Origin of the sequence: Aliidiomarina celeris, from assembly GCF_003316875.1 — a bacterium.
In the GTDB taxonomy this organism is placed as follows: Bacteria; Pseudomonadota; Gammaproteobacteria; order Enterobacterales; family Alteromonadaceae; genus Aliidiomarina; species Aliidiomarina celeris.
Map to the genome: position 1 here is coordinate 1 of NZ_QMIL01000007.1, position 54,905 is coordinate 54,905.

Genomic DNA, 54,905 nt, shown 5'->3' on the forward strand with positions numbered 1-54,905 from the left:
ATGCAAAGTTGCTTTCATACCCGTTAAGGCGAAAGCTGCTCAACTCATGAATTTTGGTTCTTACTTTTACGTAAGCACCTTCACTCAAAAGCTTCGCTAAAGTTGCCAACCAAAGTTGGTCTTTTTTGATGCCTTCTCGTGCAAGTGCCCACACAGATTACTTGGCTTGATATATTGTTAAAGAACGTTGCTTCCTTCCGAAGCAGGGAAGCGAATTCTACGCTTCTCCTTGGTGAAGTCAAGTACTTGAATGATCTTTTTTGATCCCGTTCAAACCTTGTACCTTCTGAATTCTTGTTGCTCGGCGTTGCCTGACAACGGAGGCGCATTATAGAGATCTTCGAAGCGCGATCAAGCCCTTTTTTGAAACTTTTTACTGACTGCACATTTTATAAACGATCTTAATCAAATACGGCTAATCCTTGCTCGCCTTGTCGCTATTTTGGTCGGTTTTCGGTACTGATTTTTCATCGGCTACAGCTAAGCGCCTTTATACTCTGAGCTTCTAATCGCGGAAATTCTCAAATTGTAATGGTAATTCGATATCAGAATTCTTTAATAAGGCAATGGCATCTTGTAAGTCGTCACGTTTCTTACCGTTGATCCGAACCTTCTCTCCTTGAATAGACGCCTGCACTTTAATCTTACTTTCTTTTACCAACTTTACGATCTGTTTTGCCAACGGCTGATCAATACCTTGTTTAAACGTGATATGAAAACTGAATGTTTTTCCACTATGTACCGGCTCGTCTTCGATATCTGCACCTGACAACGATATACCACGTTTGGTCGTGTTATTACGAAGAATATCCAACAATTGACGTACCTGAAAATCAGATTCCGTTTTTAAAGTAACAGTAAGATCGTTGAGCTCAATGCTCGCATCTACGCCTCGAAAATCGAATCGAGTTTGCAGTTCACGCTCAGCGTTCTCTACTGCATGGCGTAATTCCACTTTATCTATCTCTGAAACAACATCAAAACTTGGCATTTTCCTCTCCCTTTTAAACGAATCCACAATCGAGTGATTAAGTTGTAACCGCTAACTCGCATGGCGCTCTGCATAGGCTTGAAATATTCAGCCAATCATTATGCCGCGCACGGGCTCCTGTAACAATACACACGATGCTTCACTTGTTCTATTTAGCGTTACGCTGAATACAAAGAAAAACGGAGCCAAAAGGCTCCGTTTTAATTTATTCGCTTACTAAAAGTAACTTACTCTTCAGTAACTACTTCTTCAGCAACTTCTTCGTTTACTGGACGGTCAACAAGCTCTACAAAAGCCATTGGCGCATTGTCACCAGCACGGAAACCACATTTCAGGATCCGGGTGTACCCACCTGGACGCTCTGAATAACGTGGGCCTAGCTCGTTAAACAATTTACCAACCACTTCTTTATCACGAGTACGAGCAAAAGCTAAGCGGCGATTTGCAACGCTGTCTTGCTTTGCTAGTGTGATTAGAGGCTCAATTACACGACGCAGCTCTTTTGCTTTAGGCACAGTAGTTTTGATCACTTCGTGACGAACTAATGAACTTGCCATATTGCTAAACATCGCTTTGCGATGGCTGCTGTTTCGGTTAAGTTGACGACCACTCTTACGATGGCGCATACCAAATACCCTTCTAAGTAAAACTCTTTACCCAGGTGACTTAAAACAACTTAGTCGTTGTCTAATAAGCTTGCTGGCGGCCAGTTCTCAAGACGCATGCCAAGAGAAAGACCACGTGATGCCAACACATCTTTAATTTCAGTGAGCGATTTCTTACCGAGGTTTGGAGTTTTCAATAGTTCCACCTCAGTACGCTGCACTAAGTCACCAATATACTGAATCGCTTCTGCTTTCAAACAGTTTGCAGAACGTACAGTCAGCTCAAGATCATCTACCGGACGCAACAGAATTGGATCAAATTCTGGCTTCTCTTCTTTCGCTTCTGGTTCGCTCTTATCGCGCAATTCAACGAACGCTTCTAGCTGTTCAGCAAGAATAGTCGCTGCACGACGAATCGCTTCTTCAGGCTCTAGAGTTCCATTAGTCTCCATATCGATAACTAATTTGTCTAGATCGGTACGCTGCTCTACACGAGCAGAGTCCACTGAATAAGCTATACGCTCAACAGGGCTGAAAGAAGCATCGACCAGCAGACGACCGATTGAGCGGTCTTCTTCTTCATTCTGCTGACGTGCGTTTGCAGGGACGTAACCACGACCGCGTTCAACTTTAATCTGCATTTTCAGTTCGGTATCACCGGTCAAAGTACAGATAAGATGCTCTGGATTAGCAATCTCAACGTCTCCGTCGGTCGTGATGTCACCTGCAGTGACAACCCCTGCGCCTGACTTGCTTAAAGTTAACGTAGCTTCGTCTTTGCCGTGTAAAATGACAGCGAGACCTTTCAGGTTGAGCAGGATTTCAATGATGTCTTCCTGGACACCTTCTTTCGTGCTGTACTCATGCTGCACGCCTTCGATCTCAACTTCAGTGACGGCACAACCCGGCATTGAAGAGAGAAGAATACGGCGAAGCGCATTGCCCAGCGTATGACCAAATCCACGCTCTAGCGGCTCCAAAGTAACTTTGGCGCGGTTAGTGCTGATTTGCTCGATATCAACGAGCCGTGGTTTCAGAAATTCGGTTACAGAACCCTGCATTATGTCCTCTCTTTATGCTGAGGCCTTACTTCGAGTAAAGCTCTACAATCAACTGTTCGTTAATATCTGCAGACAGGTCAGACCGCTCTGGATTACGTTTGAAAATGCCTTGCATTTCCTTAGTATCCACTTCGACCCAAGTCGGCTTCTCGCGCTGCTCTGCAAGCTCAAGAGCTGCGATAACACGTGCTTGCTTCTTCGCTTTTTCACGAACGCTTACCGTGTCTTCCGCTTTTACTTGGTACGAAGGAATGTTCACCACGCGACCATTAACCACGATTCCTTTGTGGCTGACCAGCTGACGTGCTTCTGCACGAGTTGATGCAAAGCCCATCCGGTACACTACGTTGTCTAAACGACTCTCAAGCAACTGAAGAAGGTTTTCACCCGTGTTGCCTTTCAAACGAGCGGCTTCTTTGTAGTAGTTGCGGAATTGCTTTTCAAGCACGCCAAACATACGACGAACTTTTTGCTTTTCGCGTAACTGAATACCGTAATCAGACAAGCGACCGCGACGTGCGCCGTGCTGCCCTGGTGCGGTTTCCAATTTACACTTGGAATCTATCGCACGTACGCCGCTTTTGAGGAACAAGTCTGTTCCTTCGCGACGACTTAGTTTGAGTTTTGGACCCAAATATCTAGCCATGTTCTTTCTCCAACTATCGTATCACGCCAATTAAACGCGACGTTTTTTAGGCGGACGACAACCGTTGTGAGGAATAGGTGTCACATCGGTAATGTTCGTGATTTTGTATCCAACCGCGTTCAGTGCACGAATTGATGATTCGCGACCTGGACCAGGACCCTTTACGAACACTTCGAGGTTCTTCAACCCGTATTCCTTCGCCATTTCACCAGCACGTTCTGCAGCTACCTGAGCAGCAAACGGCGTAGACTTACGTGAACCGCGGAAGCCTGAGCCACCCGCTGTCGCCCACGACAGAGCGTTGCCCTGACGGTCGGTAATGGTGATGATTGTGTTGTTGAAAGACGCATGGATGTGCGCCATGCCATCGGTCACTTGCTTTTTAACGCGTTTCCGAGTGCGAGCAGGTGTTTTAGCCATTGCCTATTCTCCTTACTTCTTAATCGGTTTACGCGGACCTTTACGAGTACGCGCATTCGTTTTAGTGCGCTGTCCACGTAGAGGTAAGCTGCGACGATGACGTAAACCACGGAAACAACCGAGGTCCATCAATCGCTTAATGTTCATAGAAACTTCGCGACGAAGGTCACCTTCTACAGTGTATTTGGCAACTTCTTCACGGATCTTGTCTAAATCAGCCTCTGACAAGCTTCCAATCGTTGTGGTTTCAGCAATACCAACGCTCGCCAGAATCTCTGTTGAACGGGTACGACCTACGCCGTAGATTGATGTCAGTGCAATCACTGCATGCTTATTGTCAGGGACGTTAATGCCAGCTATACGGGCCACTAACACATCTCCTATAGATTAAAGGGGCACAAGTTGAAAAGCCCGTTAGGATACTCAACCGATCGCCCAATTGCAAATAAAACACAGCCCGGAATATAAAATCCCGGACTGTACTCTTACTTTGTTAACCCTGCCGCTGTTTATGCTTTGGATCAGTACAAATTACACGAACTACGCCGTGACGTTTGATGATCTTGCAATTCCGGCAGATCTTCTTAACGGAAGCACGAACTTTCATTGCTACTCTCCGTAACATGCAACCTTAACGGCCGTAGCCCTTAAGGTTAGCTTTTTTAAGTACCGACTCATATTGATGTGACATCATGTGAGTTTGTACCTGAGCCATAAAGTCCATAATAACAACCACAATAATCAGAAGTGAGGTTCCACCGAAGTAGAACTGCACATTCCAAGCGATCATCATGAACTCTGGAACCAAACATACAAATGTAATGTAGAGTGCACCAGCCAGTGTCAGGCGTGTCATTACTTTGTCGATATAGCGAGAAGTTTGCTCACCTGGGCGAATACCTGGGATAAAAGCCCCAGACTTCTTCAAGTTGTCTGCTGTATCGCGTGGGTTGAACACCAACGCAGTATAGAAGAAACAGAAGAAAATAATCGCGGTTGCATACAACATTACATAAAGCGGTTGGCCTGGTGACAATGTCAACGCAACCTCTTGCAAAATGTTTGCTATACCGGTGTCGCCTGTACCAAACCAAGTGGCGATGGTGCCAGGAAACAAAATAATGCTCGACGCGAAAATCGGCGGAATTACGCCTGCCATGTTAACTTTCAATGGCAAGTGCGAACTCTGCGCAGCAAACACTTTACGACCTTGCTGCCGCTTCGCGTAGTTTACCACAATCCGACGCTGTCCGCGCTCTACAAATACAACAAAATATGTCACTGCGAATACAACGACACCAATCAAAAGAAGCAATAACAAGTGCAAGTCGCCTTGGCGTGCTTGTTCTGCTGTTTGACCGATAGCCGATGGCAATCCAGCCACAATCCCGGCGAAGATGATAATTGAGATACCGTTGCCTATTCCACGCTCGGTAATTTGTTCACCCAACCACATTAGGAACATGGTACCGGTAACTAAACTTACTATTGCTGTGAAATAAAAGGCAAACCCGGGATTCATTACCAACCCAGGAACCAAGTTTGGCAAACCTGTTGCAATCCCAATAGATTGCGCAATTGCCAGAACTAAGGTACCCCAACGAGTGTATTGGCTAATCTTACGCCGCCCTGCTTCACCTTCTTTCTTCAACTCAGCAAGCTTGGGATTAACCACGCTCATAAGTTGCATTATGATTGAAGCTGTAATGTAGGGCATGATCCCCAACGCGAGGATCGACGCACGCTCGAGAGCACCACCACTGAACATGTTAAACATGGCCACGATGGTACCCTGTTGCTGTTCGAATAACTGCGCCAACACATCGGCATCTATTCCAGGAATCGGCACGAAAGATGCAGCACGAAATACAATGATTGCGCCAAGCACAAATAACAAACGTGATTTGAGCTCTGACAAGCCGCCTTTCGCACTGGACTTTTCCAATCCTGGTCTAGCCATGGGTCAATTATCCTTCGATTTTGCCGCCGGCCGCTTCGATAGCTTCGCGCGCGCCTTTAGTGACTTTAATGCCTTGCACGGTAACCGCACGATTGATTTCGCCAGACTTAATAACTTTAACGAACAAAATGTTCTTCGTTACTAAACCTGCTTCTTTCAATGCGCTAAGGGTTACAGTTTCGCCGTTCAACTTTGCGATTTCGTTCAACGTAACTTCAGCAGTAACTACCGATTTACGTGAGGTGAAACCGAATTTAGGTAGACGACGCTGAATTGGCATCTGACCACCTTCAAATCCTGGCTTCACAGAACCGCCTGAACGCGACTTCTGACCCTTGTGACCGCGACCACCAGTTTTGCCTAAACCTGAGCCGATACCACGTCCAGGACGTTTCTTCTCAGTTTTAGCGCCTGGTGCAGGTGCTAGAGTGTTCAAAAACATAGCTTACTCCTCCACCTTAACCATGTAGTTCACACGATTAACCATACCGCGTACAGAAGGAGTGTCTTCCAACTCTACGGTGTGGTTAATACGGCGTAGACCCAAACCAACTAATGTTGCTTTGTGCTTTGGCAAACGGCCAATCGCACTTTTGGTTTGAGTTACTTTGATTGTCTTCTTAGCCATCGTTCACTACCCCACAATCGAATCAACAGGGAGCCCACGTTTTGCGGCGATCTGCTCTGGAGACTTCATAGCTTCCAAAGCTTTGATTGTCGCGCGGACAACGTTGATTGGGTTTGTTGAACCATACGCTTTCGACAGAACGTTATGAACGCCTGCGACTTCCAATACAGCGCGCATCGCACCACCGGCAATAATACCGGTACCTTCAGATGCTGGCTGCATGAATACATTAGACCCTGAGTGGCGCCCTTTAACAGGGTGCTGCAGAGTGCCATTAGTCAGCTGTACGGTCACCATATTGCGACGAGCTTTTTCCATCGCTTTCTGGATCGCTGCAGGAACTTCACGAGCCTTGCCATAGCCGAAACCGACTTTGCCTTGGCCATCGCCTACCACAGTCAATGCAGTGAAGCTAAAGATGCGACCACCTTTAACCACTTTAGAGACGCGGTTGACCGTGATGAGTTTTTCCACCAGTTCACCGTTTTGAGCTTCGATATTTGCCATTTCCGTCTCCTAGAACTGCAGTCCTGCTTCACGGGCAGCATCTGCCAGTGCAGCAACACGACCGTGGTACTTGAATCCGCTACGGTCAAAAGAAACGGCTTCAACACCTTTCTCTTTTGCGCGTTCAGCGATTAATTTCCCAACGACTTTAGCGGCATCAACGTTACCCGTGTTTTTAACTTGCTCACGAATTACGCTTTCCGCAGTAGAAGCAGTGGCTAATACTACTGAACCATTTGCTTCGATAACCTGCGCATAGATATGCCGCGGGGTACGGTGAATAACCAAACGGTTTCCACCCAACTCTTGAATCTTTTTACGTGCGCGAGTAGCACGACGTAAGCGAGCTGCTTTCTTGTCCATCGTATTACCCTACTTTTTCTTGGCTTCTTTACGGCGAACTTGCTCATCGCTGTAACGTACACCCTTACCTTTATAAGGCTCTGGTTTACGATATGCGCGAATATTTGCCGCAACTTGGCCAACCAATTGTTTATCGGCGCCTTTCACCACTACTTCGGTTTGAGTTGGTGTTTCTACAGTAATACCTGCAGGAACGTTAAACTCTACCGGGTGTGAGAAGCCTAAGCTTAAGTTCAGCTTGGCACCTTGAGCTTGTGCACGGTAACCAACACCAACCAGTGTTAACTTACGTACAAAGCCTTCGGTAACGCCCTGAACCATGTTGTTCAATAGTGAACGAGCGGTACCCGCTTGGGCTACTGCATTCGCCATACCTTCACGAGGTACAGCACGCAGCTCTTGCTCTTCTTGCACCACTTCAACTGCGTCGTTAAAAACGCGAGTTAGCGTGCCTTGTCCACCTTTAATGCTTACTTCCTGGCCGTTCAACGTAACTTCAACGCCGGCAGGGATAGCAACAGGTGCCTTAGCAATGCGTGACATATCCTACCTCCGTTAAGCTACGTAGCCAATGATCTCACCGCCCAACCCTGCATTGCGTGCAGCGCGGTCGGTCATTAGGCCCTTAGAAGTTGAAACTACTGCGATACCGAGGCCACCCATTACAGTTGGTAACTCGTTACGCTTCTTATAAATACGCAGACCAGGGCGGCTTACACGCTGAATAGATTCGATGACAGGCTTGCCTTCGAAATACTTCAGGGTAACTTCCAACTCTGGCTTAACGCCTGACTCGATTTTGTAGCCAGTGATATAACCTTCGTCTTGCAGAACTTTAGCGATTGCTTCTTTCTGCTTCGATGCAGGCATTACCACGGTCACTTTGTTCGCCGCTTGAGCGTTGCGAATTCGAGTGAACATATCCGCAATTGGATCTTGCATGCTCATATTTGCTTTCTCCCGTGATTCGTCGCTTACCAGCTAGCTTTCTTCAAGCCAGGAATTTCACCACGCATAGCTTTTTCACGAACCTTAATACGGCTCATGCCAAACTTGCGAAGGTAACCATGAGGACGCCCAGTGACGCGGCAGCGGTTACGCTGACGAGATACACTAGAATCACGTGGGAGCTTCTGCAAATCCAGAACAGCTTCCCAGCGTTGTTCGTCGCTAGACGCAGGGTCCGCGATAATCGTCTTCAGTGCGCGACGCTTTTCAGCGTACTTTGCCGCAAGCTTTTGACGCTTGAGCTCACGCATTTTCATAGAAACTTTTGCCATAACTCTACACCTTACTTTCTGAACGGGAAGTTAAAGGCAGACAGCAATGCACGAGCTTCATCATCGCTCTTTGCACTCGTCGTGATCGTGATGTCCAAACCACGTACCCGATCGACTTTATCGTAGTCGATTTCAGGGAAAATGATTTGCTCACGAACGCCCATGCTGTAGTTCCCACGACCGTCGAAAGACTTCGCACTCAGACCACGAAAGTCACGAATACGAGGAATTGCGATCGAAATGAAACGCTGTAGGAAATCCCACATACGCTCACCGCGCAGAGTTACTTTACAACCAATCGGAAAGCCTTCACGGATTTTGAAGCCGGCTACTGACTTACGAGCAACAGTGCGAACCACTTTTTGACCAGAAATTGCTTCCAGGTCAGCGACTGCATTGTCAAGAATCTTCTTGTCAGTTAACGCTTCACCAACACCCATATTCAGGGTGATTTTCTCAATCCGAGGGACTTGCATGACACTGGTGTAGCCGAACTGTTTCATCAGTTCAGGAACTACAGTATCTTTGTAAACATCATGCAGTTTCGCCATCGTATACTCCAATATTTACTTAGATGATTTCATTTGTAGATTTGAAAACGCGAACTTTCTTCTCGCCTTCAATCTTGAAACCAACACGATCTGCTTTGCTGGTTGCCGCGTTAAAAATCGCAACATTAGAAACGTGAATTGGGGCTTCTTTTTCAATAATGCCACCAGCTTCGTTCAGAGACGGATTAGGTTTCTGATGTTTCTTGATAATGTTAACGCCTTCTACCACGACGCGATTTTCGCCAGTCAGAACTGAAAGCACTTTACCGCGCTTTCCTTTGTCCTTACCTGCCAGCACAATTACTTCGTCATCACGTCTGATTTTTGCCGCCATGTTCAGCTCCTTATAATACTTCTGGTGCTAGTGAGATAATTTTCATGAACTGCTCACCGCGCAATTCACGAGTCACCGGCCCAAAAATACGAGTGCCAATAGGCTGTGAGTTGTTGTTCAAAATCACAGCTGCATTGCGGTCAAAACGGATAACAGAGCCGTCTTGACGACGGACGCCTTTCCGGGTGCGAACCACCACCGCGTTGTAAACATCACCTTTCTTCACCTTGCCACGAGGAATTGCTTCCTTAACCGTAACTTTGATGATATCGCCAATGTTTGCGTAACGGCGGTGCGAACCACCTAGAACCTTAATACATTGTACGCTGCGTGCGCCGGAGTTATCGGCTACGTCCAGCATAGTTTGCATTTGGATCATCTCAGTGCTCCGCTTGAGTTTAAAATAAACCAGACTCTTTCGAGTCCAAGCTAGCTTCCTTCTGAACATCAGAAAGAAGACCCCATATTAAAAGGGCGCGAAATTATAACAGATAAGATTTTAAGAAGATAGATTATTTTGGAAGAAAATATTCGAAGAAAGCCGCCGAGAAAGCGGCTTTTTTGAAGAGGGTTGATGTTACCACTATCGCGTTAAAAATAGTAGCCAAAATTAATGTTAAACCGCGTGTTGGTGCTGCCGCCGTCGGCACCAATCGCGCCATTTACGAAAGGCTGGTTTTTGGCAGTAACGAGATCAACATAAGTGAACATACCACCGGCCGTAACCGACATACCGATAACGTTCATCACCGTGTCGTCATTAAAGCCACGCTTGTTGGTAACCAAGCTGTAATTATTGTACAGCTGCAAGTGGGTTATAGGGCCAATATCAACCGGCAAGTTATAAGCTATATTGGCTGTGTAAATGTCCGCAGACTCTGGAACCGTATCAAAGTATGCATAGGCCCCTAACACCACGCCTTCGGTAGCAACATCAAAGGTGTAATCATAAGTTGCGTATTGAGCGTGGAACTCCCAAGGACCAGTATGGTAAACCGCGTGCAAGCCTAGGTTTTCCCGGTCGCCCATATTCTCTTGGCCGTCGTTAAAGCGACCATACTGCAGCGAAACACCAAGCTCTAGCATACGTTCATCGTCCCAGTGCCATTTACGCGCAGCTCGGGTCATAAAGGTATTATTCTCGCCTGCAACTTGTGTGGGTTCGTCGTAAATACCCTCCCCTGGCAACCGTATGCCCACAACATCGTAGTTGTAGCGGTCTGCTGGGCTACGCACCAACCCGGTAGCACCGCCGAGTTCATCGTTAAGAATAAACGCAAAGTCTAAATCCCAGTCGCTTGAACGTTTACGAAAACGAATGCCGGCACCGTTGTTGTCTTCCATACCCAAATAAAAATTCGAGCTAAAGAAATAGCTGTGCGAGTTGTACGGCATAACCCCGAACGGTTGGATAACCATACCCACCTGCCCTTGCCAGTCTTCCGCAAAGTCATAACCGAAATAGGCATGGCGAAACGCGTCCATGTATTCGAACCAACGATACTGCGCCGAAAGAATTACGTCACCCATGCGGCCATTAAAATCTAAGCGGAAAATGTCGAAGTCTAAATCCCCACCTCGGCTCCGCTGAGCATCATCATAGTCGGTCACCACATATTGGAAGCGAACCGCGCCACCAATGGTTATTCCGTCTTCTTCGCGGTCCATTTCTAAGCTGTCTACCTTACGCTTTAAAAGCTCAAACTCGCTCTCAATACGGTCAATCTCTGCCGCTAAGCCGTCATTTTCTTGCGCCTGTACTTGCCCCGCACCTAACCACGATACTGCAACAAGGGAGCCAACCAAAACTAGTAGCTTACGATTATCCATTTCCGATCTCCGTTAAAAATGAGTTACTTAAGTATAGAGCAAGGCGCCAAAAAAGAAAAAGGCGACCCAAAGGTCGCCTTTTCAAATCGTACAGTTGAGATTAAACCTCAGTTGCACGCTCTAGCACGTCTACCAGTGCCCATGATTTGGTTTTCGATACCGGACGAGTTTCCTTAATCGATACTAAATCACCTTCACGGCACGTGTTGTTTTCGTCATGAGCATGTACCTTGGTAGTACGCTTAATGTACTTACCATAGATAGGGTGTTTCACCTTACGCTCAATCGCAACTACGATAGACTTGTCCATTTTGTTGCTGACCACACGGCCTTGCAACGTACGGATGTTTTTGGCTTCAGTCATTACGCACCTGCCTTCTCGTTAAGTACTGTTTTCACACGTGCAATGTCTTTACGCACTTGATTCAACAGATGAGTCTGATTCAGTTGGCCTGTGGCTGCTTGCATGCGCAGGTTGAATTGCTCACGCAGCAGACCAAGTAGCTCCTGGTTCAGCTCTTCAACGCTTTTTGCTTTCAATTCGCTTGCTTTCATCACATCACCGTCCGAGTAACAAAGGTAGTTTTGAATGGCAACTTACGTGCCGCTAGGCGGAACGCTTCGCGTGCCAGCTCTTCAGAAACACCGTCCATTTCATAGAGAACACGGCCCGGTTGAATCTGACATACCCAGTATTCTACGTTACCCTTACCTTTACCCATCCGCACTTCAAGAGGCTTCTGAGTAATCGGCTTGTCTGGGAATACGCGAATCCAGATTTTACCTTGACGCTTAACGTGACGAGTCATGGCACGACGGGCAGCTTCGATCTGACGCGCAGTCATACGACCACGTTCAGTTGCTTTAAGAGCGTAAGTACCGAAGCTAACCTTGTTACCCGCTTGCGCCAGGCCACGGTTGCGGCCTTTGTGAACCTTGCGGAATTTCATACGCTTAGGTTGTAACATTTCGCTTCTCCTTACTTACGACCTTTGCCGCGCTTGTTGTTGGCAGGCTTCGGTGCTTCTTCCTGAGCTGGCATACCGCCCAGAACTTCACCACGGAAAACCCAAACCTTCACACCAATGATACCGTAAGTGGTGCGGGCTTCCGCTGTTGCGTAGTCGATGTCTGCACGTAAAGTATGCAATGGCACGCGACCTTCGCGGTACCATTCGGTACGTGCGATTTCTGCGCCGCCTAAACGACCACTCACTTCCACTTTGATACCCTTGGCACCAATACGCATAGCATTTTGAACTGCACGCTTCATAGCGCGACGGAACATAACGCGACGCTCGAGTTGGCCGGCGATATTCTCGGCAACCAATTGTGCGTCAAGCTCAGGCTTACGAACTTCAGAGATGTTAATCTGAGCAGGTACGCCAGTAAGCTTAGAAATTGCTTGGCGCAATTTCTCAACGTCTTCGCCTTTTTTACCAATCACAACGCCAGGGCGCGCAGTGTGAATTGTCACACGTACACTCTTAGCAGGACGTTCGATAACGATCCGTGCAACAGAAGCATTTTTCAATTCTTCGTTCAGGAACAAGCGAACTTTGTGATCACTTTCCAGGTTATCCGCAAAATCTTTAGAATCAGCATACCATGTAGCATTATATGGTTTGGTGATACCTAGGCGGATACCATTAGGATGTACTTTCTGACCCATAATCTATCTCCTAGCTATCTGACACAACCACAGTAATGTGGCTGGTACGCTTTAAGATACGATCGGCGCGACCCTTAGCACGAGGCTTGATGCGCTTCATCGTGGGACCTTCGTCGATCATGATGGCTGAAACTTTCAGGTCATCAATGTCGGCGCCTTCGTTGTGCTCCGCATTCGCAATAGCTGATTCAAGAACTTTCTTGATCAACGTTGCTGCTTTCTTTTGGCTGTACGCCAAAATATCTAAAGCTTGCGCTACGTTTTGACCACGGATTTGATCCGCTACCAAACGACCCTTCTGCGGAGAAAGGCGGGCAAACTTATGCTTAGCAATAGCTTCCATTTTATTCACCTCTTACCGTTTCTTCGCTTTCTTATCTGCAGCGTGGCCGCGATAAGTACGAGTCGGAGCAAATTCACCAAGCTTGTGACCAATCATTTCGTCGGTAACGAAAACTGGAACGTGCTGGCGACCGTTATGAACAGCGATGGTCAAACCAATCATATCTGGAATGATCATTGAACGACGGGACCAAGTTTTAATTGGTTTCTTTTCCCCGCTTTCCATCGCCTTCTCCACCTTCTTGAGTAGGTGAAGGTCAATAAATGGACCTTTTTTAAGAGAACGTGGCATTGTTTAACCCCTTGCCTTATTTAGTGCGACGACGCACGATGTACTTATCGGTACGCTTATTCTTACGGGTTTTGTAACCCTTCGTAGGAACGCCCCATGGAGTAACCGGATGACGACCACCTGAAGTGCGGCCTTCACCACCACCATGTGGGTGATCAACTGGGTTCATTGCCACACCGCGAACGGTAGGACGAACACCACGCCAGCGCGTTGCGCCCGCTTTACCCAATTGCTTGAGCATATGCTCAGCGTTACCTACTTCACCAATTGTCGCACGACAATCAGAAAGAAGTTTACGTACTTCACCTGAACGTAAGCGAACCGTTACGTACATGCCTTCACGAGCAATAAGTTGAACATAAGCACCGGCAGAACGTGCAAGCTGTGCACCCTTACCTGGCTTCATTTCAACACCGTGGATTACAGAACCCACAGGAATATTGCGCATCGGCATTGCGTTACCTGGCTTGATTGGCGATTCTGAACCTGACATTACAGGGTCACCCGCTTTCAATCCTTTTGGAGCCAAGATGTAGCGACGTTCACCATCTGCATAAAGCACAAGTGCGATATTTGCAGAACGGTTCGGATCGTATTCAATACGCTCAACTTTTGCCGGAATACCGTCTTTGTCGCGTTTGAAGTCGATCAGGCGATAATGATGCTTGTGACCACCACCGATGTGACGAACAGTGATGCGACCATTGTTATTACGGCCACCATTTTTACTGTTCTTCTCCAACAATGGAGCATACGGCTTGCCCTTATACAGGTCTTGGCCAACGACTTTTACGACGTGGCGACGACCTGGAGATGTAGGCTTCTGCTTTACAACAGCCATTTTCAATATCCTCCCAGTTACTCAGCGCCGCCCACGAAATCGATATCAGCACCTTCATTCAGGGTTACGTAAGCTTTTTTCCAATCGCTACGCTGACCTGTGCGTGCACCGAAACGCTTGGTTTTACCCTTCACGTTAAGTGTGCGAACGCCGGCTACTTCGACTTCGAACAGTTTCTCAACAGCAGCTTTAATTTCTGCTTTCGTTGCATCCTTAGCGACCTTGAAAACAACAGTGTTGTCGTTTTCAGCAGTCATCGTGGCCTTTTCAGACACGTGAGGCGCTAGGATAACTTTTAGTAAACGTTCTTCACGCATCATGCCAATGTCTCCTCAAGCTGCTTCACTGCATCAGCGGTGAACAGTACCTTGTTGAACGCAATCAGGCTGACCGGATCAATACCTTGAACGTCACGTACATCAACCTTGTGCAGGTTGCGTGAAGCCAAGAACAAGTTCTCGTCAACTTCTTTGGTCACGATAAGAACGTCCTGAAGATCCAGTTCTTTCAGCTTCGCAACTAATTGCTTAGTTTTAGGTGACTCAACGCTGAAGTTCTCAACCACTAACAAGCGGTCTTGACGAACCAGTTCAGACAGGATGCTCTTCAGAGCACCACGATACATTTTTTTGTTAACTTTCTGGCTGTGATCTTGCGGCTTCGCAGCAAAAGTTACACCACCAGAGCGCCAGATTGGGCTACGGATTGTACCGGCACGAGCGCGGCCAGTACCTTTTTGCCGCCATGGCTTCTTACCACCACCAGCAACTTCCGAGCGCGTTTTCTGTGCGCGACTACCTTGACGTGCGCCTGCTGCATAGGCCACTACAACCTGATGCACCAAAGCTTCATTGTACTCACGTCCAAAGGTAGCTTCGGAAACTTCAAGAGCGCCTTTCGCGTCTTTTAATGCTAATTCCATCACTAATCTCCTCAGACGTTACGCTTTAACCGCTGGTTTCACGATGACGTCGCCACCAGAAGCACCTGGGACTGCACCTTTAACCAAGATTAAGTTGCGCTCAGCGTCAACGCGGACCACTTCGAGTGATTGCACAGTTACGCGCTCAGCACCCATGTGACCTGCCATTTTCTTACCTTTGAAAACTTTACCCGGTGATTGGTTTTGACCAATCGAACCTGGTGCGCGGTGCGACAGTGAGTTACCGTGCGTTGCGTCCTGAGTCCGGAAGTTCCAGCGCTTAACGGCACCCGCAAAACCTTTACCTTTAGAGGTTCCAGTTACGTCTACCATTTTTGTTTCGTTAAACAGTTCGACTGTCAGCTCAGAGCCTACTTCGATGTCTGTACCTTCTTCGCCATTCAAGCGGAATTCCCACAGGCCGCGACCTGCTTCTACACCCGCTTTTGCGAAATGACCCGCAGAAGGTTTGTTGACACGATTGGCTTTCTTGCTGCCAGTGGTCACCTGAAGTGCGCGATAACCGTCTGTCTCCAGTGTTTTGACCTGGGTGACACGGTTTGCTAGCACTTCGATCACAGTCACAGGAACCGATGCGCCATCTTCTTGAAAGATGCGAGTCATTCCTACTTTACGACCGACTAGACCAATAGCCATTGTTAAAACCTCTTATCCAGAATCCTATTGCTCACTTAGCCCAGGCTGATTTGTACATCAACACCAGCGGCCAGGTCCAAACGCATCAGAGCGTCTACAGTTTTTTCTGTAGGCTCAATGATATCGATAAGGCGCTTGTGGGTACGAATTTCGTACTGGTCACGCGCGTCTTTATTCACGTGTGGAGAGATCAACACGGTGAACCGTTCTTTGCGGGTAGGTAGTGGAATAGGCCCACGAACCTGTGCACCCGTACGTTTCGCTGTGTCTACGATTTCCGCAGTCGACTGGTCGATTAAGCGGTGATCGAAGGCTTTCAGGCGAATCCGAATTCTTTGACTTGACATATCAAAGCCTCATCCAAAAGAGCATTTAAAAAAGAGCATAAAAAAACGCGCCTCTAGAACAGTTCAAAGACTGTGAGAGGACGTTTTTTCAACTACACGTTTGCTCCCCAATCGGGAGCACTGTTGACGGCATTTAAAGTAAAACTCTAACTACCGTGACGCGATATTATACGGAACCTAAAGTAGAAGTCAACCTAAGAACTTCTTCGCTAGCGCACTCAGTCTGACTAAAGCTGGATTCTTCCTCTGCTAAGTCATAGGTTGATACACGAATATCGCCTTTAATTCCTTCACCCGTAGCTGAAAGGCGCGAAAACTGAACATCATCATCGTATCTTTTCGTTACTTCAAACGCGGCATGCTCGGTCCATCCATTCTGGCCATACTCTTTTTCATTTATTTTCAAATAAACTTTAGGTATTGACTCACCCTCATGCGGAACTTCACTTACCAATAATTCAAACCTATATTCCCGTCCACTGTTCGGGTGAGAAACGAACATCTGCATTGGGTGGTTGTTATAAACAACCGCTTTCAATGCATTAAAATCATCACCATAAATATCCAACGAGAAGTTAATTTCTGACGCCTGTCTTTCGGACGCATAACTTTCTGACACTAGAGAAGCATTAACGATCACGAATAAAAATATACTACTCATCATCAAAGTTTTCATTTACCACATCCTCACCGATTGTTTTTTAATCTAATTTGTAGACATTATGTTCTACCACATACCATTGGACATAGCAAATGCTTCAGCAGCCTGCCAAACACGCAGCGTGTTTTTATAGAGTATTTTATCTATTTCTTCTTCACTATAGCCTCGGTCAAGCAGGCCTTGAATTAAATTAGGGAAAGTGCTCACATCTTTTAAGCCCTCGGGCAGGGTATCACCGACGCCATCGTAATCAGAGCCAATACCAACGTGATCAATACCAACCAGTTCCACGATATGGTCAATATGATCTAAAACATCGCTAAGCTGAGCAAAAGGATAAGGATTTTCCTCACGCATTTTCGCAATGGCTGCTTGTGCTGCTTCTGTCCCCTCTCCCAATCGTTCATTAATGTCTGCAGCAAGCCGCTGCAAGCGCGAACGATGTTGGTTAGCCATGCGTGTTACAAAAGTAGAGCCAAACGTAACTTGAATAACTCCCCCATTTTCAGCTAATGCTTTAATCATGTCGTCGTTCATATTGCGTTGCCAACCCGGCGTGAATTTTCGTGCCGAGGAGTGGGTAGCTATAACCGGAACCTTCACTATTTCCAAAACATCGTAAAATGCTTGATCCGAAATATGAGAAACATCAACCATCATACCTATGTTGTTCATAGCCACAACGAGCTCTTTACCAAATGGGCTTAAGCCGCCCCAAGTTCCTCGAATATCGTAAGACGAATCACTTATATGGTTATCTTCAGAGTGCGCCAACGTGATGTAACGTACCCCTCTGTCAAAGAAATGCTGCAAATTCTCGAGCTTTCCTTCAATGGGTGCACCATTTTCCATACCCATGGGTAGGCTCATAAGCCCGGCTTCAAAATGGGCTTCAAGGTCGCTGGCTTTATAAGGGATCGCGAATTTGTCTGGGGCACGATAAACCATGCTCTCAACAAAGTCGATAAGGTGATTTGCTAAGGTGTAGGCGCCGTTGTCTTCGTACGAAGCCGGTATGTAAATCGCCATAAAAGGTGCGTTCAGTCCACCTTCAACCGCACGCTCGTAATCAAAGTCGCCGCGCTGGCTTGCCTTTGTTACGTCTTCCCAATCCATTTGTAAGCGCCAAGGCACATCGATGTGGGTGTCGATTATTAAAGTATTTTTTGCAATACGCTTTGCGCGTTCGCTTGCCGAAAACGGCTCTGCGGCATACAGCTCAGAAGCCGCAGTTGCACCTAGAGCAAGCACTAAAGACAAAGCAGTGGTTGTTATTTTCATGTTTGGGTCCCGTTATTGTTCTTATTAAATACCGGCTAACTGTTAGCGCATTAAGAACACGGTAGCAAACTTTTAAGATGTCGGCGAGTGCATAACACCGCATCTGGTCGTCATTCTAACCTACTCGCATTACTGTGGAGCTGAATTCGTAAGCGCGCTTGCTTCAAGGCTACCAAAATTCGTCGACAGAGCTGGTTCAACATGCTCAGCAACGACACCAAGCGCTAAATGTTCATGCATGCTGAGTCGAAGCGATTCATTCATTTGCGTTTTATTCATTTGAATGCAGGTTTTGCTTACTGACTCTAAATCATTCTGCAATTCCATCTGTAATTCAGGAAGAGAAAATGCAGACGCAGAAGCCGACATTAAACCAAGAACCAGTGTAGTTGCGATTGTTAACGTTTTCATTTGTAAACCTCGTTTGTAAGTGAATTAGAGCATTATTGCTGTATTACACTTGAGGTATTACAAGTCCCGTGCCAATCCCGCAGAAAAACCTAAACAACTGATTTTAAAGCGCAAAAAAGAACAGATGAGTTTACTGGAGTTACCTAAAGAATCACTACTGCCGAGAAGTGGCGAAAAAGACCAACGTACTTAGTGCTTTTCGCCACCACTGTTAAAACGCGGGTAAAAAGCGCTTTAGCGAGCCGAAAGTGCCGTGCGCGCTCGGTGTTCACGAAGTAATAATTCACCGTCTAGCAACGGCGATACGTCGTTGGCGCGAGGCCCCTGTTCGCTCAACAAGCGACGCCAAAGCTTCGCTCCCGGCTGGCCTTGATACAGCCCTAGCATGTGGCGCACCACGTGCCAAAAGCGCCCACCCGTTTTCATATAGGCTTCAATATAGGGGATCATTTGCGTAACTACATGGTCGGGATCAGAAATTGGTGACTCAAAACCTAACAGTCCATCGACACCGGACAATAACCACGGAGTTTGATACGCGGCACGACCTATCATTACACCGTCTACTTTTTGCAAATGCTCTTCAGCCTCCGCTAACGACTGAACACCGCCATTAATATGAAGCTGAAAATGAGGGTAATCTTGTTTCGCCTGATAAACTCTGTCGTAATTTAGTGGCGGAATCTCTCTATTCTCTTTTGGGCTCAATCCGTTTAACCAAGCCTTGCGCGCATGTAAAATTACCGTTGGGCAATTTACCGCGGTTAACGCATCGAGAAAATCGCAAAGAAACGCGTAGCTGTCGTGATCATCAATACCGAGCCGCGTTTTTACCGTAACTGGAATACTGTGACCCACAACATCTTGCATCGCCTTGACGCAATCAGCAACCAGCTTCGGCTCCGCCATTAAGCAGGCACCAAAACTTCCGTTTTGCACGCGATCTGAGGGGCAACCTACGTTTAGGTTAATTTCATCGTACCCGCGTTCTTGAGCTTTGCGCGCACATATTGCCAAGTCGGCAGGCGAGCTGCCGCCAAGTTGTAACGCAACAGGGTGTTCTTCGGGGTTGTACTCAAGGAGATCGTATTTCCCGTAAATGATGGCGCCTGTCGTTACCATTTCGGTATAAAGTAGCGCTTGCTTACTTAACAAGCGGTGAAAGTAGCGACAGTGGCGATCGGTCCAATCCAGCATCGGAGCCACGGAAATTACCTTGGCCGACTTGTTTTTGATATTCACCACGCACTACCTCTGATACATTACACAATTACGGGGCGCACATTATACGCACAAAGTCATCGCTTTGCAGTGGTCAATCATCGCCTCAGTCTACCGATAAACAAATTGCGTGATATACTCGTACCATGATCATGTTAAAACCAGAACAGCTTATAAACAGAGCAGAAGCGGTGTGCGAACGTCGCGGTGTTAGGCTTACCCCAACGCGCAAGGAAGTGTTCAGAATCCTCACGCAACAAGAAGGGGCAATTGGTGCCTACGATCTTTTGGACTTATTAAAAAGCGAAGTGCCGAACGCAAAACCGCCAACGATCTATCGCGCTCTCGACTTTTTGCAAGAGCAAGGTTTTGTGCACAAAATAGCGTCGTCGAACAGCTATGTCTTGTGTTCGCATTTTGAGCAGCAACACCCAGCGCAAATGTTGATCTGTACCGACTGCGGCTCAGTACAAGAAATACACTCCGCGGGTGTCGACAACGCAATGCTCGAACAAGCGCAACAGCACGGTTTCGATGTGCACCATCAAACCATTGAAGCTCACGGGGTATGTGGCAGCTGTAAAGCCAAGAATTAAGTATAAACGACAGGGACTCAAGCATTTATGAATGTTGAATTTGTAAACCCATTTTTATCGTCATTGCAAAATGTGCTGTCAATGATGGCACAAGTCGAACTCACGCCCGGCAAGGCGCAATTGAAAAAAGACGACAAAGCGCGCGGTGACGTGTCTGGCTTGATTGGCATGGTGGGACCGCAAACCAAAGGATCTTTTTCTATTAGTTTCGAAGAAGGCTTAGCCATCGAAATTATGTATAAAATGCTAGGCGAAAAACCCTCGGAAATTAACGACGACGTAATTGATATGGTGGGTGAAATTACCAACATGGTTACGGGCGGAGCCAAGCGTATTCTCGGCGAAAAGGGCTTCGATTTTGAAATGGCCTCACCCATTGTGGTTTCTGGCTTTAACCACACCATTAAGCACCGCGCCGAAGGCCCGAAACTCATCATGCCTTTCACTCATGCAGCGGGCAAAGCATATCTCGAAATTTGCTTCGACAAACTCTAACCTCAGCGCTCAAGCCTCTCGTTAAACGAAGGGCTTGAGCCAGCTGACTGCCCAAGAAACTCAATACTCTAAGGTAACACGCTTGGCGACGTTACAAAGCAATTCATAGGGAATTGTACCCACCCACTTTGCCACGGTTTCAACAGGTAACTGCTCGCCCCAAAGTTGTGCTGTGTCGCCAACTTTAACACTAGACTCCGCGCCTAGATTAACGGTAATCATATCCATGGCCACTCGCCCAACCAACGGATAACAGACACCATTAATCCATACCGGTGTGCCTTCTGGGGCGTGCCGCGGATAACCGTCACCATAACCAATCGCAACAATGCCGAGCTGTGTTGGCACCGCACTACTCCACGTCGCACCATAACCAACCGTGTCACCTGCGCCAATGGCTCGGGTTGAAATCACATCGGCATTCAAGTTCATAACAGGCCGTAAATAAGTTACCGGCGAATTCTCTGGAGCCGAACGCGTTAACGGATTAATTCCATAAAGCGCCAACCCTGGCCGCACCCAGTCATACTCAGCACCCAGAGTTGCAAAAAGTGCGGCTGAATTCGCCAGCGACGTAGACACGGGCTCAATGTCGAGAACTAACTGACCGAAAACGCCAAGTTGGCTAGAATTCTTTTCATGCTCGCTATCATCGGCACAGGCCAAGTGACTCATGAGCACTGGCTGCCCATTCACATTCTGCGACGCACTCAACGCTTGGTACCATTTTTTTGCAGAGTCAGGTTCGACACCTAGCCGATGCATACCCGTGTCGACTTTCAACCACACCTTTAATGGATCGGAGATACCCCCATGTGCAAGCAGTGCTTCAATTTGCCATTCATGGTGCAACACCGGCTGAATATTTCCAGCCGCAAGTACAGGTAATTGTTCCGCGGCAAAAAAGCCTTCCAACAACACAATGGGCTGTGTAATGCCAGATTTGCGTAACTCTAATGCTTCGTCTAGCCGCGCAACCCCCAAGGCTTCGACACTCGACAAAGCTTCCGCTATACGCGCTAAACCGTGACCGTAGGCATTGGCTTTGAGCACGGCAATAATGCGCTTACCTGGCGCTTGTTGCCGAATAAGGCGCAAATTATGCGCCAGCGCATCGAGGTTAATTGCGGCCCATGCTGCCCGCATTAATAGTCTCCAATTTCGCTGTCGGCATAATTGTCGAAACGTGACAATTGACCATGGAACTTCAGCTTTACGCGGCCAATAGGGCCATTCCGCTGTTTACCAATAATGATTTCTGCTAATCCTTTGTCTTCAGAATTGTCTGGGTGATACACCTCGTCGCGGTAAATGAACATAATCACGTCTGCGTCTTGTTCTATAGAGCCCGATTCGCGTAAGTCTGAATTCACCGGCCGTTTGTCTGCCCGTTGCTCGAGCGAGCGGTTCAGCTGGGACAAGGCAACCACAGGGCAATTGAGCTCCTTTGCCAGCGCCTTCAATGAGCGCGATATTTCAGCAATCTCTAGCGTTCGGTTCTCCGTCATTCCTGGCACAGTCATAAGCTGCAAGTAGTCCACCATTATCATGCTCAAGCCACCGTGCTCTTTATGAATTCTGCGCGAGCGCGAGCGCACTTCTGTCGGCGTTAGGCCAGAGCCATCATCTACATACATTTTGCCATTTTCTTTGAGCATTCCCATGGCCGAGCCAATACGGTCCCAGTCATCGTCGTCGAGTTTCCCAGTTCTGATTTTGGTTTGGTCTACCCGGCTCAACGACGCGAGCATCCGCATCATAATTTGCTCGGCGGGCATTTCTAAACTGAATACCACTACCGGGAACTGATTATTGAGTGCCGCTGTTTCCGCTAAGTTCATTGCAAAGGTTGTTTTACCCATCGACGGACGCGCGGCAACAATAATTAAATCTGAAGGCTGCAAACCAGCAGTCATTTTGTCGAGGTTATAAAACCCGGTAGAAACCCCGGTTACACCATTATTGTTCTTTTGCTGGCTAAGCATTTCTATTTTCGCGAGGGTTTTACTTAGAATACCGTCTAGATTCTGCGGCCCCTCGTTCTTTTTCGCGCGTTTCTCTGCAATGGCAAACACTTTCGATTCAGCATCGTCTAGCAGCTCTGCGCTGGAGCGGCCTTGAGTATCGAAACCCGTTTCAGAAATTGCGTTGGCGACGGCAATCATTTCACGAATAACTGCGCGCTCACGCACAATGTCTGCGTACGCTAAAATATTTGCAGCACTTGGCGTGTTCTTTTGAATTTCAAGTAAATAGGCGAAGCCGCCAATTGACTCAAGCGAGTCCGTAAGCTCGAGTTGCTCCGACAAGGTTACCACGTCTATGGGTTTACCCTGCTCTAGCAACTTCGCCATCGCGTCAAAAATTATGCGGTGCGAACGTAAGTAAAAATCGTCTTTGATCACCCGCTCTACAACGTTGTCCCAAGACTGATTACTGAGCATTAAGCCACCGAGCACAGACTGCTCCGCGTCAATGGAATGTGGGGCGGTTTTCAAGGCGTCTACTTTATAATCTTTCTTTGCTTTTGTTTCAGCCATAACTACTGAGCTTCCCTTGCAAATGAGAGCAACGATGATACACAGCCGCAAAAAAAAAAGCAGCACCGAAGTGCTGCTTTCTTACTAAGTGCTTTTTTACAAAGACTTTTACAAACTTACTCGCCTGCTACAACTACAAGCTTGATGCTTGCGAATACGTCTGCGTGCAATTGAAGTTCGATTTCAAATTCGCCAACTTCACGAATAGTACCGTGAGGCATAAGCACTTCGCTCTTCTGTACTTCAACACCCGCCGCAGTTACTGCGTCGGCGATGTCGCGAGTACCGATAGAGCCAAACAATTTGCCTTCGTCGCCCGCTTTAGACGCAATTGTAATCGCGTCAAGTGCGTTGATTTTTTCAGCGCGATCTTCTGCAGCTTTTAAATCAGCAGCAATTTTAGCTTCAAGTTCAGCGCGACGCTGTTCAAACATTTCCACGTTCGCTTTGGTTGCAGGTACTGCTTTTCCTTTTGGGAAAAGGAAGTTACGTGCATAGCCAGACTTCACGTTTACTTGGTCGCCAAGGCTACCAAGGTTTGCAACTTTATCTAACAAAATAATGTTCATTCGTTGTCACTCCCTTACTTGTGGCCATCGGTGTATGGCAGCAAGCTCAGGTAACGGGCACGCTTAATAGCGCGCGCCAGCTGACGCTGATACTTAGCTGAAGTGCCGGTAATACGGCTAGGTACAATTTTACCAGTTTCGGTAATGTAGTTTTTCAGCGTAGCGATATCTTTGTAATCAATCTCTTTAACGCCTTCTGCCTTAAAACGGCAGAACTTACGACGACGGAAAAAACGAGCCATGATGTTCTCCTGTTAAACCTGTTCTATCTTCTGTGCGTGCAATACCAATTTACTCATGCCATTTTTGTCTTCATGACGCTGAATAAAACCAGCTATTTTTACTGCACTGCCCAGAGTTAATTGTTCTGACCATGCTAGGACCCAGTTCCCGCTTGCAACCACCTGAATGCGTACATAGCATTGTCGGCTAAGCTCAGCTTCCGTTTGCATTGACCGATGTTCTACCGATAAATGCAAGTGTGGAATGCCGGCGGGGCTTTTGGTGAGTCGCGGCGCTTTTGCAAGCATTCCGGCAATCACCAGCTGATTTATTCCTAGCTTTTCCACGTCAGCGTGATTTACTCGCAGAAATTACTCCGCTGAGTCTTCAGCTTCAGTTTCAGTTCTCGCTTCGCGACGGTCTTCTTTGCCATCTTTCGGCTTCGCAAAAGGTGAAGGCTCAGAAATGCCTTCGTCTTTGCGCATGATCAGGTTACGCAGAACCGCGTCGTTGTAGCGGAAAGTTGTTTCTAACTCGTCCACAACTTCTGCAGACGCTTCAATGTTCATCAGAACATAGTGCGCTTTGTGCAGCTTGTTGATTGGATAAGCCAGTTGGCGACGACCCCAGTCTTCTAAACGGTGAATAGTACCACCGCCTTGCTTAATGGTTTCGCTGTAACGCTCAACCATAGCTGGAACCTGCTCGCTCTGGTCCGGATGAACCATAAATACGATTTCATAATGACGCATTAATTGCTCCTTATGGATTAAAGCCTACGATCAGCTCAGCCCGGCTGTATAAAGGCAAGGAACTTGACATTTGTATGGGCTGATTCAAGCGGCGGGATTGTACGCAATTTAGCCGTGTAACTCAAGCGTTATCTCGCGTCCTTATCGTTGCCTTGCTTTATCTTGCGCCATTCTCGAATCATGTTTTTCAGTAACAGCAGCAAAAGAACGACCACAGCGAGGCCTATGAAGGCCATCACTAAATTACAAAGCCAAGGCGGTTCGCAGTTTAAGCCAATTTGCACCTCAGGCATAAGTCGAATTCTCTAGCTTTGACGCTGACGAACCACTTCAAACAAACAAACACCGGTCGCTACCGACACGTTAAGGCTGCTTACCGTACCTTGCAACGGAATACTCATCAATTCGTCGCAATGTTCACGCGTTAAACGCCGCATGCCTGTGCCTTCAGCCCCCATTACAATCGCTAAAGGGCCGGTGAGTTTGCTGTCATAAAGAGACGCAGTTGCTTCGCCCGCGGTACCCATAACCCACACACCGAGCTCTTGTAGTTCGCGCAACGCACGCGCGAGATTCGTCACCACCACAAAAGGCACGACTTCGGCAGCACCACTCGCAACCTTTCGCGCTGTTGACGTTAAGCCGGCCGACTTGTCTTTCGGAACAATCACCGCAGTAACACCGGCGGCGTCAGCAGTTCGCAAACACGCGCCGAGATTGTGAGGATCGGTTACTTGGTCTAAGACTAAAAACAGCGGTGCGCCCTTGGCATTTTCAACCAGTCGCGGCAGGTCGTTTTCACTGAGCTGTGGCGCTGGGGTAATCACCACTAATACCCCTTGGTGATTGCCGTCATCACAGCGTTGGTCCAAGTTTTTCTTGTGGCAAAACTGCGGGCGAACACCCGCTTGCTTCGCCAACTTAAGAATTTCACCATGCCCTAAATCTTCTTTACCTTTTTGAACAAACAGTTCAAGCACACGCTCAGGGGCGTGGGTTAACAACGCTTGCACCGAATGAATGCCATATACTTCTTCTTTCTTACTCATCGTTTTTTCGCTTTCCCACGCTTCGCTTTTGGCTTCTTCGCCGTACCGCTCGCTTTACCGCCTGCCCGAGCAGGTTTGCCGCGTTCGACGCCTTTATTTCGTTTACCGCGAGCCGAGTTGTGCGCTGCGGGTTTCTTTTTGTTGCGCGAAGGTATCACTACCCGCGCGGTAAGTTCAGTGTCGGCAGACTCTACAGACAACAACTTAAAGTCAATTTTGCGCTCATCCAGATTAACCGCTGCAACTTTTACCTGAACCTTGTCACCAATGCGATAAACTTGGCGCGAACTCTCGCCAATTAATAAATGGCGCTCTGCGTCAAAGTGATAATATTCGCTTGGTAGATTGGTAATATGCACCAGCCCGTCGATCATCAAATCATTCAAGCGAATAAATAAGCCGAAGTTGGTTACCGACGCAACAACACCAGCAAAGTCTTCGCCAACGTGATCTTGCATAAACTCACATTTTAACCATTCGTCGACTTGTCGAGTTGCCTCGTCTGCCCTACGCTCTGTATGCGAGGTATGCGGGCCTAATGCCGCTAACTGTGCTTCATCATAGAAACGCGCGCCTTCAAGCCCAGCTTGGTTCTTTATTTTTCGTAAAATCGACTTAATTACCCGGTGTAAAATAAGGTCCGGATAACGCCGAATCGGCGACGTAAAGTGAGCGTAAGCTTCAAGAGCCAAGCCAAAGTGACCAATGTTGTCTGCGCTGTACACAGCTTGTTGTAAGGAGCGCAGTAACATCATTTGAATAAGTTCTTTGTCGGGCCGATCGGCCACTTTTGCCAGTACATCGCCAAACTCTGCGGGGCTCGGATTTTCACTCGCTTGCATAACAATACCAAGCTCGCCAAGCAGCAACCTAAAGCTTTCTAAGCGCTCGTCGTCGGGTTTGTCGTGCACTCTAAAGAGGGTGAGACCGTCATGTTTTTCGACAAACTTCGCCGCCGCAACGTTTGCCATAATCATGCATTCTTCAATCAGCATGTGTGCTTGGTTGCGATACACCGGCTCAATACGCTCAATTTTCCGTTGCGCATTAAAAATAAACCGTGTTTCTACGGTATCAAAGTCAATCGCGCCCCGTATTTCGCGGGTTTTACGTAATACTTTGTACAAACGCGGCAAGTTCTCGAGGTGCCCCACTACTGCGTCATACTCTTTGCGTAGTGCTGCGTCGCCCTCCAAAATTGCTGCCACTTTAGTGTAAGTGAGCCGCGCATGTGAACGCATTACCGCGGGGTAAAAGTCATACTCGAGCAACTTACCGCGCTCACTCACGACCATTTCTGCAACCATACACAAACGGTCAACATGGGGATTTAAAGAACACAAACCATTCGACAGCTTTTCGGGTAGCATAGGAATAACATGGTTCGGGAAATAAACCGAATTACCCCGTTCAGTAGCCTCTTTATCGAGCGCCGTCCCCACACGCACATAATGGCTTACGTCTGCAATCGCAACCCACAACCGGAAGCCACGTTTGTCGGGGGCACAATGCACCGCGTCGTCGAAATCGCGCGCATCTTCACCGTCAATCGTAAGCAGTGGCAGTTGGCGTAAATCAACGCGATCTTTTTTATCCGCGTCGCTCACTTCATCGGCAATCTCCGCAATTTCGCTGAGCACTTGCGCAGACCACTCATTCGGAATGCCATGCTCGCGAATAGCAACTTCAATTTCCATACCCGGTGCCATGTGCTCACCGAGAACTTCAATAACCTTTCCTACAGGGTTACTGCGCCGCGTGGGTCGATGCAAAATTTCGGCAACAACAATTTGCCCATGCCGCGCACCGTTGTTCATTTCTGGCGGAATAATGATGTCTTGGCTTAAACGTGAGTCGTCGGGCACCACCAAAGCTACACCTTGGTCTAAAAAGTAGCGACCGACTGCTTCTAACCGCCCTTGTTCAACAACGCGCACAATGCGCGCTTCTTGACGCCCCTTGGCGTCGACATGACCAGCCTTTACCAGCACCGTATCGCCGTGCATGGTTAATTGCATTTGGTGATGCGGCAAAAACAGGTCTTTGCCGCCGGTTTCTAATTGCACGAAGCCAAAACCGTCGCGGTGACCAATAACCTTACCGCGTTTTAAGTCCATTCGTTCCGGCAAGCCATAAGAGTCCGCTCGTGTGTAAACGAGTTGCCCATCGCGTTCCATTGCTCTTAACCTGCGCTTTACGCCAATGTGTTGGCGTTCGTCGGTAAGTTCAAAACGTTCGAGAATATCGGCAAACGACACTGGTTTGGCGTCCGCACGAATGGCGTCTAGGAGAGCTTCTCGGGAGGGTACTTCTACATCATATTGCGGGGTTTCACGTGCTTCGCTCATGATAAGGCCTTTTTGACTGTGCCAAGTCTTGCTTTTTTTTGATTCATAGTTTCAGTATATCAGCCCTTTAGAAAGCGAGCGAATTAAACATTGCTCTTCCTTATGAAGTACCACCACTAAGCTGCGCTTAGAAGTGGTTTCGAGGTGTAAACCTCTGGGACACATTCCTGCCCCAAACCTAAAGCCCACAAAAGACTGTTAATGCCGGATACAACATCCGCATTCTCTCGATAGCCGCAAGAAACGCACGTAAAATCAGCTTGTGACTTCCGGTTATCCTTTGTCGTATGCAGGCACTTCGGGCAGCGCTGCGACGGCTTGAGTTTTTTCGTCGGTATCTCAACAAACTCGTTACCAGCCTCTTCCGCTTTGTAACGAATCATCGATATGAGAGACGCTGGTGCGGTGTCCAGTATCTCTCGATTAAGTCCGGACTTCTGTTTGACGTTCTTACCCGGCGTCTCGGCGCTTCCACGACTTGAACGGCTCATATTTTTGATCTGGAGTGATTCCATCGCGACCAATGCGTAACGGCAGGCAATTTTATTTGATAACTTGTGTTGGGCATCCTTTCTTTGGCTCGCCTGCTTTCGTTTAAATGTTGATAATTGCTTGCAGGCTTTTTTCCACCCGTTAGAGCCCCGCTTTTTGGTCGAAACTGACCGTTGCAAGCGATCTTGCTTCTCTTTACCGTTTCGGTAATAGCGAGGGTTTGGGATATGCTCAATCCGTCCGTCGTCCTCTACGATTGTTAGCAAATGCGCCACGCCCCAATCTATTGCGCATGCTTTGCTGGCACTGGTGTTGCGGATTGCGTCGCCGTCTACAGTGAGAGACAACCACCACTGACCATGCTTGTACTGGATTTGGGATGTTTTAATTTTTCCGGTGATCCTGCATTGGCCGCGAGCTTTGATATGCCCGACACCTGGCACAAATAAGCGGCCATGCCCTCCCGATTCGTTATGTATGAATTTCGGCTCCAGCAACTCAAAACTGGAAAACCGATTAATGGATTTGAAACGGGGAAGGCCGGGCGACTCTCCTTTTTTTACGCGGCGGAAAAATGCTTTGAATGCTTTATCCAGACGCCGGAGTGTCATTCGCTTCGAGGTGCAGGGTAGTGCCTTGTACTCCGTTAGCTCAGCCCTGATGGTGGTCAGACTGGCTTGCTGCTCGTTGTAGGAGATAGTTTTGCCACACTTTCGATAGGCCTCAATACGCTCTTGAAGTGCGGCATTGTATAGCTGTTGATGCAGACGCAACTGCCCTAGCAGTGCGTCTGACTGCTTTGACTTTGGGTAAAGTTTATAGGTGTACTTGCGAATCGCCATAACTAAAAATATAATTGGTTCTTATGAAGAAATCAATGCTTAAATCGCAGCACAACTGCGTTTACAATATAAAATATCACTTGGTTCTTGTAACTAAGTACCGACACAATGTGATCACTGCCAACATGCTTTGCCGACTGAAGGAAATGGTCGCTGAACGTATTTTGGCGTGGGAAGGAGAGCTTATTGAGATTAATGGTGAGCCCGACCATTTGCATATACTGTTCGAGTTGCCGCCAAAGTATGCGGTATCTGATTTCGTTAATGCACTGAAGACCGGGACCAGCCGAAAAATACGGAAAGAATTCGCTGACCAATTAAAGCCGTTTTATTGGAAGCCTGTCTTTTGGTCTCGGTCGTATTGTGTTGTCACTTGTGGTGGCGCTCCGCTGAGCATTGTGAAGCAGTACATTGAAAATCAGAGCGGGGCTTGACTCCCACCAATCAATGATTGGAAGGAGAATGCGCCCCTTTACTTGGTTCAAGATAACTAACATAAATGTCAGTACGTATTACAGCAGTAGCTTGCCTATGGGTAACCTGCTGCTGTAATGATGCGCAATTTGCGCCTGTAGCAGCTCTGCACAAGCAAGCGCGTCGGTGGCCGCATGGTGCGGCCTATAATCAGGCAAATGGTAACGGCGCCGGCTGTCTGCCAAACGAATAGAAACTTCCGGCCTAGACCCTTTCAAACGTTTTAACCAGCTCAATTTCTTTCGGTGAAATTGCGCTTCAATTGCCATGGTGTCGAACAATGGAAAATGAAACCCCTCACCTAACCGATCAAGCAAGGTTTCATGTAAAAAAGGGCGTTCTATTGCCCGGTAGTGCACAACAGCAACACGGCCTGCCAGCAGCGCCAATAACTCAGGTAGTATGTCGGTAATATCTTGTGCGGCCTCCACTTCACTGTGGGTAAGTCGATGTATTTTAATTGACGCTTCCGTAAGCTGATAACGCGGTTTTAGCAGCCACTGGCGCGCTTGGCTAACCTTAATGCGCGCAAGCGTAAACGGCACTACTGCTATGCTCACAATGCCATCTACTTTTGCGTTTAAGCCAGTAGTTTCCATGTCCATAGCCAACAGCTCCACTTCGCCTATTGGCGTATTGGGCTTGGGTACTTTGGATTGATAATAGCGTTTTAGCAGCGGATGCTGCGCCTGTTTGTGTTGCCTAGCGAAAAAGTCGGGCCAATTCTGAACTACTAAATCGGGTTCAGCCTTGGCAAGCGCGAGGTTTTCCTTCGGCAAATAGAACATCGGCTACTGAATACTCGCGTATTTAAATTTCAAATATTTCTGGGCATTACTCAGCACTTGAAACGCACGCTTGAGGTTTCGCCGTTCGAAATCCGACAGTTGCTCGGGCGCTACGTTATTGTCGGGCTCCTCGCCCTGCTCTATGGCCAGAGCTTGGTGGCGAATGCGGGTGAGTGCAATTAACTCATAGGCGTCGCGCAGATCTTCAGCCTTGCCTTTCGGCAACACGGCATTTTTCTGAAGGTATTTTAGGCGCTGAAAAGAATTACTCTGCATACAACCGGACGCTAAGGCATGAACCCGAATTAAATCGGCCGCCGGAGCCGTTCCACGCCGTTTAATATTCAGGGTTTTATTTTGCCGGCCGTCTGTTTCCATAATAAAGTCTTGAAAGAAACCCAGCGGCGGCGTTCGCAATAAAGCGTTACGCACCATTGATGCCAAAAAACGAATGTGCGTTTTTGCTAGGCCGCTAATTTCTCTCTTCAGTGCACTCACCCAGTGCTGCTCGCCCCAAACACCCTCAACATCAAAAAATATAGAGCTGTGCAGTAACCCTTCTGCACTAGGCTCCTTTATCCACTGTTGGAAGTAGCGATGCCAAACCTGCCGAGGCTGACGCCATTTGTTATTGGTTGCCATAATGCCACCTTTACAATAGGGGTAGCCGCAGGCGTCTAAACCGTCACAGACAAATTGCGCCAGCGCTAAAAAATACGCGCCATGCTCTGCCTCATTATATCGGTCGTCTAAAATCATCGCGTTGTCCTGATCGGTAACAATCAGCTGCTCTTCTCTTGCCATGGAGCCAAGCGCAATAAAACAATAAGGAATAGGCGGTGGACCCAACTGCTCTTCAGCTAGCTCGAGCAGGCGCTGCTTAAAACTCCTCCCTATCAACGCCATTGCCGAACCAATCATGTGTGAATTAGCGTCTTGCTGCACCATACGCACAAAGCTCGCACGCACGTCGGCTTTCAGCTTTGCAAGCTCTGCCACGCTGTTTTGACGGAAAATACTCGACACCACATACAGGCTACTTTTAGCCTCATGCTGTACCAAATCGGAAATGGCAATTACCCCCACCGGCACACCATTATTAACCACCGGTAAGTGATGAACATTGTGGCGCAACATCAGCAACATGGCGTCGAACACATAGTCGTCATGCGCAACGGTAAATAGATCCGTAGTCATAATGTCGCTTGCGGGTGTGCTGTAGGGCAAACGCTGTGCCACCAGTCGGTTTCGAATATCCCGGTCGGTTAAAATACCCAGCAACGCTTGAGGGTTCTGCTCAGAGTCAACCACCAAAACCGAAGACACACTATGCTCGCTCATACGCTGTGCAACTTGGCTAACCGGTAACCTTTCGCTCACCATCACTAGCTTACGTTGCAGCAAACTCGCTACGGGCGACGTCATTAATTCATGATCACTGCCACTGCTCGCGCTAACCACGCGCGTTTGTCGGCGCTCTACTTCACTTATTTCCATGTAATCAGCGAAGTGCTCATACGTTTCGAACAGTCGGTCAAACACATCTGCAGGGAGCAAATAAAGCAAGGTGTCCGACTTTGAAACTGCAGGGAAATGCGCTTTTCGCCCACGTAACAAACCTTGCTCTGCAAAAAAGTTGCCTTCGCTAAGCCGGTTGTACAGTTCACCCGTGCGGCGGAACGTTTCCACCACACCAGAGCGCACAATGTACAAGTCGGACAACGGCTGCTCCGCCATTAAAATAGAGCTTTCGGCCTTAAAGTAGGCAATGTCCACCTGCCTTGCTAGCTGTTCAATTTCCTCGCCAGGCAGTGCATCGAAAGGCGCCACCCGCTTAAGAAACTCAGCAATTTCAATCTGCTCAATATCCACAGAGTTTTACTTCCCTCGCGGCTCCGTCATAAGGCCTTTAACCACCGCAACACAGGCTGCCAATAGCACTAGTGTAAATGGGAACCCAGTAGACACCGCCATTGCTTGCAGCGCAACCAAACCGCCCCCCATAATCAGCGCGATTGCAACCAATCCTTCGAAGGTGCACCAAAACACTCGTTGTGGGGTTGGCGCATTCACTTTACCGCCAGCAGAAATCGTGTCGATTACTAACGAGCCCGAATCCGACGAGGTAATAAAGAACACCACAACCAAAATAATGGCAATAAACGACGTTACCTGTACCCACGGCATAATTGCCAACATTTCAAACAGTTGCAACGGTAACTCCGCATTCGCGGCTGCTTCATATCCTTGGTCGATAACCTGACGAATGGCCGTGCCGCCAAATACACTCATCCACAACACACAAGCGAGTGAAGGAATAAGCAACACTGAGATTAAGAATTCACGCACCGTACGACCGCGCGATACTCGCGCAATGAACATACCGACAAACGGCGACCATGAAATCCACCACGCCCAGTAGAACGCTGTCCAACCTTCAACAAAATTGGCGTCTTCGCGCCCAACTGGATTCGAAAGTGCTGGCAGATATTCAAGGTAAGCCGCTAGGTTTTTCACAAAACCGGTCAGTATTGCTAACGTAGGGCCAACAATGATCACAAACAACATGAGCAACGCGGCTAAGGTCATATTAATTTCTGACAAGCGTTTTACACCCGCGTCGAGCCCCGCCACCACCGACACCAGCGCTATCGCCGTAATCACCAAAACGAGGAATATTTCCATGCCCACACCCGTCGGCAAGCCGAACAGATGATTCAGCCCAGCACTGGCCTGCGAAGCACCAAAACCGAGCGAGGTGGCTAAACCGAACAAGGTAGCAAATACGGCGAGAATATCGATAATATGCCCCGGCCAACCCCAAACCCGCTCACCCAGAATGGGATAGAAAATAGAGCGAACCGTTAACGGCAACCCTTTATTAAAGGCAAACAACGCTAAACCTAGCGCAAGCACCGCATAAATGGCCCACGGGTGCAGCGCCCAATGGTAAATCGTCGCCGCCATACCAAGTCGTTCTGCAGCGGCAGAATCTCCCGCCGCTCCAGCAAGTGGTGCCCAATCCACACGGGCACCGTCTTCCATACTTACACCACCAAAAGCGCTGGTAAAGTGAGACAAAGGCTCCGACACACCAAAGAACATTAAGCCAATGCCCATACCGGCGGCGAACAGCATCGAAAACCAACCTAAATAACCGAAGTCGGGTTTTGCCTCGGTGCCTCCAAGCCGAACTCTTCCTAACGGCGATACAATGAGTACCAAGCACAGCACTACAAACACATTCGCTGCGCTAATGAAGAACCAATCTAAGTTACCGGTAAGCCAGTCGCGTAGGCTCGAGAAAGACGACTCGACACTGCTATGAAATAGTAATGTGAGCGCCACGAAGATAATTATCGACAAACCTGAAATTAAAAATACGCGGTTGTGAATATCTAAACCAAAGGGGCCAACTTTCAGCACAATATTGTCTTGCCCAACTTGGTAATCCGTATCAATCGGATTCACTTCGCCGTCGGGGATCATAGGATCGTCGGAAGGTTCATGCGATTGCGTCATGCTGTAGTTCCTTATCCAAAGTTATTGTTTTGTAATTTCGATTGTTGTTCAACAGCATGGCTGAATAACGATCACATTTCAAATCAACCGCCTTGGAAAGGCCAGACTACACATAATCGCGCTGATAAATACGAACAGCTCCAATGGTTGCGAAATAGAAGAACAACAAACTAGCTACACGGAAAAACCAGCGCTGGTTACGGTACATTCTTGTTGTTGCTTCATAATCAACCAAAACGCGTGTACGCGTTTGCATCGCCCAAATTTGATTCCCTTGAACAAACAAACGCACCTCTTCGCCAGCATTTATTGCGCGCTCAAAATCGTAGCGTCCTATGACCGTGTAGCCTTCATCATTGCGCAGATATACGCGAGTACGCCCATACCAACCCGTTCGCCCGCGCACCACTCGGCTGTTGTCAAATACACCTGTAACCACTTCTAGCTCGTCCAACGCTTGGTGTTTGGGCGGCAGCAAAAACACTGCCAAACCAATCGCCAGTAAAACAGCCACGCTGAGCACCAGCCGCGTAAGGCTTACTTTCTTTTCGGCAGGTTTAATTTTAAACAGCTTCAACATTGAAGGTCCTTTTTATTCTGTACTACAAGCCAATAAGCAAGAGCGCATAGCTAAAAGCGCCCAATGCAAAAGAAGGAAAATGACTTTCGTTTTGATTCGGCAACTCTTCTTTTAAAACCACCAGAATCATAGCACCCGCGAGTAACGCCAATACTGCTGCCAGCATCGCTTCACTTAGAACATTAAAAGCCGAGCTCGCCCAGCCAAAGCATAGGCCGACCGCTAAAAGTACCCGCGCCATTTTCGCTTCACGCCCGTTATGGCCGCGGAGCAACGCAGAGTCTATTACAATTAAATGCAGCGCAATGGCCACCACATAGAGCGCTAAACCGCGCAAGCCATTGTACACAAGTTGGTACTGAAGCAAATAGCCAATCGGAATGTTGTAACACGCAAACAGGCCTACACGGGCCCAAAAAATTGCAATTAGCTTTTCCGGGTTGAACTCACGCGCAGCTTTCGACAGCACTTTTTCAATACCATAAAAAGCCACTAAGCCCACCAGCGCGATCAAAAATGCTTGGTACTTTGCGACCTCTGCGGAGCCACCATTTGCAGTTAACACGGCGTCGCTCTGTGCCAGCTTTGGTAAAAGCTGTAAAAATACATAACTTACCGACACGCCAGCTGCCAACGACACCCAAACACGATAAGGAAACAGAGGCACACTGCGAAAACGCGCCGCGTTTAAATGAATAATGCTCAGCAATAGAGCCGCGCAAAACGTAATGAGAGAAAATTGCACAATTGAAACACAACTGAAGATTGGTGCCTGGGGCCGGACTCGAACCGGCACGTGTTTTACCACGGTGGATTTTGAATCCACTGCGTCTACCAATTTCGCCACCCAGGCATTAAGGTGTGCTGAAGACGAAGCGAATTATACGGAAGCGCTGGTCTTTATCAAGCAAACACGTCAAAATTTATCATCATTTTTTGCAAAATAAGTTTAAGAGACGATTTTATGACCAAAACTCCCTTTCCTCGTGCCGGTTTCTTTGTTCGTATTGGCGCTATTGTGTACGACATTCTCGTAATTCTTGCGGTGGCTATGTTTGCCGTTGGCTTGGCACTGGCGGTTAGTGTTGCGCTTCATAATCTGGGAGTTTGGGTTTTAGCCGCCGAGCAAGATCATGGTGGGCGACTCAGCACCAACTGGCTTTACCGGCTTTATTTGCTCACAGTAATAGTGGGTTTCTACGTAATGTTCTGGACGCGTGGCGGGCAAACCTTAGGTATGAAAGCGTGGCGACTGCGAGTACAAAATACCAACGGCCAGACTATATCAAAACGCCAAGCGGTTATTCGGTTCTTTGCCTCGTTACTGGGCTTAGGGAATCTGTGGGTGCTGTTTAGTAAGCAAAAATTAGCGCTGCAAGATAAAGCGGCTCACTGTGAGGTGGTAAGGCTTACGCCAGAAGCGAACCAATTTAAAAATTGGCGTAAACCTTCTTAATTTAGAGAGTGGCCTGCTTTACGTGCGCTTTCGAACCAGCACGTAAAGCGCGCCAGCACCAAACAGTAGCCCTGGTAACAGCGCACCGAGCACAGGATGCACACTGTAAACTTGCGACACGGGCCCAAACACTTCGTTAGACACATGAAAGGCAAAACCGGTAATAACACCCAATAACACCCGCGCACCCATGGTTACCGAACGCAGTGGACCAAAGATAAACGACAGCGCAACCAACAACATAATGGCGACAGTAAAAGGTACCAGTACCTTACGCCAAAATGCGAGCTGATAACGCTGAGCGCTTTGATTATTGCCTTCGAGGTAAGTGATATAGTCAGTTAAGCCGGTAATCGACAGCGACTCAGGCCGTACAATCACCACCCCTAACTTTTCTGGTGTTAATCCCGACTCCCACACCATACTGGCACGCTCTTGATTGCGAATTTGGTCACCTAGCATTTGTGTATGCACTACATTGTTTAACGTCCATTCGCCCGCGTTGTAGAGTGCGCTCTGGCTGTGCATTACTTCTTTTAACTGGCGTTCCTCAAAGCGATAAATCGACAACGCGTTGAGTTTTCCGGTGTCTTCTATTTCGCCTATATGGATATAATCTTGCCCGTCTTTAGCCCAAATACCGTTCGGCGAACTGAGCAAGGAGCCGCCCGACACCGCTTGCGCTCTTAATTGCCGCGCTTGCGACTCGAGCTGCGGTGCAACCCACTCCCCGAGCGCCAACACCAACAACATCATCACCACACTGGCTTTCATCACAGAGCCAATCAAATTAAGTTTTGACCGGCCCGCCGCCATCATCACCACCAGTTCGCTGGAACTGGCTAACATACCCATGCCAATGAGCCCCCCCAGCAGCGTTGCCATGGGGAAAAACATTTCCAAGTCGCGCGGAATGCTAAGCAGCACAAAAGCCAACACGTCCATCATGTCGTAGGTTCCACGACCAATCGCACGCAACTGTTCAACAAACCGAATCAGGCCCGACAAACCCGCCAGTACAGCAAGGCTCATAAGGGTGGTTGAAATCACCGTTTTGCCAATATAGCGGTCGAGAATACTGATCATTTGCCACGTCCCTTCACTCGGCCCCAGAGTTTTTGCCCAAGTGGACGGTCACGCAGCAACAACGACATACCGATTAAAAACAAGCCGAGGTGGATCCACCAGAGGCCAAGCGCTTCGGGTAATCGTTCAGCAGCAAGTGCACGTTTCGAGGCCATGAGAATCATGAAATAACCTAAGTAAATCAAAATTGCTGGTGCCATGCGGCCAAATTTCCCCTGCCGCGGATTCACTCGGCTTAGCGGCACCGCAATAAGAGTAAGTAACGGCATGGCTAACGGAATAGCTATACGCCATTGCAGCTCAGCCTTGGCTTCTGGGTCGTCACTTGCCCACAACTCTGCCGTGGGAATGGCTTCATGGCGGCGCAACGACGCCTCTGGCTGCTGCTCGCGAATTTGCATTTGGTAGCGGTCAAAGGTCATTACATGGTGGTCGAAGTGCTGCAAACTTTGCGAATAGCGGCGCCCTTCACTCAGAATAAGCAGCTGAGCACCGGTGGCTGAGCTCACAATTTCACCACGGTTGGCCATAACCACACTTGCGCGCACGTCGTCACCGGTGAAGCTTCCTGATTCACCGTATTTTGAAGGGAGTTGGGCGACAAACACATTACGCAATTGTTGGTTGTCGTCTTGCTCTTCAATAAAAATAACCGCGCGTTGGTTCGCTGCCTGTTGAAACCGACCAGTTTGAATTACGCTTACGCCAGCTTCGGCACGCGCGCGCTCGGCAATACTGTGCTCTTGCGCTAATGCTGCAGGCCCCCACCAGAGCGTGAGTGCAGCAGTAAAAACAGCAACAGCGAACGCCAGCACAAGCATAATGCGGGTGATGTACCACTCGCTGATACCGCAAGCGTGTAACACTGACATTTCATGATCGCTGTACATACGGCCGTGCGCCAACAATATGCCAAGAAATAAACTAATGGGAATAAGCAACGCCGACAGGCCCGGCAGCTGTAATCCGAGCACCAGCATAATCAGTTGCGCAGGCAGCTCGCCGTCGGAAGCCTGCGCAAGAATTTGAACAAATTGTTGGCTTACAAAAATGGTGATCAAAACAAAGAAAACCGCAAGCTGGGCTTTGAATGTTTCGCGGATCACGTAACGAAATATGAGCACTCTAGTGCAACCCTTAAGTTAGGTTTTTACTGGAAATCAGCGAATTTTTAAGTAAACTCTGTATTTTTACAAGTTTAATCGTTTCGAAAGCATATTTTAGTTCACTTTCGAACTTATTCATCATGCCATGAAACGTGGCTGTAAACCAGAATTCGGAGTTCTTATGGAATTCAGTGTAAAAAGCGGTAGCCCAGAAAAACAACGCTCAGCATGCGTTGTCGTAGGTGTTTTTGAACCTCGGCGTTTGTCTTCGGTAGCCGAGCAACTCGACAAAGTGAGTGGCGGCTATCTCAGCAATATTTTGCGCCGCGGCGACTTAGAAGGCAAAGCGGGCCAAACCTTGCTGCTGCATAACGTGCCTAATATTTTAAGTGAGCGCGTTTTATTAGTGGGCTGCGGCAAAGAGCGTGAACTCGACGAGCGCCAGTATCGCAAAATCATTGCAAAAACCATTAGCACCCTGAACGACACCGGTGCCATGGAAGCTGTGTGTTTTCTCAGTGAATTGCACGTAAAAGGGCGCGACACCTATTGGAAGGTTCGCTACGCCGTGGAAGCTGCCCATGAGCAGCTCTACACCTTCGACAGCTTAAAGTCGCACCGAGAAGAGCCTCGTCGGCCACTGCGCAAGCTTATTTTTAATGTACCGACACGGCGTGAATTGCCGGTGGGTGAAAAAGCGGTCAGCCATGGTTTAGCCGTAGCGCGCGGCATTCATACCTGCAAAGACGCAGCAAACATGCCTCCTAATATTTGTACGCCAAGCTACTTGGCCGAACAAGCCGAAAAGCTCGCTGAGCAATACAGTAATGTTACTGTTGAAAGGGTCACTGAGGCGCAAATGGAAGAACTTGGCATGAACGCCTATTTGGCCGTGAGCCGCGGTTCGCATAACCCTGCGGTCATGACCTTAATGCATTATCAGGGCGGCAAAACCGACGACGCGCCGATTGTACTCATTGGCAAAGGCTTAACCTTCGATTCCGGTGGTATTTCCATTAAGCCCTCGGACGGCATGGACGAAATGAAGTACGATATGGGCGGCGCTGCGGGCGTACTCGGTGCAATGCATTCGTTACTCGAACTGCAATTACCCGTAAATGTAATTGGCGTTTTAGCCGGTTGTGAAAACATGCCCGACGGAAACGCTTACCGACCGGGCGATATTATTCGTTCAATGTCGGGGCAAACTATTGAGGTGCTCAACACCGACGCTGAAGGGCGTATGGTATTGTGCGACACCTTAACTTATGTAGAGCGTTTTAACCCCGAAACTGTGGTCGACGTGGCAACTTTAACCGGTGCCTGTGTGATCGCACTCGGTCCGCATGCAACCGGCCTTATGAGTAATCATAATCCGCTCGCACACGAGCTTTTAAATGCCTCGGAGCAAAGTGGCGACCGCGCATGGCGCTTACCCATTTGGGACGAATACCAGTCGCTTATCGACAGTCCGTTTGCCGACATGCAGAACATTGGTGGTCGCCCTGCGGGTACTATTACTGCGGCCTGCTTCTTGTCGCGGTTTGCCAAAAAATTCCATTGGGCCCATTTGGACATTGCCGGCACCGCTTGGCGTGGTGGCAAAGATAAAGGCGCAACCGGCCGACCCGTACCCATGTTAACGCAGTTTTTACTCGGTCGCGCCAACAGCGAAACCGACTAAGCGAGCACATAAATGAGCCACGTGACCTTTTACACCCTCGACACCATTGGCGATGAGCGCTTACCCGTGCTGGTATGCGACCTCACCACGCAATTGATGCGGCAAAGCCAACGGGTGTTGTTGCTGTGTAAGGATCAACAACAGGCGGAACAGTACGACGAACTACTCTGGCAACAGCCTGCAAGCGCCTTTGTGCCGCATAATCTAGTTGGCGAAGGGCCGACCCAAGGCACTGCGGTGTTACTTGCGTGGCTACCACTGAGCGGTAACACTGGCCACCGTTCTGTGGTTATTAATCTCACGGGCGAAGCCTTAGAGCAGGCAGCACGTTTTCGCCGCGTTATTGAATTCGTGCCGGTCGCCGAGAACGCGCGCGCTCAAGCGCGCGAAATTTATCGAACTTATCGCCAACAAGGTCATCAACTGGAAAACCTTGTGGCTGCACTAACCGTTGAAGGACACCATGGATAAAACCTACTCACCCGACGCCATTGAACGCCGTATTTACGATGCATGGGAGCAAGCAGGCTATTTTAAGCCCGCAGGTAAAGGCGACTCGTATTGCATTATGATTCCGCCGCCCAATGTGACCGGTAGCTTGCACATGGGCCATGCGTTTCAACACACGCTTATGGACACCCTAACCCGTTACAAGCGCATGGACGGCTACAACACCCTATGGCAGGTGGGTTCGGACCATGCCGGTATTGCAACGCAAATGGTGGTAGAGCGTAAGTTGGCTGCCGAAGGTGGCCCTACTCGCCATGAGCTTGGGCGCGACGGCTTTATTGATAAAGTATGGCAATGGAAAGCCGAGTCTGGCGGTACCATTACCAAACAAATGCGTCGTTTAGGCGATTCGGTGGATTGGGATCGCGAGCGCTTTACCATGGACGAAGGCTTGTCCGATGCAGTACAAGAAGTATTTGTGCGCTTATTTGAAGACGGTCTGATCTATCGCGGTAAGCGCTTAGTGAACTGGGATCCGAAATTGAAAACGGCAATTTCAGATCTGGAAGTCGAGAATAAAGAAAGCAAAGGCAAAATTTGGCACTTGCGCTACCCTCTTGCCGACGGGGCGACAACGGCCGACGGTAAAAATTATATTATCGTGGCCACCACCCGCCCAGAAACCATGCTCGGTGACGCCTGTGTTGCGGTGCACCCAAAAGACGAGCGCTACCACGCTTTGCATGGAAAATTTATTGAGCTACCGCTGGTAAACCGCCGCATTCCAATTATTGCCGACGATTACGTGGATCAAGATTTCGGCTCTGGCTGTGTAAAAATAACCCCAGCACACGACTTCAACGACTATGAAGTGGGTAAAAAGCACAATATGCCGCTTATTAATGTACTGAGCGACGAAGCCTTTATTCTCACTCGGCCTGAAGTTTTTAACAGCCAAGGCGAAGAAATTGAGCTCGAGAACATTGAAATTCCAGAAGACTTTCAGGGGCTAGAACGTTTTGCTGCGCGCAAGGCTATTGTTGATGCCTTTGCAGCCGCCGATTTGCTCGACAAGATAGAAGAGCACGACAATAAAGTACCCTATGGTGATCGCTCCGGCGTGGTGATTGAGCCTTTCTTAACCGACCAATGGTACGTTCGCGTTGCGCCGCTGGCCAAAACGGCTACAGAAGCCGTTGAAAATGGCGATATTCAATTTGTTCCCAAGCAATACGAAAACATGTATTTCAGCTGGATGCGCGACATTCAAGACTGGTGCATTTCTCGCCAACTGTGGTGGGGGCATCGCATTCCAGCATGGTATGACGAACAAGGTAACGTTTTTGTCGGCCGCAGCGAAGCTGAAGTTCGCAGCAAGCACGACTTCGGCGATCGCAAATTAACGCAAGACAACGACGTGCTCGATACTTGGTTCTCTTCTGCGCTCTGGACCTTCTCTACCCTAGGCTGGCCGAAAGAAACCGAAGACCTAAAAACCTTCCACCCCACCGACGTGTTGGTCACAGGTTTCGACATTATTTTCTTCTGGGTGGCCCGCATGATCATGATGACCATGCATTTCATTAAAGACGAAAATGGTAAGCCACAAGTGCCCTTCAAAACCGTTTATGTCACAGGTCTAATTCGTGACGAAAATGGCGACAAAATGTCGAAGTCGAAAGGCAATGTTATTGACCCCTTGGATATGATCGACGGAATTTCGCTCGACGACTTGCTCGCTAAGCGTACCGCCAACATGATGCAAGATAAGTTAGCCGAGAAAATCACCAAGCGCACCCAAAAAGAATTCCCCAGCGGCATTAGTGCTCATGGCACCGATGCTTTGCGCTTTACCCTCGCTGCACTGGCATCTACGGGTCGCGACATCAACTGGGACATGAAACGCCTTGAAGGCTACCGCAACTTCTGCAATAAACTGTGGAATGCCAGCCGCTTCGTGCTTATGAACACGGAGGAATTCGACTGCGGGTTTGGTGAACAGAACGAACTGGAATTATCACTTGCCGACGAGTGGATTATTGAACGCATGAATCAAACCGTTGCTCAATTTAGAGCAGCGCTCGACAATTATCGTTTTGACCACGCCGCAAACATTGCCTACGAATTTACCTGGAATCAATTCTGCGACTGGTATCTCGAACTCACAAAACCGGTATTTGCAAGCGGCTCCGAGGCCCAACAGCGCGGCACCCGTAATACTCTTGTTCTTGTTTTAGAGCAGTTGTTACGCCTGCTTCACCCCATAATGCCATTCATTACTGAGGAAATTTGGCAGCGCGTTGCACCAATTGCCGGTATCGATACGCAAGGCGTAGATCGCACCAGCATTATGACGCAACCCTACCCGCAAGCTGCAGCAGCCACTTATGTTACAGCGTCTGAGGATATGGAGTGGATCAAGCAGGTCATTGTGGCGGTTCGTACCATTCGTGCAGAAATGGACTTAAGCCCGAACCAAAGCTTAACCGTGCTGATTGAAGGCGCAGACGACACCGTAACACGTCGTGTAGAGCAAAATAGCGCCTTTATTAAAGCGCTTGCTAAGCTTGACGCCTTAAGTTTCCTCGCCACTGGCGAAGAAGCACCGGCGAGCGCCACAGCTTTGGTCGGGAGAGTTGAGCTGCACATACCAATGGCGGGGCTCATCGATAAGGACGCGGAACTTGCGCGCCTTGATAAAGCCATACAAAAAGCGCAAGCGGACTTCGATCGCGTGCAAGGCAAGCTCAGTAATGAAAACTTTGTTAGCCGCGCGCCAGCAGACGTTATTGAAAAAGAGCGTGAAAAAATGGACGGATTCCAAGCGACATTGCAGCAACTGGCTCAACAGCGCGAAAAAATAGCCGCCATTTAGTTCTGTAGCTCTCATCAAAAAGCGCGGCAACCCAAGGGGTACCGCGCTTTTTTTCTATCCATTAACCGGGTTGATTATCTCTACCAGCGACCGCCGTTTTGCTATACGCGGAAACGGCTGGCCAGTTGCAGTAAGTTGCTCGCTTGTTGCTCCACGCGTGCCGACGCTTCGTCAGCCTCTCGCGTTCCTGCTCGGGTATCTTCCGTTAATTCATTGGTACGCAACAAATTACGGTCCATTTCCTGTACTACTGAGGCCTGCTCTTCGGTTGCGCTGGCAATTTGATGCGTCATGTCGGTAATCGACATCACCGACTCACCAATTTCGCGCAGTGCCGCTTCCGCCGCATTCGCTTTTTCAACACTATTGCTGGCAAATTGAACCCCGGAATTCATGGTTTGTACCGACTGCTCTGCCGACGCTTGTAAGCGGTCGATCATTCCCTTAATTTCAGTGGTCGCCGAGGCAGTGCGGGCCGCTAAGGTTCGCACTTCGTCGGCAACAACAGCAAATCCGCGACCTTGCTCTCCAGCGCGTGCAGCTTCAATGGCTGCATTTAACGCCAACAAATTGGTTTGCTCGGCAATGCTCTCAATGGTGTCGAGAATACTACCAATACTTAAACTTTCTTCTTTTAATGTGGCAATAATACCGCTGGCCGACTTCACTTCGTTGGCCAAGGTATTAATGGCTTCGATAACCTGCTGTACTACACGCTGACCGCGCTCGGTATTTTCTTTCGAACTTTCAGAAGCGTCGGAAGTAACTTGAGCATGCTGTGCCACCTCCGCAATAGTGGCCGACATTTCGTTCATTGCTGTTGCCAGTTGCTCAATTTCGCGCGCTTGAATGTTAAGCGCGGTATCGGCCTTGGCCGACACCTCAGAAGAAATGCTGGCATGCTGCGAGACTTCTTCAGCACTGGCTCTCAACTCAGTAATCAGCGTGCGTAAACGCTCCTGCATGGTGTTGAATGCGGTCGTTACTTGGCCAATCTCGTCTTGGCTTTGAATGCTTAACGCAAGACCAGTGAGATCACCCTCCGCTATATTTTGCGAGCGCTCTTGCAAACGCTGCATAGGCGTTACTATTTTGGCTTTCAACCACAAGGCAAGTCCGGTTGCCATGGCCACAGCAAATATCATCAGTAACCAAACAATCCATAAAGTTTGTTTTGAGGCTTGCTCCGACTCTGCAACCAAAAGCGCTGCCTCGTTGTGTAAAATATCGCGAACAGTATCAATACCAGCGCGCATTTGCTGCAGGTGCGTTAACGTTTCTTGTTGGTAAACCTGTAGCTTGTGGTTGTGATTCGTCGAATTCACTACCCGCGTTGCTGTTTCATGTAAATCGCGATGAGGAGCGTCTAATGCGTCGAATGCGCGGCGCAGCTCGGGCGCTGCTTCGGTGTAAGCAGGCGAACTTTTGAATGTACGATACCAAGACCCAAACATGCATTGGGTAGGGTCCAGCTGCCCCTGAAACGGCGTACTTAACAAGAGGCTGTTGGCCAGTTGATTCGCCCACACCACGTGGTCTACCTCGCGCTCAACTTGCAACGTCGAGGTATTCATCTGTTCTCGGGTGCTTTCGTGAACGCCTTCTAACCGATTTAAAGCCCCATGAATAATAAGGCTAACTAACACCATTAACACGGCAATTAGCCCAAAGCTTGCGTGGAGTTTGGTTCCTAAACTCGCATTTTTAATCAATGACATAGTGGCTCCTTTAAAAGATACCACTATGTTACTACTCCGTTTGTGGGGGTGAACTGATACAGATCAATAAATTGAATTTACCCCATCACGAAGTTGTTATTCTTCTTCGTCGCCGAGGTAGGTACCCCAGCCGTCGTACTCCACGCCAATTTTATTAGCGATTTCGCACACCACTCGAGTTTGCTCCGCTAATACCACGTCGTCGAGCTTAGCTGAGGTTACCGCAGCGAAATAAAACCAAGTTTCCCCTTCGTCGGTTTCAAACTCTTCGGCGTCATCTACGTGAAAGCCGGCTTTCACCAAATCAACCGCTGCTTTCTCCAGCAGGTCAAAGTTAGCACTCACTAAGTGATGTTCAATTTCAAATTCTTGCTCCGCGTCTAAGCCATCGTCAAGCATGGCCGACACTGTATCTTGGCTTTGTTGTAACAGACTATCTAAGTGATTTAGTGCCATGTTTTTTCTCCCATGCGAGTTGAACTTCAGTGTCGAGCTTTACTATTTCCGCTTCCATTTGTTGGTACACCGAAGAAATAAGCTCACGCACGCGCTCACGCGTAACGCCTTCAGTGGTAACCGGCGGCAACATTTCAATAATTACTTTACCATTGTGCCAACGGTTCAGCTTTATTTGCTGATGAGTGGTCGACATACACACAGGAACCAAAGGAACTTGAGCACCAATAGCCGAGTGAAACGCGCCGGTTTTAAAGGGTAATAAGCCGCGCCCATAATTCCGTGTGCCTTCAGGAAACAGCCAAATCGACAAGTTTTTATTCTTCAGCGCATCTATTGTTTTGCCAATAGTGCCGTGTGCTTTGCTACTGTTTTTCCGATCAATCAAAATGTTGCCAGAAAGCCAATACAGCTGACCAAAAAAAGGTACCCATTTCAGGCTCTTTTTGCCGACCGTTACCGTTCCGGTTAACAATGAGCGACTCAGCGTGAAAATGTCCCACGAGTTTTGGTGGTTGGCAACATAAACGAAAGGCCCACCGTCTTTTACCGCTTGTGGCACACGAATTTCGAGCTCAACTCCAAGTACCTTGTGCATTGAACCAAAAATGTGGGCAAAGAGCCTTGTGTTGTCGCGATGAAACGGCCGTAGTAAACAGAACAAGCTACCGAACACGCCAGCGACAATGACAAAAACACCGAGAATTATTAAACGAATTACTGCTAACATTTGAATACTTTGGTTTAAATTTCATGAAGCCCGTAGTATACCTATGAATCTGTTTTTTTGCTGCGCTTTTATAACGAAAGTAATGCTACCCGCGCACGAACTTAAGGACGCTTTCCATGGCTCGATTTCAAGTTACTGATATAGAACCCGATGTTTTTGCTGATTTACTCGATGAACTGCAAGAACTCTATGAACGTTGCGAGCACACCCTCATCGAACTTGAGCACAAACCTGAAGATGAGGAGCTTCACCGCGCCTTATTCCGGGCTGTTCATACCATTAAAGGCGACTTAGGGCTGTTGAGTATCTCACCCTTAATTCAGTTTCTCGGCCATTTAGAAGACAACCTCGGGCTGTTGCGCGACAGCGCACTCAGTTACACCCCAGTACTGAGCGACTTACTGCTGCTAAGTCTTGAACGTGTGAACGGTTTTATTCGCGAATGCCACGAGAAAGGAGAGTTTCATTACGACAGCCAACAGCTACAAAGAGTTGAAGCCTTGTTGGTCAGGCTCACGGCAAACAACAAAGAGCAGCACGAACAAATCATTCGCAGCGCCCTACTTACCCTCGAGCCAAACTTGGTACTGTCAAATAATACACCCGACAATCAGCCCGACTTATCGCCACCAGAACAGAGTCGCCCAGAAGACGACCTTCAATTTTTTCATCAGCTCATTGAGCCGGTAGAGGCACGCTCGCGCTATTGGCAAGGACGATGTGACCGACAACTCAAGCTTGCGCTGCTGATCAACCGTTACGCGGGTAGCCCTGTTGATGAGCGCCAGCTTACGGCGGCCTGTTACGTGCACGACTTTGGTATGGGGTTTATGCCGTTAGAAATTCTGCACAAAGAGCGAAAATTAACACCCAAAGAAATTCAGCTCATTCATACCCATGTGTATTGCTCCGCAAAGCTGTTAGAGAATATGAGCTATTGGCATGAAGCAAAAATGATGGTGTTACAACACCATGAAAAATGCGACGGCAGCGGTTACCCGCTGGGTTTGAAAGACCATGAAATTAACGACGGCGCGAAGATTTTAGCCATTGTTGACACCTTCGACGCTATGACCCACGAACGCGCCAGCGTTTCGCACATGCGGCGGCCTTATCAACGCGCCGTAGCCGAAATTAATCGGCTCGCCGGCACACAACTGAGTCCGTATTGGGTAGCGGCCTTTAATCAAGCTATGCAAGCTTTATTAAAAGCCGGTTAAAAGGCACTTCTGGGTGCGCGGTTTAGTCCGCAGCACCCAGCTCATCGCTCGCGCCCTCATGGGCGTCACTGAGCGGCTCACGTTCCGCCAGTAACTGATCGACTCGTTGCAGCCCTCGTGGCAATTTACTTCCTCTACGGCCGCGCTCACCTCGGTAATGTTCCAAGTCACTCGGCTTCAAGCTTAGCTTGCGTTTTCCTGCCACCACGGTGAGCGTGGACTGCTCGGGGATAACCGCTAAAGCAGTTACATACTCTTCACGCAGTTTTGCCCGCGTTGAAGGAATACTGAGCATTTTATTGCCTTTACCTTTGGCCAGTTGCGGCAATTCACTGACCGCAAATACCAGCATCCGCCCTTCGTTCGACACCGCCACCACAAGGTCGGTATCCACGTTATGGATCCGTAGTGGTTGCATTGGTTTTGCAGACGGCGGCACAGACAATAAGGCTTTACCGTTTTTCACACGGCTCACCATGTCCGTAAATTGGGTAACAAAGCCGTAGCCCGCGTCTGAGGAAATCAACCACTTGCTGTCTTCTTTGCCCATCAACACGTGCTCAATATTTTCGCCAGCCACCAAGGCAAAACGGCCGGTAAGCGGTTCACCTTGCGAGCGCGCCGAAGGGAGTGTGTGCGCTTCCGCGCTATAGCTGCGGCCGGCACTATCGAGGAAGACCGCTAAGTCATTACTACGCCCTATCGCTTGTTCAAGGAAGGCATCGCCCGACTTATACGACAAATTGGCGCCATCTACGTCGTGGCCTTTGGCGCACCGTACCCAGCCTTTTTTCGACAACACTACAGTAACCGGCTCAGACGGCGTAAGTTCACGTTCAGACAGTGCTTTGGCTTCCTTGCGCTCGGTTAGCGGAGACCGACGTTCATCGCCGTATTTTTCGGCGTCAGCCAGCAGTTCTTTTTTCACCAAGGTTCTTAACCGGCGGTCGGAGCCCAACACCAACAAGAGTGCGTCTCGCTCTTTGCTGAGTTCGTCTTGCTCACCACGGAGTTTCTGCTCTTCAAGCTTTGCCAAATGCCGTAATTTTAATTCTAGAATCGCTTCAGCTTGCGTGTCGGTAATACCGAAACGCTCCATCAACACAGGCTTGGGTTGATCCTCTCGGCGAATAATTTCAATCACTTCGTCAATATTTAGAAAGGCAATAAGCAAACCTTCAAGAATATGGAGGCGCCGCTCTACTTTGTCGAGCCGATACTCTAACCGCCGCCGCACTGTATTCATGCGGTATTGGTTCCATTCGTTGAGCACGGTAACTAACGACTTTACCTGTGGGCGACCGTCTAGGCCGATCATGTTCATATTGACACGATAGCTACGCTCTAAGTCTGTCGTTGCAAATAAATGCGCCATAAGCTGTTCTACATCAACCCGGTTTGAACGCGGCACAATCACCAAGCGGGTCGGGTTTTCATGATCCGACTCGTCGCGCAAGTCTGACACCATTGGCAGTTTTTTGGCCTGCATTTGCGCAGCTATTTGTTCCAAAATGCGTGCGCCCGAGGCTTGGTGTGGAATGGCGTCGACTACTACTTCGCCGTCTTCCATACGATAACGCGCGCGCATTTTTATACTGCCGCGGCCCGCTTCGTAAATTTTTGCAATCTCAGTTGCAGGCGTTATAACTTCCGCGTCGGTGGGGTAATCTGGGCCTTTAACATGCTCCATTACCGCTGCTAAATCAGCGCTTGGATTGTCAAGCAGCATGGCACAGGCATGGGTTACTTCGCGTACGTTATGCGGCGGAATGTCGGTTGCCATGCCCACCGCAATACCGGTTACGCCATTGAGCAAAATATGAGGTAAACGAGCCGGCAGCACTTGCGGCTCCTTCATGGTACCGTCGAAATTTGGAATCCAGTCTGAGGTGCCCTGACCAAGCTCGCTGAGTAGCACTTCGCTGAAGCGCGACAAGCGCGACTCGGTATAACGCATAGCGGCAAATGATTTAGGGTCATCGGGCGAACCCCAGTTTCCTTGCCCGTCTACCAACGGGTAGCGGTAAGAAAAAGGCTGCGCCATCAGTACCATCGCTTCATAACAAGCCGAATCACCATGCGGATGGAATTTACCCAATACGTCACCCACGGTACGTGCCGACTTTTTATATTTCGCAAGCGCAGACAGCCCTAACTCCGACATGGCATAAATAATACGGCGCTGAACGGGCTTCAACCCGTCGCCTATATGAGGTAAAGCGCGGTCCATGATGACGTACATGGAATAGTTGAGGTACGCGTCTTCTGTAAATTTATGCAGCGGTAAATATTCTGTCACTTCCAAAGATGAGTTCATGAATGCTTCCGTATCATTATTCTGTTTTAAGCTAAATCGACCAGGTTACCCTTGCTCTCTAACCACTCTTTGCGGTCTGACGAGCGCTTCTTCGCGAGCAGCATGTCGAGCATCGCGTCGGTTTGAGCGCTATCGTCTACGGTTAAACACACTAAACGGCGAGTATTTGGGTCCATCGTGGTTTCACGCAACTGCAGAGGATTCATTTCGCCCAACCCCTTAAAGCGTTGCACATTTACTTTGCCCTTCCGCTTTTCGGCTTCAATACGGTCCAAAATACCCTGTTTCTCCGACTCGTCTAGTGCATAGAAAACTTCCTTCCCTACGTCAATTCGATACAGCGGAGGCATGGCAACAAACACATGCCCTGCCGCAACTAAGGGGCGGAAATGCTTTACAAAGAGGGCACATAGCAAGGTGGCAATATGCAGGCCGTCGGAGTCTGCGTCGGCAAGAATACAAATCTTTCCATAGCGCAGCTTACTTAAATCAGCGGCGCCAGGGTCCACACCAAGGGCTACGGAGATGTCGTGAATTTCTTGCGAGCCTAGAATTTGATCCGACTCCACTTCCCAAGTGTTGAGAATTTTTCCCCGCAGGGGCATAACCGCCTGAAACTCACGATCGCGCGCCTGCTTGGTTGAGCCGCCGGCAGAGTCGCCCTCCACCAGAAACAATTCACCGCGGGCTGGGTCTTGCGACGAGCAGTCGGCGAGTTTACCCGGCAATGCCGGCCCTTGAGTCACCCGTTTTCGAATTACTTTTTTCGCTGCCCGCATGCGGCGTTGTGCGCTAGCAATACAAAGTTCGGCTATTTGTTCAGCTTGCTCAGTGTGTTCGTTCAACCACAGGCTAAATGCATCTTTTACTACGCCAGACACAAAAGCCGACATTTGCCGTGAGCTTAATCGCTCTTTGGTTTGCCCGGAAAACTGCGGATCAGCCATTTTCACCGACAAAATAAAGGCGCAACGGTCCCAAATGTCTTCTGGTGTTAATTTTACTCCGCGCGGAAGTAAGCTTCTGAATTCACAAAAATCGCGCAAGGCTTCGAGTAAGCCTTGGCGTAAACCATTCACATGGGTACCCCCTTGCGCCGTGGGAATCAGGTTTACATAGCTTTCATTGAGGTTGTCACCGCCTTCGGGTAACCAAGTAACCGCCCATTGCGCGGCTTCTTCAGCGGCATTAAAGTCGCCGACAAAAGGTTCTGCGGGCAGTTGTTCCCAGCCCTGCAGCGCCTCTTTAAGATAATCGCGTAAGCCTCCGGCATAACACCATTGGTCTTCCGTATCATTCACTTTGTCTTTAAACCGAATGGTTAGGCCCGGGCAGAGTACGGCTTTTGCCCGCAGCTGATAACGTAACCGCGAAACTGAAAATTTCGGTGTATCGAAATATTGTGGATCAGGCCAGAACTGAACACGGGTGCCGGTATTTCGTTTACCTACCGTGCCTACAACCTGAAGTTCGCTCACTTTAGCGCCATGTTCAAAGGCCATTTCGTGCACTTCACCGTCGCGCCGCACGCTCACTTCAACGCGGGTAGAAAGCGCATTCACCACAGAAATCCCTACGCCGTGTAAGCCACCGGAGAATTGGTAGTTCTTATTGGAGAACTTCCCGCCCGCATGGAGCTTGGTCATAATCAACTCCACCCCCGGTATACCTTCTTCGGGGTGAATATCTACCGGCATGCCCCGCCCATCGTCTACTACTTCAAGCGACTGGTCTTTATGTAAAATCACTTCTATAGTGCGGGCATGGCCAGCAAGCGCCTCGTCGACACTATTGTCGATAACTTCTTGGCCAAGATGATTCGGGCGGGTGGTGTCGGTGTACATGCCGGGCCGTCGTTGAACGGGCTCCAAGCCACTCAACACTTCAATCGAGTCTGCTTTATAGTCTGCCATCTTCCTGTGGTTCCATCGTTGTCGTACTGCGAATTCTAGTGTTCGATATTTTTGCGAGTAGGTTTTGCTCTATCCTGTGGCGTTCAGCAAAAAAACACAAGGCATTATGCAGGCGCCCAACAAAAAGCGCTGCGCCCGTGCTGTATACATAACTTTAACCAGTCTGCCAGTAGCCGGCTCAGCTGCCTCTTCTCGTCTTGTTGCTGCGCGCGCTTTGGCGCCTGCCCCGGCCGAATCGAGGTAAGTTGACTGGTGCCTTGGCAATCAATGATCTCTGCCATGCGGGCGTCGTGGTACAAGCGCACATGAAACTCAATGTCGGCCACCGCAGCTGCTCTAGAGGTTGAGCGCTTCAACTGTTTTATATACACATCTGTTGTGTAGGGTGCGCGCCGAAGTACTTGAATTTCATAGTTCAAGTGTGTGCCTACGGCAATAACTGTTGGCTCCTGAGTGCTCGGCAATACACGCAAAAACGCAGCATAATTGCGTTCAGCAAGTGCATGTAACTCATTTAGATCTGGAATGTAGCGCTTTGTTCGCAACAACTCTACTCCTTATTTGTGCATTGCCATGCGGCTAATAATTCAGTTCGGTGCAATTGCAACCATTGTAAGGCAATCACTGTAGCAGCATTGTCAATTAAACCTTCATGCAACCACTCCATCATTTGTAAGCGTGGCACTACCGATACGCGAATGTCCTCATGTTCGGTCGCAAGCCCACCATAATTTGCCGCTGTACTGGCGTCTACCTTTGCAATGTAAATACTAATACGCTCGGTAAGCCCGCCTGGACTTGAAAGATAACGCATGGCAAAGCTAAGTTGCTCGGCATTGAGGCCCGCCTCTTCAGCCATTTCACGCCGGGCAACCTCAAGCTCCGACTCACCTGGGTCGATCATACCGGCCACAAGCTCAAGTAACCAAGGCGAGCCTTCTTCCATGTCGGCATGTCGCGCAACGCCGCCTAACGCAGTAACTGCAGCCACGCGAAACTGCTCGAGCATTACAATAGCATCGCGCTCAGGATCGTAGGGTAACACCACCACTGCGTGCCCACGATCCACAATTTCACGCTCCATAACAGCAGACCAACCACCTTGAAAAAGCCGATGCCGTAATTTCGCTTTATGAACCCGAAAAAAACCATGGTATACAGTTTTATGTTCTAATACTTCAACGTCGTCTTGCCCAAATGGAATCGGCGAATTATTCTTATGCCCCATACTGTACCCGTAAGTTAACTTAAGAACTGAACATATTAGCGATTCTAGCGACACGCACGCAAATACCTTGTTACAATTCATCCAATATCGACATAATTCTGTACTAATAGTTTGTTTGTTGGCGAGGTACACTATAGGTATTCGCCTTTTTAAAACCCGAAGGAAATTGTGAGTGATGAAAATTAAATTACTGTCGGCCGCGCTGGCACTGGGATTAAGCACTGTAATAGCGCCTGTAAATGCAACAAACCTCACCGACATTTACATGCTCGCGTTGGAAAACGATCCCCAATTATTGCGTTCTGCGGCAGAACGCGATGCCGCGAAAGCCGGCGTTGACGTTTCGCGCGCAGACTGGTGGCCGCAAATCGACTTTAGTGTGAGCTACTCAGACTCAAAGCAAGACTCTGTAGTTACCAACGACGATGGCACTTGGAATATTCGTAGCTCAAGCGGAACGCGTTTTGGTCGTCAAGTAAGCTTGTCGCAAACGGTTTTCAATTTAGGCACATGGCGTTCAACCGACATTGTCGAAAAACAAGCTTATCAAGCCGAAGTAAGTTATCTACTGTCGCGGCAACAACTTATGCTGCGCGTCACCCAAACCTATTTTGGTGTGTTAAGTGCGCTCGACAGCCTCGAGTTTGCACAAGCCGAAAAACGCGCCATTGAACGTCAGCTCGAGCAAACGCGTCAGCGTTTTTCAGTTGGCTTAACCGCCATTACCGACGTACATGAAGCTCAAGCGCAATTCGACAATGCTTTAGCGCGTGAAATTCAAGCGCAAAACGCTGTGGAAATCGCCTTAGAAGGTTTGCGCGAAATTACCGGCCGGCAACACGACAATATTCATGTGTTGAACACGGAAAACTTCTCGCCAAGCAGCCCAGAGCCGCAAGGCGTTGCCAACTGGATTGAAACCGCGCACGACCGCAACCTGCAGTTATTAATCGGCCGCAGTTCAGTAGAAGTTGCCAACCAGCGCATTGAGCTTGCCCGCGCAGGTCACTACCCAACCGTACGTTTGAACGCAAGCTACTCAGACGACGACCAAGACAGCAACGGTCGCGACATCAGTGGTTTAAATTCTCGTCAAATCGGTCTCACCGCCTCTATTCCGCTTTATTCGGGTGGCCGCACTATCGCCAGCACGCAACAAGCACGCGACAATTTTGTAGTTGCTAGCCAAAGCTTAGAAGAAAGCCGCCGCTCGGTTGAGCGTGCTGTGCGCTCTTCTTATTTTGACGTAGTTGCTGCCATTTCCACAATTAATGCACTAGAGCAGGCTGTAATTTCGGCAGAAAGTGCACTGAACGCTACTCAAGCCGGGTTTGAAGTGGGAACCCGTACTATTGTTGACGTGCTCAACAGTACGCGGAACTTGTTCGACGCACGCCGCAATTTGTCGGAAGCGCGTTACAACTACATTAATCGCACTTTAGCGCTGCGCCAAGCGGCTGGAACTATTTCAGAGCGCGATTTACTTGGTATTAACGCGAGTTTGGTTGCTCCAAGCGCCGACTAAGTATGAATGAAGGGGCAAGCGCCCTACCAAAAAAACAAAGGCTCGCATT

At 48.7% G+C, this 54,905-nt stretch carries 66 protein-coding genes and 1 tRNA gene; 9 read left to right on the forward strand and 58 right to left on the reverse strand.

The features are described 5' to 3' along the window. Window positions 1-505 precede the first annotated feature (505 nt). The 34 genes from DQW12_RS11505 to dusA form a co-directional block, all read right to left on the reverse strand. Window positions 506-991 carry a YajQ family cyclic di-GMP-binding protein gene (locus tag DQW12_RS11505; protein ID WP_113908021.1) on the reverse strand — a complete coding sequence of 162 codons (486 nt, stop codon included), beginning with the start codon at window positions 989-991 and terminating at the stop codon, window positions 506-508. 227 nt (window positions 992-1,218) lie between these two features. After that, window positions 1,219-1,617 (reverse strand): 50S ribosomal protein L17, encoded by a 399-nt coding sequence (gene rplQ, locus DQW12_RS11510; RefSeq protein ID WP_113908022.1) that lies wholly within the window; start codon window positions 1,615-1,617, stop codon window positions 1,219-1,221. Between the two features lie 50 nt (window positions 1,618-1,667). After that, a complete protein-coding gene (locus DQW12_RS11515) occupies window positions 1,668-2,657 on the reverse strand; it encodes a DNA-directed RNA polymerase subunit alpha (RefSeq protein WP_113908023.1) in 990 nt (329 codons plus the stop codon). 25 nt (window positions 2,658-2,682) lie between these two features. Continuing rightward, complete coding sequence (gene rpsD / locus DQW12_RS11520; protein WP_113908024.1) at window positions 2,683-3,303, reverse strand: 30S ribosomal protein S4; 621 nt, start codon at window positions 3,301-3,303, stop codon at window positions 2,683-2,685. Between the two features lie 30 nt (window positions 3,304-3,333). After that, on the reverse strand, window positions 3,334-3,723 hold the full coding sequence (rpsK, locus tag DQW12_RS11525) for a 30S ribosomal protein S11 (RefSeq protein ID WP_113908025.1): 390 nt from the start codon (window positions 3,721-3,723) through the stop codon (window positions 3,334-3,336). Between the two features lie 12 nt (window positions 3,724-3,735). Then, window positions 3,736-4,092 carry a 30S ribosomal protein S13 gene (rpsM, locus tag DQW12_RS11530; protein WP_113908026.1) on the reverse strand — a complete coding sequence of 119 codons (357 nt, stop codon included), beginning with the start codon at window positions 4,090-4,092 and terminating at the stop codon, window positions 3,736-3,738. Between the two features lie 124 nt (window positions 4,093-4,216). Continuing rightward, window positions 4,217-4,330, reverse strand: a complete 114-nt coding sequence (gene rpmJ / locus DQW12_RS11535; protein WP_113908027.1) for a 50S ribosomal protein L36 — start codon at window positions 4,328-4,330, stop codon at window positions 4,217-4,219. 24 nt (window positions 4,331-4,354) lie between these two features. Then, a complete protein-coding gene (secY, locus tag DQW12_RS11540) occupies window positions 4,355-5,683 on the reverse strand; it encodes a preprotein translocase subunit SecY (RefSeq protein WP_113908028.1) in 1,329 nt (442 codons plus the stop codon). Window positions 5,684-5,690: 7 nt separating this feature from the next. Beyond that, on the reverse strand, window positions 5,691-6,125 hold the full coding sequence (gene rplO, locus DQW12_RS11545) for a 50S ribosomal protein L15 (protein ID WP_113908029.1): 435 nt from the start codon (window positions 6,123-6,125) through the stop codon (window positions 5,691-5,693). A gap of 3 nt (window positions 6,126-6,128) precedes the next feature. Beyond that, a complete protein-coding gene (gene rpmD / locus DQW12_RS11550; protein WP_113908030.1) occupies window positions 6,129-6,311 on the reverse strand; it encodes a 50S ribosomal protein L30 in 183 nt (60 codons plus the stop codon). Between the two features lie 6 nt (window positions 6,312-6,317). Further along, on the reverse strand, window positions 6,318-6,818 hold the full coding sequence (rpsE, locus tag DQW12_RS11555; RefSeq protein WP_113908031.1) for a 30S ribosomal protein S5: 501 nt from the start codon (window positions 6,816-6,818) through the stop codon (window positions 6,318-6,320). A gap of 9 nt (window positions 6,819-6,827) precedes the next feature. Next, the gene (gene rplR, locus DQW12_RS11560; RefSeq protein ID WP_113908032.1) at window positions 6,828-7,181 is read right to left on the reverse strand and encodes a 50S ribosomal protein L18; all 354 of its coding nucleotides are present in this window, start codon (window positions 7,179-7,181) and stop codon (window positions 6,828-6,830) included. Between the two features lie 9 nt (window positions 7,182-7,190). After that, complete coding sequence (gene rplF / locus DQW12_RS11565) at window positions 7,191-7,724, reverse strand: 50S ribosomal protein L6 (protein WP_113908033.1); 534 nt, start codon at window positions 7,722-7,724, stop codon at window positions 7,191-7,193. A gap of 12 nt (window positions 7,725-7,736) precedes the next feature. Then, window positions 7,737-8,129 (reverse strand): 30S ribosomal protein S8, encoded by a 393-nt coding sequence (gene rpsH, locus DQW12_RS11570; protein ID WP_113908034.1) that lies wholly within the window; start codon window positions 8,127-8,129, stop codon window positions 7,737-7,739. Between the two features lie 26 nt (window positions 8,130-8,155). Next, a complete protein-coding gene (gene rpsN / locus DQW12_RS11575; protein ID WP_113908035.1) occupies window positions 8,156-8,461 on the reverse strand; it encodes a 30S ribosomal protein S14 in 306 nt (101 codons plus the stop codon). A gap of 11 nt (window positions 8,462-8,472) precedes the next feature. After that, window positions 8,473-9,012 (reverse strand): 50S ribosomal protein L5, encoded by a 540-nt coding sequence (rplE, locus tag DQW12_RS11580; RefSeq protein ID WP_113908036.1) that lies wholly within the window; start codon window positions 9,010-9,012, stop codon window positions 8,473-8,475. Window positions 9,013-9,031: 19 nt separating this feature from the next. Beyond that, window positions 9,032-9,346 carry a 50S ribosomal protein L24 gene (gene rplX / locus DQW12_RS11585; RefSeq protein ID WP_113908037.1) on the reverse strand — a complete coding sequence of 105 codons (315 nt, stop codon included), beginning with the start codon at window positions 9,344-9,346 and terminating at the stop codon, window positions 9,032-9,034. A gap of 10 nt (window positions 9,347-9,356) precedes the next feature. Then, on the reverse strand, window positions 9,357-9,725 hold the full coding sequence (gene rplN / locus DQW12_RS11590; protein ID WP_111570016.1) for a 50S ribosomal protein L14: 369 nt from the start codon (window positions 9,723-9,725) through the stop codon (window positions 9,357-9,359). 212 nt (window positions 9,726-9,937) lie between these two features. After that, complete coding sequence (locus tag DQW12_RS11595; RefSeq protein WP_232819967.1) at window positions 9,938-11,176, reverse strand: carbohydrate porin; 1,239 nt, start codon at window positions 11,174-11,176, stop codon at window positions 9,938-9,940. 100 nt (window positions 11,177-11,276) lie between these two features. After that, window positions 11,277-11,540: a 30S ribosomal protein S17 gene (rpsQ, locus tag DQW12_RS11600; protein WP_113908038.1), complete on the reverse strand. Its 264-nt coding sequence runs from the start codon at window positions 11,538-11,540 to the stop codon at window positions 11,277-11,279. After that, on the reverse strand, window positions 11,540-11,731 hold the full coding sequence (gene rpmC / locus DQW12_RS11605; protein ID WP_113908039.1) for a 50S ribosomal protein L29: 192 nt from the start codon (window positions 11,729-11,731) through the stop codon (window positions 11,540-11,542). The genes rpsQ and rpmC overlap by 1 nt, the downstream gene beginning before the upstream one ends. Further along, window positions 11,731-12,144, reverse strand: a complete 414-nt coding sequence (gene rplP, locus DQW12_RS11610) for a 50S ribosomal protein L16 (protein WP_113908040.1) — start codon at window positions 12,142-12,144, stop codon at window positions 11,731-11,733. The genes rpmC and rplP overlap by 1 nt, the downstream gene beginning before the upstream one ends. 11 nt (window positions 12,145-12,155) lie before the next feature. Further along, window positions 12,156-12,848: a 30S ribosomal protein S3 gene (rpsC, locus tag DQW12_RS11615; protein WP_113908041.1), complete on the reverse strand. Its 693-nt coding sequence runs from the start codon at window positions 12,846-12,848 to the stop codon at window positions 12,156-12,158. A 10-nt stretch (window positions 12,849-12,858) separates the two neighbouring features. Beyond that, on the reverse strand, window positions 12,859-13,191 hold the full coding sequence (rplV, locus tag DQW12_RS11620) for a 50S ribosomal protein L22 (protein WP_113908042.1): 333 nt from the start codon (window positions 13,189-13,191) through the stop codon (window positions 12,859-12,861). Window positions 13,192-13,203: 12 nt separating this feature from the next. Next, window positions 13,204-13,482, reverse strand: a complete 279-nt coding sequence (gene rpsS, locus DQW12_RS11625) for a 30S ribosomal protein S19 (RefSeq protein ID WP_113908043.1) — start codon at window positions 13,480-13,482, stop codon at window positions 13,204-13,206. Between the two features lie 16 nt (window positions 13,483-13,498). Next, window positions 13,499-14,323, reverse strand: a complete 825-nt coding sequence (rplB, locus tag DQW12_RS11630; RefSeq protein ID WP_113908044.1) for a 50S ribosomal protein L2 — start codon at window positions 14,321-14,323, stop codon at window positions 13,499-13,501. Window positions 14,324-14,340: 17 nt separating this feature from the next. After that, a complete protein-coding gene (gene rplW, locus DQW12_RS11635; protein ID WP_113908045.1) occupies window positions 14,341-14,643 on the reverse strand; it encodes a 50S ribosomal protein L23 in 303 nt (100 codons plus the stop codon). Continuing rightward, the gene (gene rplD, locus DQW12_RS11640) at window positions 14,640-15,245 is read right to left on the reverse strand and encodes a 50S ribosomal protein L4 (protein WP_113908046.1); all 606 of its coding nucleotides are present in this window, start codon (window positions 15,243-15,245) and stop codon (window positions 14,640-14,642) included. The genes rplW and rplD overlap by 4 nt, the downstream gene beginning before the upstream one ends. An 18-nt stretch (window positions 15,246-15,263) precedes the next feature. Beyond that, entirely contained in the window at window positions 15,264-15,902 is a 639-nt protein-coding gene (rplC, locus tag DQW12_RS11645; RefSeq protein ID WP_113908047.1) for a 50S ribosomal protein L3, read from the reverse strand. A gap of 35 nt (window positions 15,903-15,937) precedes the next feature. After that, on the reverse strand, window positions 15,938-16,249 hold the full coding sequence (gene rpsJ / locus DQW12_RS11650; protein WP_111570037.1) for a 30S ribosomal protein S10: 312 nt from the start codon (window positions 16,247-16,249) through the stop codon (window positions 15,938-15,940). Between the two features lie 166 nt (window positions 16,250-16,415). Then, a complete protein-coding gene (locus DQW12_RS11655) occupies window positions 16,416-16,925 on the reverse strand; it encodes a hypothetical protein (protein WP_157957918.1) in 510 nt (169 codons plus the stop codon). 51 nt (window positions 16,926-16,976) lie between these two features. Then, on the reverse strand, window positions 16,977-18,191 hold the full coding sequence (locus DQW12_RS11660; RefSeq protein WP_113908049.1) for a dipeptidase: 1,215 nt from the start codon (window positions 18,189-18,191) through the stop codon (window positions 16,977-16,979). Between the two features lie 129 nt (window positions 18,192-18,320). Then, window positions 18,321-18,602, reverse strand: coding sequence for a hypothetical protein (locus DQW12_RS11665; protein ID WP_113908050.1), 282 nt, complete (start codon window positions 18,600-18,602; stop codon window positions 18,321-18,323). Between the two features lie 234 nt (window positions 18,603-18,836). After that, entirely contained in the window at window positions 18,837-19,847 is a 1,011-nt protein-coding gene (gene dusA / locus DQW12_RS11670; RefSeq protein WP_370444363.1) for a tRNA dihydrouridine(20/20a) synthase DusA, read from the reverse strand. A gap of 128 nt (window positions 19,848-19,975) precedes the next feature. Here dusA and zur point away from each other — a divergent pair, with 128 nt between their 5' ends. Together zur and DQW12_RS11680 are read left to right on the forward strand one after the other, a co-directional pair. Next, window positions 19,976-20,419, forward strand: a complete 444-nt coding sequence (zur, locus tag DQW12_RS11675; protein ID WP_370444364.1) for a zinc uptake transcriptional repressor Zur — start codon at window positions 19,976-19,978, stop codon at window positions 20,417-20,419. A gap of 27 nt (window positions 20,420-20,446) precedes the next feature. Beyond that, complete coding sequence (locus DQW12_RS11680) at window positions 20,447-20,914, forward strand: chemotaxis protein CheX (RefSeq protein WP_113908052.1); 468 nt, start codon at window positions 20,447-20,449, stop codon at window positions 20,912-20,914. Window positions 20,915-20,974: 60 nt separating this feature from the next. On the opposite strand, the gene alr is transcribed toward DQW12_RS11680, so the two are convergent. The 9 genes from alr to DQW12_RS11725 form a co-directional block, all read right to left on the reverse strand. Next, window positions 20,975-22,060: an alanine racemase gene (alr, locus tag DQW12_RS11685; RefSeq protein ID WP_113908053.1), complete on the reverse strand. Its 1,086-nt coding sequence runs from the start codon at window positions 22,058-22,060 to the stop codon at window positions 20,975-20,977. After that, entirely contained in the window at window positions 22,060-23,454 is a 1,395-nt protein-coding gene (dnaB, locus tag DQW12_RS11690) for a replicative DNA helicase (RefSeq protein WP_113908054.1), read from the reverse strand. The genes alr and dnaB overlap by 1 nt, the downstream gene beginning before the upstream one ends. A gap of 116 nt (window positions 23,455-23,570) precedes the next feature. Then, complete coding sequence (rplI, locus tag DQW12_RS11695) at window positions 23,571-24,023, reverse strand: 50S ribosomal protein L9 (RefSeq protein ID WP_113908055.1); 453 nt, start codon at window positions 24,021-24,023, stop codon at window positions 23,571-23,573. 14 nt (window positions 24,024-24,037) lie between these two features. Further along, complete coding sequence (gene rpsR / locus DQW12_RS11700) at window positions 24,038-24,265, reverse strand: 30S ribosomal protein S18 (RefSeq protein WP_007419241.1); 228 nt, start codon at window positions 24,263-24,265, stop codon at window positions 24,038-24,040. A gap of 12 nt (window positions 24,266-24,277) precedes the next feature. Next, a complete protein-coding gene (gene priB / locus DQW12_RS11705) occupies window positions 24,278-24,592 on the reverse strand; it encodes a primosomal replication protein N (protein ID WP_269800934.1) in 315 nt (104 codons plus the stop codon). A gap of 24 nt (window positions 24,593-24,616) precedes the next feature. After that, window positions 24,617-24,997, reverse strand: a complete 381-nt coding sequence (gene rpsF / locus DQW12_RS11710) for a 30S ribosomal protein S6 (RefSeq protein ID WP_113908056.1) — start codon at window positions 24,995-24,997, stop codon at window positions 24,617-24,619. 305 nt (window positions 24,998-25,302) lie between these two features. Then, window positions 25,303-26,046, reverse strand: a complete 744-nt coding sequence (rlmB, locus tag DQW12_RS11715) for a 23S rRNA (guanosine(2251)-2'-O)-methyltransferase RlmB (protein WP_113908057.1) — start codon at window positions 26,044-26,046, stop codon at window positions 25,303-25,305. Further along, window positions 26,043-28,394 carry a ribonuclease R gene (gene rnr / locus DQW12_RS11720; protein WP_113908058.1) on the reverse strand — a complete coding sequence of 784 codons (2,352 nt, stop codon included), beginning with the start codon at window positions 28,392-28,394 and terminating at the stop codon, window positions 26,043-26,045. Before rnr ends, rlmB begins: the two co-directional genes overlap by 4 nt. A 116-nt stretch (window positions 28,395-28,510) precedes the next feature. After that, window positions 28,511-29,728, reverse strand: coding sequence for an RNA-guided endonuclease InsQ/TnpB family protein (locus tag DQW12_RS11725; protein ID WP_113908059.1), 1,218 nt, complete (start codon window positions 29,726-29,728; stop codon window positions 28,511-28,513). 35 nt (window positions 29,729-29,763) lie between these two features. On the opposite strand from DQW12_RS11725, the gene tnpA reads away from it, so the two are divergent. Further along, entirely contained in the window at window positions 29,764-30,162 is a 399-nt protein-coding gene (gene tnpA / locus DQW12_RS13790; protein WP_113908060.1) for an IS200/IS605 family transposase, read from the forward strand. 78 nt (window positions 30,163-30,240) lie between these two features. Here the strand turns inward: tnpA and DQW12_RS11735 are convergent, their stop codons facing one another. From DQW12_RS11735 to DQW12_RS11760, 6 genes are all read right to left on the reverse strand, one after another. Next, window positions 30,241-30,990 (reverse strand): 3'-5' exonuclease, encoded by a 750-nt coding sequence (locus DQW12_RS11735; protein ID WP_113908061.1) that lies wholly within the window; start codon window positions 30,988-30,990, stop codon window positions 30,241-30,243. Between the two features lie 3 nt (window positions 30,991-30,993). Next, window positions 30,994-32,862 (reverse strand): DUF294 nucleotidyltransferase-like domain-containing protein, encoded by a 1,869-nt coding sequence (locus DQW12_RS11740; protein WP_113908062.1) that lies wholly within the window; start codon window positions 32,860-32,862, stop codon window positions 30,994-30,996. Between the two features lie 6 nt (window positions 32,863-32,868). Continuing rightward, window positions 32,869-34,479, reverse strand: a complete 1,611-nt coding sequence (locus DQW12_RS11745; protein ID WP_198683961.1) for a BCCT family transporter — start codon at window positions 34,477-34,479, stop codon at window positions 32,869-32,871. A 139-nt stretch (window positions 34,480-34,618) separates the two neighbouring features. Next, window positions 34,619-35,092, reverse strand: a complete 474-nt coding sequence (locus DQW12_RS11750) for a hypothetical protein (protein WP_113908064.1) — start codon at window positions 35,090-35,092, stop codon at window positions 34,619-34,621. Window positions 35,093-35,114: 22 nt separating this feature from the next. Continuing rightward, window positions 35,115-35,837, reverse strand: coding sequence for a hypothetical protein (locus DQW12_RS11755; protein WP_113908065.1), 723 nt, complete (start codon window positions 35,835-35,837; stop codon window positions 35,115-35,117). 21 nt (window positions 35,838-35,858) lie between these two features. Further along, window positions 35,859-35,945, reverse strand: a tRNA-Leu gene (locus tag DQW12_RS11760). Window positions 35,946-36,056: 111 nt separating this feature from the next. On the opposite strand from DQW12_RS11760, the gene DQW12_RS11765 reads away from it, so the two are divergent. Continuing rightward, complete coding sequence (locus tag DQW12_RS11765; protein ID WP_113908066.1) at window positions 36,057-36,548, forward strand: RDD family protein; 492 nt, start codon at window positions 36,057-36,059, stop codon at window positions 36,546-36,548. A gap of 18 nt (window positions 36,549-36,566) precedes the next feature. Here the strand turns inward: DQW12_RS11765 and lptG are convergent, their stop codons facing one another. Then, entirely contained in the window at window positions 36,567-37,634 is a 1,068-nt protein-coding gene (gene lptG / locus DQW12_RS11770) for an LPS export ABC transporter permease LptG (RefSeq protein WP_113908067.1), read from the reverse strand. Further along, complete coding sequence (lptF, locus tag DQW12_RS11775) at window positions 37,631-38,758, reverse strand: LPS export ABC transporter permease LptF (protein WP_113908068.1); 1,128 nt, start codon at window positions 38,756-38,758, stop codon at window positions 37,631-37,633. The genes lptG and lptF overlap by 4 nt, the downstream gene beginning before the upstream one ends. A gap of 163 nt (window positions 38,759-38,921) precedes the next feature. Between lptF and pepA the strand changes: the two genes are divergently transcribed. The 3 genes from pepA to DQW12_RS11790 are packed head-to-tail and all read left to right on the forward strand — an operon-like array spanning window position 38,922 to window position 43,749. Further along, complete coding sequence (gene pepA / locus DQW12_RS11780; RefSeq protein ID WP_113908069.1) at window positions 38,922-40,424, forward strand: leucyl aminopeptidase; 1,503 nt, start codon at window positions 38,922-38,924, stop codon at window positions 40,422-40,424. Between the two features lie 12 nt (window positions 40,425-40,436). Continuing rightward, window positions 40,437-40,895: a DNA polymerase III subunit chi gene (locus DQW12_RS11785; protein ID WP_113908070.1), complete on the forward strand. Its 459-nt coding sequence runs from the start codon at window positions 40,437-40,439 to the stop codon at window positions 40,893-40,895. Then, window positions 40,888-43,749 (forward strand): valine--tRNA ligase, encoded by a 2,862-nt coding sequence (locus DQW12_RS11790; RefSeq protein WP_113908071.1) that lies wholly within the window; start codon window positions 40,888-40,890, stop codon window positions 43,747-43,749. Before DQW12_RS11785 ends, DQW12_RS11790 begins: the two co-directional genes overlap by 8 nt. 101 nt (window positions 43,750-43,850) lie before the next feature. On the opposite strand, the gene DQW12_RS11795 is transcribed toward DQW12_RS11790, so the two are convergent. From DQW12_RS11795 to DQW12_RS11805, 3 genes are all read right to left on the reverse strand, one after another. Continuing rightward, window positions 43,851-45,467 carry a methyl-accepting chemotaxis protein gene (locus tag DQW12_RS11795; protein ID WP_113908072.1) on the reverse strand — a complete coding sequence of 539 codons (1,617 nt, stop codon included), beginning with the start codon at window positions 45,465-45,467 and terminating at the stop codon, window positions 43,851-43,853. Between the two features lie 96 nt (window positions 45,468-45,563). Beyond that, window positions 45,564-45,923 (reverse strand): ribonuclease E inhibitor RraB, encoded by a 360-nt coding sequence (gene rraB / locus DQW12_RS11800; RefSeq protein WP_113908073.1) that lies wholly within the window; start codon window positions 45,921-45,923, stop codon window positions 45,564-45,566. Beyond that, on the reverse strand, window positions 45,901-46,653 hold the full coding sequence (locus DQW12_RS11805; protein ID WP_113908074.1) for a 1-acylglycerol-3-phosphate O-acyltransferase: 753 nt from the start codon (window positions 46,651-46,653) through the stop codon (window positions 45,901-45,903). Before DQW12_RS11805 ends, rraB begins: the two co-directional genes overlap by 23 nt. 116 nt (window positions 46,654-46,769) lie before the next feature. Here DQW12_RS11805 and DQW12_RS11810 point away from each other — a divergent pair, with 116 nt between their 5' ends. After that, window positions 46,770-47,873: an HD domain-containing phosphohydrolase gene (locus tag DQW12_RS11810; RefSeq protein WP_113908075.1), complete on the forward strand. Its 1,104-nt coding sequence runs from the start codon at window positions 46,770-46,772 to the stop codon at window positions 47,871-47,873. Between the two features lie 22 nt (window positions 47,874-47,895). Here DQW12_RS11810 and parC read toward each other — a convergent pair whose 3' ends face one another. The 4 genes from parC to nudF form a co-directional block, all read right to left on the reverse strand. Next, the gene (gene parC / locus DQW12_RS11815; RefSeq protein WP_113908076.1) at window positions 47,896-50,190 is read right to left on the reverse strand and encodes a DNA topoisomerase IV subunit A; all 2,295 of its coding nucleotides are present in this window, start codon (window positions 50,188-50,190) and stop codon (window positions 47,896-47,898) included. A gap of 26 nt (window positions 50,191-50,216) precedes the next feature. Further along, window positions 50,217-52,103, reverse strand: a complete 1,887-nt coding sequence (gene parE, locus DQW12_RS11820) for a DNA topoisomerase IV subunit B (protein ID WP_113908077.1) — start codon at window positions 52,101-52,103, stop codon at window positions 50,217-50,219. A gap of 104 nt (window positions 52,104-52,207) precedes the next feature. Then, a complete protein-coding gene (locus DQW12_RS11825) occupies window positions 52,208-52,651 on the reverse strand; it encodes a DUF1249 domain-containing protein (RefSeq protein ID WP_113908078.1) in 444 nt (147 codons plus the stop codon). Window positions 52,652-52,653: 2 nt separating this feature from the next. Beyond that, window positions 52,654-53,331 carry an ADP-ribose diphosphatase gene (gene nudF / locus DQW12_RS11830; protein WP_113908079.1) on the reverse strand — a complete coding sequence of 226 codons (678 nt, stop codon included), beginning with the start codon at window positions 53,329-53,331 and terminating at the stop codon, window positions 52,654-52,656. A 175-nt stretch (window positions 53,332-53,506) separates the two neighbouring features. Here nudF and tolC point away from each other — a divergent pair, with 175 nt between their 5' ends. Then, the gene (tolC, locus tag DQW12_RS11835) at window positions 53,507-54,856 is read left to right on the forward strand and encodes an outer membrane channel protein TolC (RefSeq protein ID WP_113908080.1); all 1,350 of its coding nucleotides are present in this window, start codon (window positions 53,507-53,509) and stop codon (window positions 54,854-54,856) included. The last annotated feature ends 49 nt before the right edge of the window (window positions 54,857-54,905 follow it).

What these genes read in the sequence shown, in the direction of transcription:
- rplP (WP_113908040.1), bottom strand. Translation starts at nt 12,144, where the DNA reads ATGTTACAACCTAAGCGTATGAAATTCCGCAAGGTTCACAAAGGCCGC.
- rpmD (WP_113908030.1), bottom strand. Translation starts at nt 6,311, where the DNA reads ATGGCTAAGAAGACAATCAAAGTAACTCAAACCAAAAGTGCGATTGGC.
- secY (WP_113908028.1), bottom strand. Translation starts at nt 5,683, where the DNA reads ATGGCTAGACCAGGATTGGAAAAGTCCAGTGCGAAAGGCGGCTTGTCA.
- rpsN (WP_113908035.1), bottom strand. Translation starts at nt 8,461, where the DNA reads ATGGCAAAAGTTTCTATGAAAATGCGTGAGCTCAAGCGTCAAAAGCTT.
- rpsD (WP_113908024.1), bottom strand. Translation starts at nt 3,303, where the DNA reads ATGGCTAGATATTTGGGTCCAAAACTCAAACTAAGTCGTCGCGAAGGA.
- rraB (WP_113908073.1), bottom strand. Translation starts at nt 45,923, where the DNA reads ATGGCACTAAATCACTTAGATAGTCTGTTACAACAAAGCCAAGATACA.
- dnaB (WP_113908054.1), bottom strand. Translation starts at nt 23,454, where the DNA reads ATGGCTGAAACAAAAGCAAAGAAAGATTATAAAGTAGACGCCTTGAAA.
- rpsF (WP_113908056.1), bottom strand. Translation starts at nt 24,997, where the DNA reads ATGCGTCATTATGAAATCGTATTTATGGTTCATCCGGACCAGAGCGAG.
- parE (WP_113908077.1), bottom strand. Translation starts at nt 52,103, where the DNA reads ATGGCAGACTATAAAGCAGACTCGATTGAAGTGTTGAGTGGCTTGGAG.
- DQW12_RS11795 (WP_113908072.1), bottom strand. Translation starts at nt 45,467, where the DNA reads ATGTCATTGATTAAAAATGCGAGTTTAGGAACCAAACTCCACGCAAGC.
- DQW12_RS11810 (WP_113908075.1), top strand. Translation starts at nt 46,770, where the DNA reads ATGGCTCGATTTCAAGTTACTGATATAGAACCCGATGTTTTTGCTGAT.
- DQW12_RS11515 (WP_113908023.1), bottom strand. Translation starts at nt 2,657, where the DNA reads ATGCAGGGTTCTGTAACCGAATTTCTGAAACCACGGCTCGTTGATATC.
- rpmC (WP_113908039.1), bottom strand. Translation starts at nt 11,731, where the DNA reads ATGAAAGCAAGCGAATTGAAAGCAAAAAGCGTTGAAGAGCTGAACCAG.
- rpsJ (WP_111570037.1), bottom strand. Translation starts at nt 16,249, where the DNA reads ATGTCAAGTCAAAGAATTCGGATTCGCCTGAAAGCCTTCGATCACCGC.
- tolC (WP_113908080.1), top strand. Translation starts at nt 53,507, where the DNA reads ATGAAAATTAAATTACTGTCGGCCGCGCTGGCACTGGGATTAAGCACT.
- rpsR (WP_007419241.1), bottom strand. Translation starts at nt 24,265, where the DNA reads ATGGCTCGTTTTTTCCGTCGTCGTAAGTTCTGCCGTTTTAAGGCAGAA.
- rpsK (WP_113908025.1), bottom strand. Translation starts at nt 3,723, where the DNA reads ATGGCTAAAACACCTGCTCGCACTCGGAAACGCGTTAAAAAGCAAGTG.
- rnr (WP_113908058.1), bottom strand. Translation starts at nt 28,394, where the DNA reads ATGAGCGAAGCACGTGAAACCCCGCAATATGATGTAGAAGTACCCTCC.
- DQW12_RS11680 (WP_113908052.1), top strand. Translation starts at nt 20,447, where the DNA reads ATGAATGTTGAATTTGTAAACCCATTTTTATCGTCATTGCAAAATGTG.
- lptG (WP_113908067.1), bottom strand. Translation starts at nt 37,634, where the DNA reads ATGATCAGTATTCTCGACCGCTATATTGGCAAAACGGTGATTTCAACC.
- zur (WP_370444364.1), top strand. Translation starts at nt 19,976, where the DNA reads ATGTTAAAACCAGAACAGCTTATAAACAGAGCAGAAGCGGTGTGCGAA.
- nudF (WP_113908079.1), bottom strand. Translation starts at nt 53,331, where the DNA reads ATGGGGCATAAGAATAATTCGCCGATTCCATTTGGGCAAGACGACGTT.
- DQW12_RS11790 (WP_113908071.1), top strand. Translation starts at nt 40,888, where the DNA reads ATGGATAAAACCTACTCACCCGACGCCATTGAACGCCGTATTTACGAT.
- rplN (WP_111570016.1), bottom strand. Translation starts at nt 9,725, where the DNA reads ATGATCCAAATGCAAACTATGCTGGACGTAGCCGATAACTCCGGCGCA.
- alr (WP_113908053.1), bottom strand. Translation starts at nt 22,060, where the DNA reads ATGCGGGCAGCATGGGCCGCAATTAACCTCGATGCGCTGGCGCATAAT.
- DQW12_RS11785 (WP_113908070.1), top strand. Translation starts at nt 40,437, where the DNA reads ATGAGCCACGTGACCTTTTACACCCTCGACACCATTGGCGATGAGCGC.
- rplW (WP_113908045.1), bottom strand. Translation starts at nt 14,643, where the DNA reads ATGATGCGTGAAGAACGTTTACTAAAAGTTATCCTAGCGCCTCACGTG.
- rpsH (WP_113908034.1), bottom strand. Translation starts at nt 8,129, where the DNA reads ATGAGCATGCAAGATCCAATTGCGGATATGTTCACTCGAATTCGCAAC.
- rplF (WP_113908033.1), bottom strand. Translation starts at nt 7,724, where the DNA reads ATGTCACGCATTGCTAAGGCACCTGTTGCTATCCCTGCCGGCGTTGAA.
- DQW12_RS11745 (WP_198683961.1), bottom strand. Translation starts at nt 34,479, where the DNA reads ATGATCCCCGACGGCGAAGTGAATCCGATTGATACGGATTACCAAGTT.
- rpmJ (WP_113908027.1), bottom strand. Translation starts at nt 4,330, where the DNA reads ATGAAAGTTCGTGCTTCCGTTAAGAAGATCTGCCGGAATTGCAAGATC.
- rplI (WP_113908055.1), bottom strand. Translation starts at nt 24,023, where the DNA reads ATGAACATTATTTTGTTAGATAAAGTTGCAAACCTTGGTAGCCTTGGC.
- DQW12_RS11725 (WP_113908059.1), bottom strand. Translation starts at nt 29,728, where the DNA reads ATGGCGATTCGCAAGTACACCTATAAACTTTACCCAAAGTCAAAGCAG.
- rplQ (WP_113908022.1), bottom strand. Translation starts at nt 1,617, where the DNA reads ATGCGCCATCGTAAGAGTGGTCGTCAACTTAACCGAAACAGCAGCCAT.
- rpsE (WP_113908031.1), bottom strand. Translation starts at nt 6,818, where the DNA reads ATGGCAAATATCGAAGCTCAAAACGGTGAACTGGTGGAAAAACTCATC.
- parC (WP_113908076.1), bottom strand. Translation starts at nt 50,190, where the DNA reads ATGAACTCATCTTTGGAAGTGACAGAATATTTACCGCTGCATAAATTT.
- rplB (WP_113908044.1), bottom strand. Translation starts at nt 14,323, where the DNA reads ATGGCTGTTGTAAAGCAGAAGCCTACATCTCCAGGTCGTCGCCACGTC.
- DQW12_RS11765 (WP_113908066.1), top strand. Translation starts at nt 36,057, where the DNA reads ATGACCAAAACTCCCTTTCCTCGTGCCGGTTTCTTTGTTCGTATTGGC.
- rplR (WP_113908032.1), bottom strand. Translation starts at nt 7,181, where the DNA reads ATGGACAAGAAAGCAGCTCGCTTACGTCGTGCTACTCGCGCACGTAAA.
- rplV (WP_113908042.1), bottom strand. Translation starts at nt 13,191, where the DNA reads ATGGAAGCTATTGCTAAGCATAAGTTTGCCCGCCTTTCTCCGCAGAAG.
- DQW12_RS11665 (WP_113908050.1), bottom strand. Translation starts at nt 18,602, where the DNA reads ATGAAAACGTTAACAATCGCAACTACACTGGTTCTTGGTTTAATGTCG.
- DQW12_RS11660 (WP_113908049.1), bottom strand. Translation starts at nt 18,191, where the DNA reads ATGAAAATAACAACCACTGCTTTGTCTTTAGTGCTTGCTCTAGGTGCA.
- rplX (WP_113908037.1), bottom strand. Translation starts at nt 9,346, where the DNA reads ATGGCGGCAAAAATCAGACGTGATGACGAAGTAATTGTGCTGGCAGGT.
- DQW12_RS11735 (WP_113908061.1), bottom strand. Translation starts at nt 30,990, where the DNA reads ATGTTCTATTTGCCGAAGGAAAACCTCGCGCTTGCCAAGGCTGAACCC.
- rplO (WP_113908029.1), bottom strand. Translation starts at nt 6,125, where the DNA reads ATGTTTTTGAACACTCTAGCACCTGCACCAGGCGCTAAAACTGAGAAG.
- tnpA (WP_113908060.1), top strand. Translation starts at nt 29,764, where the DNA reads ATGCTTAAATCGCAGCACAACTGCGTTTACAATATAAAATATCACTTG.
- rplE (WP_113908036.1), bottom strand. Translation starts at nt 9,012, where the DNA reads ATGGCGAAACTGCATGATGTTTACAAAGATACTGTAGTTCCTGAACTG.
- DQW12_RS11750 (WP_113908064.1), bottom strand. Translation starts at nt 35,092, where the DNA reads ATGTTGAAGCTGTTTAAAATTAAACCTGCCGAAAAGAAAGTAAGCCTT.
- pepA (WP_113908069.1), top strand. Translation starts at nt 38,922, where the DNA reads ATGGAATTCAGTGTAAAAAGCGGTAGCCCAGAAAAACAACGCTCAGCA.
- DQW12_RS11505 (WP_113908021.1), bottom strand. Translation starts at nt 991, where the DNA reads ATGCCAAGTTTTGATGTTGTTTCAGAGATAGATAAAGTGGAATTACGC.
- DQW12_RS11655 (WP_157957918.1), bottom strand. Translation starts at nt 16,925, where the DNA reads ATGAAAACTTTGATGATGAGTAGTATATTTTTATTCGTGATCGTTAAT.
- rpsS (WP_113908043.1), bottom strand. Translation starts at nt 13,482, where the DNA reads ATGCCACGTTCTCTTAAAAAAGGTCCATTTATTGACCTTCACCTACTC.
- DQW12_RS11595 (WP_232819967.1), bottom strand. Translation starts at nt 11,176, where the DNA reads ATGGATAATCGTAAGCTACTAGTTTTGGTTGGCTCCCTTGTTGCAGTA.
- rlmB (WP_113908057.1), bottom strand. Translation starts at nt 26,046, where the DNA reads ATGAGTAAGAAAGAAGAAGTATATGGCATTCATTCGGTGCAAGCGTTG.
- rplC (WP_113908047.1), bottom strand. Translation starts at nt 15,902, where the DNA reads ATGGCTATTGGTCTAGTCGGTCGTAAAGTAGGAATGACTCGCATCTTT.
- rpsQ (WP_113908038.1), bottom strand. Translation starts at nt 11,540, where the DNA reads ATGACTGAAGCCAAAAACATCCGTACGTTGCAAGGCCGTGTGGTCAGC.
- rpsC (WP_113908041.1), bottom strand. Translation starts at nt 12,848, where the DNA reads ATGGGTCAGAAAGTACATCCTAATGGTATCCGCCTAGGTATCACCAAA.
- rplD (WP_113908046.1), bottom strand. Translation starts at nt 15,245, where the DNA reads ATGGAATTAGCATTAAAAGACGCGAAAGGCGCTCTTGAAGTTTCCGAA.
- DQW12_RS11805 (WP_113908074.1), bottom strand. Translation starts at nt 46,653, where the DNA reads ATGTTAGCAGTAATTCGTTTAATAATTCTCGGTGTTTTTGTCATTGTC.